Source organism: Brachybacterium sp. B718/18 (genome assembly GCF_055454375.1).
The window spans coordinates 649,077-706,747 of sequence record NZ_JBVDDO010000001.1; the positions used below are offsets into that span (position 1 = coordinate 649,077).

48 protein-coding genes and 1 tRNA gene (1 of these 49 only partly in view) are annotated in these 57,671 nt (G+C 72.4%); 9 read left to right on the plus strand and 40 right to left on the minus strand.

Annotated elements, in window-relative coordinates:
* Positions 1-88: 88 nt before the first annotated feature.
* The 3 genes from tal to pgl all read left to right on the plus strand — a co-directional run bounded on the left by tal (position 89) and on the right by pgl (position 4,560).
* A complete protein-coding gene (gene tal / locus ACZCAH_RS03165) occupies positions 89-1,201 on the plus strand; it encodes a transaldolase (RefSeq protein WP_464339679.1) in 1,113 nt (370 codons plus the stop codon).
* A gap of 81 nt (positions 1,202-1,282) precedes the next feature.
* Positions 1,283-2,845, plus strand: a complete 1,563-nt coding sequence (gene zwf, locus ACZCAH_RS03170) for a glucose-6-phosphate dehydrogenase (protein ID WP_464339680.1) — start codon at positions 1,283-1,285, stop codon at positions 2,843-2,845.
* Positions 2,842-4,560 (plus strand): 6-phosphogluconolactonase, encoded by a 1,719-nt coding sequence (pgl, locus tag ACZCAH_RS03175; protein WP_464339681.1) that lies wholly within the window; start codon positions 2,842-2,844, stop codon positions 4,558-4,560. Before zwf ends, pgl begins: the two co-directional genes overlap by 4 nt.
* Positions 4,561-4,893: 333 nt before the next feature.
* Here the strand turns inward: pgl and secG are convergent, their stop codons facing one another.
* The 9 genes from secG to uvrA form a co-directional block, all read right to left on the minus strand.
* The gene (gene secG / locus ACZCAH_RS03180) at positions 4,894-5,136 is read right to left on the minus strand and encodes a preprotein translocase subunit SecG (protein ID WP_464339807.1); all 243 of its coding nucleotides are present in this window, start codon (positions 5,134-5,136) and stop codon (positions 4,894-4,896) included.
* 185 nt (positions 5,137-5,321) lie between these two features.
* Positions 5,322-6,095: a triose-phosphate isomerase gene (tpiA, locus tag ACZCAH_RS03185; protein WP_464339682.1), complete on the minus strand. Its 774-nt coding sequence runs from the start codon at positions 6,093-6,095 to the stop codon at positions 5,322-5,324.
* On the minus strand, positions 6,092-7,294 hold the full coding sequence (locus ACZCAH_RS03190) for a phosphoglycerate kinase (RefSeq protein WP_464339683.1): 1,203 nt from the start codon (positions 7,292-7,294) through the stop codon (positions 6,092-6,094). Before ACZCAH_RS03190 ends, tpiA begins: the two co-directional genes overlap by 4 nt.
* A gap of 157 nt (positions 7,295-7,451) precedes the next feature.
* Positions 7,452-8,456 carry a type I glyceraldehyde-3-phosphate dehydrogenase gene (gap, locus tag ACZCAH_RS03195; protein ID WP_329746767.1) on the minus strand — a complete coding sequence of 335 codons (1,005 nt, stop codon included), beginning with the start codon at positions 8,454-8,456 and terminating at the stop codon, positions 7,452-7,454.
* Positions 8,457-8,561: 105 nt separating this feature from the next.
* On the minus strand, positions 8,562-9,560 hold the full coding sequence (whiA, locus tag ACZCAH_RS03200; protein WP_464339684.1) for a DNA-binding protein WhiA: 999 nt from the start codon (positions 9,558-9,560) through the stop codon (positions 8,562-8,564).
* Positions 9,544-10,623 carry a gluconeogenesis factor YvcK family protein gene (locus tag ACZCAH_RS03205; protein WP_464339685.1) on the minus strand — a complete coding sequence of 360 codons (1,080 nt, stop codon included), beginning with the start codon at positions 10,621-10,623 and terminating at the stop codon, positions 9,544-9,546. Before ACZCAH_RS03205 ends, whiA begins: the two co-directional genes overlap by 17 nt.
* Positions 10,620-11,465 carry an RNase adapter RapZ gene (gene rapZ, locus ACZCAH_RS03210; RefSeq protein ID WP_464339808.1) on the minus strand — a complete coding sequence of 282 codons (846 nt, stop codon included), beginning with the start codon at positions 11,463-11,465 and terminating at the stop codon, positions 10,620-10,622. Before rapZ ends, ACZCAH_RS03205 begins: the two co-directional genes overlap by 4 nt.
* Positions 11,466-11,634: 169 nt before the next feature.
* Positions 11,635-13,647 (minus strand): excinuclease ABC subunit UvrC, encoded by a 2,013-nt coding sequence (gene uvrC, locus ACZCAH_RS03215; RefSeq protein ID WP_464339686.1) that lies wholly within the window; start codon positions 13,645-13,647, stop codon positions 11,635-11,637.
* 3 nt (positions 13,648-13,650) lie between these two features.
* Positions 13,651-16,518 (minus strand): excinuclease ABC subunit UvrA, encoded by a 2,868-nt coding sequence (uvrA, locus tag ACZCAH_RS03220; RefSeq protein WP_464339687.1) that lies wholly within the window; start codon positions 16,516-16,518, stop codon positions 13,651-13,653.
* 74 nt (positions 16,519-16,592) lie between these two features.
* On the opposite strand from uvrA, the gene ACZCAH_RS03225 reads away from it, so the two are divergent.
* Together ACZCAH_RS03225 and ACZCAH_RS03230 are read left to right on the plus strand one after the other, a co-directional pair.
* Positions 16,593-17,279, plus strand: coding sequence for an MBL fold metallo-hydrolase (locus tag ACZCAH_RS03225; protein WP_464339688.1), 687 nt, complete (start codon positions 16,593-16,595; stop codon positions 17,277-17,279).
* Positions 17,280-17,284: 5 nt separating this feature from the next.
* Complete coding sequence (locus tag ACZCAH_RS03230) at positions 17,285-19,024, plus strand: bifunctional 3'-5' exonuclease/DNA polymerase (RefSeq protein ID WP_464339689.1); 1,740 nt, start codon at positions 17,285-17,287, stop codon at positions 19,022-19,024.
* A gap of 27 nt (positions 19,025-19,051) precedes the next feature.
* Here the strand turns inward: ACZCAH_RS03230 and ACZCAH_RS03235 are convergent, their stop codons facing one another.
* Together ACZCAH_RS03235 and ACZCAH_RS03240 are read right to left on the minus strand one after the other, a co-directional pair.
* Complete coding sequence (locus tag ACZCAH_RS03235) at positions 19,052-20,269, minus strand: VOC family protein (protein WP_464339690.1); 1,218 nt, start codon at positions 20,267-20,269, stop codon at positions 19,052-19,054.
* A 103-nt stretch (positions 20,270-20,372) separates the two neighbouring features.
* Positions 20,373-20,843 (minus strand): hypothetical protein, encoded by a 471-nt coding sequence (locus tag ACZCAH_RS03240; protein ID WP_464339691.1) that lies wholly within the window; start codon positions 20,841-20,843, stop codon positions 20,373-20,375.
* 161 nt (positions 20,844-21,004) lie between these two features.
* Between ACZCAH_RS03240 and ACZCAH_RS03245 the strand changes: the two genes are divergently transcribed.
* The gene (locus tag ACZCAH_RS03245; protein ID WP_464339692.1) at positions 21,005-21,502 is read left to right on the plus strand and encodes a pyrimidine dimer DNA glycosylase/endonuclease V; all 498 of its coding nucleotides are present in this window, start codon (positions 21,005-21,007) and stop codon (positions 21,500-21,502) included.
* 3 nt (positions 21,503-21,505) lie between these two features.
* On the opposite strand, the gene uvrB is transcribed toward ACZCAH_RS03245, so the two are convergent.
* Together uvrB and coaE are read right to left on the minus strand one after the other, a co-directional pair.
* Positions 21,506-23,608, minus strand: coding sequence for an excinuclease ABC subunit UvrB (gene uvrB, locus ACZCAH_RS03250; protein ID WP_464339693.1), 2,103 nt, complete (start codon positions 23,606-23,608; stop codon positions 21,506-21,508).
* A gap of 77 nt (positions 23,609-23,685) precedes the next feature.
* Positions 23,686-24,321 (minus strand): dephospho-CoA kinase, encoded by a 636-nt coding sequence (coaE, locus tag ACZCAH_RS03255; protein WP_464339694.1) that lies wholly within the window; start codon positions 24,319-24,321, stop codon positions 23,686-23,688.
* 78 nt (positions 24,322-24,399) lie between these two features.
* On the opposite strand from coaE, the gene ACZCAH_RS03260 reads away from it, so the two are divergent.
* Positions 24,400-25,293, plus strand: a complete 894-nt coding sequence (locus ACZCAH_RS03260; RefSeq protein WP_329746784.1) for a trimeric intracellular cation channel family protein — start codon at positions 24,400-24,402, stop codon at positions 25,291-25,293.
* Positions 25,294-25,376: 83 nt separating this feature from the next.
* Here the strand turns inward: ACZCAH_RS03260 and aroD are convergent, their stop codons facing one another.
* The 7 genes from aroD to polA all read right to left on the minus strand — a co-directional run bounded on the left by aroD (position 25,377) and on the right by polA (position 34,594).
* A complete protein-coding gene (gene aroD / locus ACZCAH_RS03265) occupies positions 25,377-26,243 on the minus strand; it encodes a type I 3-dehydroquinate dehydratase (protein WP_464339695.1) in 867 nt (288 codons plus the stop codon).
* Between the two features lie 5 nt (positions 26,244-26,248).
* On the minus strand, positions 26,249-27,331 hold the full coding sequence (gene aroB, locus ACZCAH_RS03270; RefSeq protein WP_464339696.1) for a 3-dehydroquinate synthase: 1,083 nt from the start codon (positions 27,329-27,331) through the stop codon (positions 26,249-26,251).
* Positions 27,328-27,867, minus strand: a complete 540-nt coding sequence (locus ACZCAH_RS03275) for a shikimate kinase (protein ID WP_464339697.1) — start codon at positions 27,865-27,867, stop codon at positions 27,328-27,330. Before ACZCAH_RS03275 ends, aroB begins: the two co-directional genes overlap by 4 nt.
* Positions 27,864-29,102, minus strand: coding sequence for a chorismate synthase (aroC, locus tag ACZCAH_RS03280; RefSeq protein WP_464339698.1), 1,239 nt, complete (start codon positions 29,100-29,102; stop codon positions 27,864-27,866). Before aroC ends, ACZCAH_RS03275 begins: the two co-directional genes overlap by 4 nt.
* A gap of 91 nt (positions 29,103-29,193) precedes the next feature.
* Positions 29,194-30,024: an HAD-IIA family hydrolase gene (locus ACZCAH_RS03285; RefSeq protein WP_464339699.1), complete on the minus strand. Its 831-nt coding sequence runs from the start codon at positions 30,022-30,024 to the stop codon at positions 29,194-29,196.
* Between the two features lie 115 nt (positions 30,025-30,139).
* Positions 30,140-31,624: a 30S ribosomal protein S1 gene (gene rpsA / locus ACZCAH_RS03290; protein WP_329746790.1), complete on the minus strand. Its 1,485-nt coding sequence runs from the start codon at positions 31,622-31,624 to the stop codon at positions 30,140-30,142.
* A gap of 258 nt (positions 31,625-31,882) precedes the next feature.
* Positions 31,883-34,594, minus strand: coding sequence for a DNA polymerase I (gene polA / locus ACZCAH_RS03295; protein ID WP_464339700.1), 2,712 nt, complete (start codon positions 34,592-34,594; stop codon positions 31,883-31,885).
* 92 nt (positions 34,595-34,686) lie between these two features.
* Here polA and ACZCAH_RS03300 point away from each other — a divergent pair, with 92 nt between their 5' ends.
* Positions 34,687-35,163: a PaaI family thioesterase gene (locus ACZCAH_RS03300; protein ID WP_464339701.1), complete on the plus strand. Its 477-nt coding sequence runs from the start codon at positions 34,687-34,689 to the stop codon at positions 35,161-35,163.
* Between the two features lie 27 nt (positions 35,164-35,190).
* Here ACZCAH_RS03300 and ACZCAH_RS03305 read toward each other — a convergent pair whose 3' ends face one another.
* Complete coding sequence (locus ACZCAH_RS03305) at positions 35,191-36,552, minus strand: ABC transporter substrate-binding protein (protein ID WP_464339702.1); 1,362 nt, start codon at positions 36,550-36,552, stop codon at positions 35,191-35,193.
* 56 nt (positions 36,553-36,608) lie between these two features.
* On the minus strand, positions 36,609-37,256 hold the full coding sequence (locus ACZCAH_RS03310) for an ANTAR domain-containing response regulator (RefSeq protein WP_329746794.1): 648 nt from the start codon (positions 37,254-37,256) through the stop codon (positions 36,609-36,611).
* A 110-nt stretch (positions 37,257-37,366) separates the two neighbouring features.
* Between ACZCAH_RS03310 and ACZCAH_RS03315 the strand changes: the two genes are divergently transcribed.
* A tRNA-Leu gene (locus tag ACZCAH_RS03315) sits at positions 37,367-37,449 on the plus strand.
* Here ACZCAH_RS03315 and pyk read toward each other — a convergent pair.
* From pyk to pyrF, 18 genes are all read right to left on the minus strand, one after another.
* On the minus strand, positions 37,415-38,941 hold the full coding sequence (gene pyk / locus ACZCAH_RS03320) for a pyruvate kinase (protein ID WP_464339703.1): 1,527 nt from the start codon (positions 38,939-38,941) through the stop codon (positions 37,415-37,417). The genes ACZCAH_RS03315 and pyk overlap by 35 nt on opposite strands.
* 106 nt (positions 38,942-39,047) lie before the next feature.
* Positions 39,048-40,535, minus strand: coding sequence for a glutamate synthase subunit beta (locus tag ACZCAH_RS03325; RefSeq protein ID WP_464339704.1), 1,488 nt, complete (start codon positions 40,533-40,535; stop codon positions 39,048-39,050).
* A complete protein-coding gene (gltB, locus tag ACZCAH_RS03330; RefSeq protein WP_464339705.1) occupies positions 40,528-45,108 on the minus strand; it encodes a glutamate synthase large subunit in 4,581 nt (1,526 codons plus the stop codon). The genes ACZCAH_RS03325 and gltB overlap by 8 nt, the downstream gene beginning before the upstream one ends.
* 113 nt (positions 45,109-45,221) lie before the next feature.
* Positions 45,222-46,154, minus strand: a complete 933-nt coding sequence (gene lgt / locus ACZCAH_RS03335; protein WP_464339706.1) for a prolipoprotein diacylglyceryl transferase — start codon at positions 46,152-46,154, stop codon at positions 45,222-45,224.
* A gap of 113 nt (positions 46,155-46,267) precedes the next feature.
* Positions 46,268-47,101 carry a tryptophan synthase subunit alpha gene (trpA, locus tag ACZCAH_RS03340; RefSeq protein ID WP_464339707.1) on the minus strand — a complete coding sequence of 278 codons (834 nt, stop codon included), beginning with the start codon at positions 47,099-47,101 and terminating at the stop codon, positions 46,268-46,270.
* Positions 47,098-48,441 (minus strand): tryptophan synthase subunit beta, encoded by a 1,344-nt coding sequence (trpB, locus tag ACZCAH_RS03345; RefSeq protein WP_464339708.1) that lies wholly within the window; start codon positions 48,439-48,441, stop codon positions 47,098-47,100. The genes trpA and trpB overlap by 4 nt, the downstream gene beginning before the upstream one ends.
* Positions 48,438-49,271, minus strand: a complete 834-nt coding sequence (gene trpC, locus ACZCAH_RS03350; protein WP_464339709.1) for an indole-3-glycerol phosphate synthase TrpC — start codon at positions 49,269-49,271, stop codon at positions 48,438-48,440. Before trpC ends, trpB begins: the two co-directional genes overlap by 4 nt.
* Positions 49,272-49,333: 62 nt before the next feature.
* Entirely contained in the window at positions 49,334-49,849 is a 516-nt protein-coding gene (locus ACZCAH_RS03355) for a DUF2752 domain-containing protein (RefSeq protein ID WP_329746802.1), read from the minus strand.
* Positions 49,846-50,115 carry an HGxxPAAW family protein gene (locus tag ACZCAH_RS03360; protein WP_329746803.1) on the minus strand — a complete coding sequence of 90 codons (270 nt, stop codon included), beginning with the start codon at positions 50,113-50,115 and terminating at the stop codon, positions 49,846-49,848. Before ACZCAH_RS03360 ends, ACZCAH_RS03355 begins: the two co-directional genes overlap by 4 nt.
* A 71-nt stretch (positions 50,116-50,186) precedes the next feature.
* Positions 50,187-50,906, minus strand: a complete 720-nt coding sequence (locus tag ACZCAH_RS03365; RefSeq protein ID WP_464339710.1) for a Trp biosynthesis-associated membrane protein — start codon at positions 50,904-50,906, stop codon at positions 50,187-50,189.
* On the minus strand, positions 50,903-52,525 hold the full coding sequence (locus tag ACZCAH_RS03370; RefSeq protein ID WP_464339711.1) for an anthranilate synthase component I: 1,623 nt from the start codon (positions 52,523-52,525) through the stop codon (positions 50,903-50,905). The genes ACZCAH_RS03365 and ACZCAH_RS03370 overlap by 4 nt, the downstream gene beginning before the upstream one ends.
* Entirely contained in the window at positions 52,522-52,902 is a 381-nt protein-coding gene (hisI, locus tag ACZCAH_RS03375) for a phosphoribosyl-AMP cyclohydrolase (RefSeq protein ID WP_464339712.1), read from the minus strand. Before hisI ends, ACZCAH_RS03370 begins: the two co-directional genes overlap by 4 nt.
* Positions 52,899-54,110: a methionine adenosyltransferase gene (metK, locus tag ACZCAH_RS03380; RefSeq protein WP_464339713.1), complete on the minus strand. Its 1,212-nt coding sequence runs from the start codon at positions 54,108-54,110 to the stop codon at positions 52,899-52,901. The genes hisI and metK overlap by 4 nt, the downstream gene beginning before the upstream one ends.
* Positions 54,107-55,381 carry a bifunctional phosphopantothenoylcysteine decarboxylase/phosphopantothenate--cysteine ligase CoaBC gene (coaBC, locus tag ACZCAH_RS03385; RefSeq protein WP_464339714.1) on the minus strand — a complete coding sequence of 425 codons (1,275 nt, stop codon included), beginning with the start codon at positions 55,379-55,381 and terminating at the stop codon, positions 54,107-54,109. The genes metK and coaBC overlap by 4 nt, the downstream gene beginning before the upstream one ends.
* A 25-nt stretch (positions 55,382-55,406) precedes the next feature.
* Positions 55,407-55,769, minus strand: a complete 363-nt coding sequence (gene rpoZ, locus ACZCAH_RS03390; protein ID WP_329746809.1) for a DNA-directed RNA polymerase subunit omega — start codon at positions 55,767-55,769, stop codon at positions 55,407-55,409.
* Between the two features lie 171 nt (positions 55,770-55,940).
* Positions 55,941-56,531: a guanylate kinase gene (gene gmk, locus ACZCAH_RS03395; RefSeq protein ID WP_464339715.1), complete on the minus strand. Its 591-nt coding sequence runs from the start codon at positions 56,529-56,531 to the stop codon at positions 55,941-55,943.
* Positions 56,528-56,854, minus strand: a complete 327-nt coding sequence (gene mihF / locus ACZCAH_RS03400) for an integration host factor, actinobacterial type (RefSeq protein ID WP_329746811.1) — start codon at positions 56,852-56,854, stop codon at positions 56,528-56,530. The genes gmk and mihF overlap by 4 nt, the downstream gene beginning before the upstream one ends.
* 198 nt (positions 56,855-57,052) lie before the next feature.
* Positions 57,053-57,671 carry the 3' portion of an orotidine-5'-phosphate decarboxylase gene (pyrF, locus tag ACZCAH_RS03405; protein ID WP_464339716.1) on the minus strand. It continues 245 nt past the right edge of the window, so only the last 619 of its 864 coding nucleotides appear in the window; the start codon falls outside the window, past its right edge; it ends in the stop codon at positions 57,053-57,055.

The following is a 57,671-nucleotide window of genomic DNA, read 5'->3' on the forward strand; positions in this document are numbered from 1 at the left end:
CCCCCCCCCCCCCCCCCACTTCTCTCCCCACGTCATCTCCCCACCCATCTGTCCGAGACAGGGTGCAGCAGCGCCCGGAAGGAACACGATGTCCCAGAACACCCGCACCCAGGCCCTCACCGACTCCGGCGTCTCCATCTGGCTGGACGACCTCTCCCGTCAGCGGCTGAAGTCCGGTAACCTCGCCGAGCTCATCGCCACCCGCAACATCGTGGGCGTGACCACGAACCCCTCGATCTTCCAGGCCGCGATCTCCGGCTCCGACGAGTACGACGCCGACATCGCCGCCCTCGCCGCCGAGGGCAAGGACGTCGACGCTGTCATCGAGAAGCTCACCACCGACGACGTGCGCACCGCGGCGGACCTCTTCGCCGACGTCTACGCCTCCTCCAAGGGCTTCGACGGCCGCGTCTCCATCGAGGTAGACCCGCGCCTGGCCCACGAGACCGGGAAGACCATCGAGCAGGCCAAGCACCTGTTCGAGGTCGTCGGCCGCGAGAACGTGATGATCAAGATCCCCGCCACTGAGGCCGGCCTGCCCGCGATCACCGCGGTCATCGCCGAGGGCATCAGCGTGAACGTGACCCTCATCTTCTCGGTCGAGCGCTACCAGGAGGTCATCGACGCCTACCTGACCGGTCTCGAGCAGGCGGCGGCGGCCGGTAAGGACCTCGCGACCATCCACTCGGTCGCCTCGTTCTTCGTCTCCCGCGTGGACTCGGAGATCGACAAGCGCCTCGAGGCCCTCGGCGGCGAGGCGGAGACCCTGCGCAGCAGCGCCGGTGTCGCGAACGCCCAGGCTGCCTTCGGCGAGTACCTCACCGCATTCGCCTCGGAGCGCTTCGCGGCGCTCTCCGCCCAGGGCGCCAACGTGCAGCGCGCCCTGTGGGCGTCGACCGGCGTCAAGAACCCCGACTACCCGGATACGATGTACGTCGACCGCCTCGTCGCCGACCCGAGCGTGAACACCATGCCGGAGAAGACCCTCGAGGCCGCCGCCGACCACTCCGAGCCGGCCGCCGCGCTGTCCGCCGAGTCCGCGGCCACCGGCGAGTCCGTGCTCGAGCGCGTCGCCGAGGCCGGGGTCGACCTGGCCGATGTCTTCGCACTGCTCGAGCGCGAGGGTGTCGAGAAGTTCGAGAAGGCCTGGGAGGAGCTCATCGCGACCGTGTCGACCTCTGTCGACGCCGCGCGCGCCTGATCCCCTCCGCTCCACGAGCACGGTCCCGCCCCTTCCGGGCGGGCCGTGCTCTCGCCAGTCCGTGTCCGAGAAAGGACCATCGTGACCGATACCAGCACTCCCCCGTCCGGGACCGAGGGGCCGGAGGTCGACAATCCGCTGCGCGACCCGCGCGACCGTCGGCTGCCCCTGATCGCCGGGCCCTCCTCCATGGTGATGTTCGGCGTCACCGGCGATCTCGCCCGCAAGAAGCTGCTGCCTGCGATCTACGACCTCACCCACCGCGGGCTGCTGCCGCCGAGCTTCGGCCTCGTCGGCTACGGCCGACGCGACTGGTCCGACGACGACTTCGCCGACTACGTGCGCAAGAGCGTCTCCGAGCACTCCCGCACCGGCTTCTCGGAGAGCGTCTTCGAGCAGCTCCGCGGCGGGCTCCGCTTCGTCACCGGCACCTTCGACGACCCCGCCGCCTTCGAGCGGCTCACCGAGGTGGTCGGCGAGCTGGACCGCACCCGCGGCACCGGCGGCAACCACGCCTTCTACCTGTCGATCCCGCCGGATGCCTTCCCGCAGGTGTGCGAGCAGCTCGCGAACTCGGGCCTGAACACCCCGCGCGACGGCTCGTGGCGGCGCGTGGTCATCGAGAAGCCCTTCGGGCACGACCTCGCCTCGGCGCGCGAGCTCAACGACGTGGTCGAGAAGGCGTTCCGCCCCGAGGACGTCTTCCGCATCGACCACTACCTGGGCAAGGAGACGGTGCAGAACATCCTCGCGCTGCGCTTCGCGAACCAGCAGTTCGAGCCCGTGTGGAACGCGAACTACGTCGACCATGTGCAGATCACGATGGCCGAGGACATCGGCATCGGCTCCCGCGCCGGCTACTACGACGGCATCGGCACCGCCCGCGACGTCATCCAGAACCACCTCCTGCAGCTGCTCGCGTTGACCGCCATGGAGGAGCCCGTCTCCTTCCGCGCCTCGGACCTCCGGGCCGAGAAGGAGAAGGTGCTCGCCGCCGTCGAACTGCCCGAGGATCTCGGTGCCCACACCGCCCGCGGACAGTACGTCGGCGGCTGGCAGGGCGGCGAGCAGGTGCGCCCCTACCTCGAGGAGGACGGCATCCCCGCGGATTCCGTCACCGAGACCTTTGCGGCGATGCGCCTGGACATCGCGACCCGTCGCTGGGCCGGGGTGCCCTTCTACCTGCGTGCCGGCAAGCGCCTGGGTCGCCGCGTCACCGAGATCGCGGTCGTGCTCAAGCGCGCCCCGTTCCTGCCGTTCCGCTCCACCGACACCGCGGACCTGGGCCAGAACGCGATCGTCATCCGTGTCCAGCCCGACGAGGGCGTGACCATGCGCTTCGGCTCCAAGGTCCCCGGCACCCAGATGGAGGTGCGCGACGTGACCATGGACTTCGCCTACGGCATGAACTTCACCGAGGAGTCCCCCGAGGCGTACGAGCGCCTGATCCTGGACATGCTGCTCGGCGATCCGCCGCTGTTCCCGCGGCAGAAGGAGGTCGAGCTCTCCTGGCGGATTCTCGACCCCATCACCGAGTACTGGGCCGAGAACCTGAAGCCCGCCCCGTACCGACCCGGCACCTGGGGCCCGGACACCGCCCACGAGATGCTCGCCCGCGACGGACGTACCTGGAGGCGACCGTGATCACCACCCTGCACGACACCACCGCCTCGGCCATCGACAAGAAGATGACCGAGATGCGGGAGACCTTCGGCGCGAACACCATCGGCCGGGTCCTCACGCTCATCATCATCGCCACCGGCGACCTCGAGGAGCCGCTCCACGCCGCGATCAGCGCGAGCCACGAGCATCCTGCACGGGTCATCGTGGTCGACACCGATCCCGAGGCCGAGAGCTCCGGGCTGGACGCCGAGATCCGCGTGGGCCGCGACGCCGGTGCCGGGGAGATCGTGATCCTCCGCGCCCGCGGCGAGATCATGAGCTCCCTGGACACCCTGGTGATGGCGCTGCTGCTGCCGGATGCGCCGATCGTCACCTGGTGGCCCGAGAACGCGCCCTCCTCCCCCGTCCACGACGTGCTCGGCTCCATGTCGCAGCGGCGCATCACCGACGCCGCCGCCTGCGAGTCCCCCGTCGCGACCCTGAAGCGTCTCCGCCGCGGCTACGCGAGCGGCGACTCGGACCTCGCCTGGTCGCGCCTGACCCGCTGGCGGGGCCTGCTGGCGAGCGTCTTCGAGGTGCCGCCGGTCTCCGTGCCGCAGCGCATCGAGGTCTCCGGCGCCGCCGAGAACCCCTCGGTGGTGCTGATGTCGGCCTGGCTCGAGCACGCCCTCGGGATCGAGGCGGAGATCGTCGAGCCGACCGGCGAGGGCAAGGACATCCCCGGCGTGCACGGGGTGCGCTTGCACCGCGCCGACGGCACCATCGAGTTGACCCGCGTGAGCGACGAGGCGATCGTCATGACCCTGCCCGGGGACGACAACCGCCAGCACGTCACCATGCCGCGCCGCAGCCTCGACGAGCTCCTCGCCGAGGAGCTGCGCCGCCTGGATCCCGACGAGGTGTACGGGGAGGTGCTCGCGAGCGCCTTCACCGGCATCGACGATTTCGCGACCTATGCCTCGGGCAAGCCCGAGCCGACCGACACGGTCGTCGCCGACGCCGCCGCGGTGGCCGAGGCCGCCGCGACCGACGTCGCCGCTCGGCTGGCCGAGGCGCAGTCCGAGCGGACGGTCGCGCACCTGGTCGTCACCGGCGGCACCGTCGGCACGGCGACCGCGGCGGCCCTGCCCGCGGCCCTCTCCGCCGCCGGGGTGGACGCCGCTCGCCTGCATCTCTGGTGGGGCGACGAGCGGTACGTCGACCCCGACTCCGACGAGCGCAACGAGGTCGCCGTGCGGGCGGGCCTGATCGAGCCGCTCCTCGCGGCCGGGCTGCTCCCCCGCAACGTGCATGTGATGCCCTCCCCCGCCGACGGCATGTCCCTCGACGAGGCGGCCGCCTGGTACGGACAGCAGCTCGACGCGGCGGGCGGCGACGAGCCGTTCCGCACCCGGGGACGCGCGTTCTTCGACGTGCTCCTGCTGGGCGTCGGGCCCGACGGTCACGTCGCCTCGCTGTTCCCGGAGCACCCGGACCAGCAGCAGGCCGGTGCCAGCGCGATCCCCGTCACCGACTCCCCGAAGCCGCCGGCCTCCCGGATCTCCCTGACCTGGCCGGTGCTGAACTCGGCGCGTCACGTGGGTCTCCTGGTCGCCGGTGAGGAGAAGGCCGCCGCCGTAGCCGCGGGTCATGGCGAGATCTCCCCCTGGACGGTCCCGGCCTCCGCGGTGCGCGGTCTCGAGTCGACCACCTGGTACCTCGACGAGGCCGCGGCCTCGCAGCTCGCGAAAGACTGAGACCGGCGGGCAGGGTCCGTTCGCGCACCGAGCCCCACCCGACCTGCCCGACGGGGCGGCTCCCACCCGGGAGCCGCTCCGTCGGCGTCCAGGCACCCTCGCCTCTCGCGAAACTTCCGCAGACTGGGGGGAATAGCGCGCGAAGACCCCCAGAAGTGCGGACGTTCTGCACCGACTCGGTGCCTTACCCCGCCCCGGCGCCACGTCGCCCAGGCCCCACCCCGTCCCGGCCCCCGCTCCCGGGGCGCATGCCCGTCCTCGGACATGACGAAGCCCCCGCGATCGGCGGGGGCTTCGTGAACTTCGGGGGCTGGCGCGAGGGACGCCGCGGCCTCAGATCAGGCGCTCGATGATCCCGAGGCCGATGCAGCACAGGCCCCAGATCACGGCCATCGTCACGGTGAGCCGGTTGAGGTTCCGCTCCGCCACACCCGAGGCGCTCGCGGAGGCGGAGACACCGCCGCCGAACATGTCGGAGAGCCCACCGCCGCGTCCCTTGTGCAGGAGCACGAGCATGATCGCGAGCAGGCCGCTGACGACCATCACGATCTGGAGGATGAGCTTCAGGAGGGACAGATCCACGGGGGACGACACCTTCCGGGTGGGGGACGGACCGATCCAGGATACGGCACGGGCCGGACCTCGAGAGGTCCGGCCCGCGTGGGGAGGCTCTCGCCGCGGCTGCGGCACCCGGAGCCCCCAGGATCAGCCCTGGATCAACTCGGCCGATCTCCTACCGCTCGTACCTCGCAGTACGTCGATCAGCCCTGGTAACCCGCGATCTTGGCGAACTCCTCGGCCTTGAGCGAGGCGCCGCCCACGAGGGCACCGTCGACGTCGGGCTTCTCCATCAGCTCGGCGACGTTGGAGGACTTGACGCTGCCGCCGTAGAGGACACGCACGGCGTCGGCCGCGGTGTCCCCGTGCTTCGCGCGGACCCACTCGCGGATCGCGGCGCAGACCTCCTGCGCATCGTCCGGGGTGGCGACCTCGCCGGTGCCGATGGCCCACACGGGCTCGTAGGCGATGACGCTCACGGCGACCTGCTCGGCGGTGAGGCCCTCGAGGCCGCCCTCGACCTGGGCGAGGGAGTACTCGACCTGCTTGCCGGCCTGCCGCTCCTCGAGCGGCTCGCCGACGCACAGGATCGGGGTGAGGCCCGCGGCGAAGGCGGCCTTCACCTTGGCATTCGTGAGCTCCTCGGTCTCGCCGTGGTACTGGCGGCGCTCCGAGTGGCCGATCGCCACATAGGTGCAGCCCAGCGCCGTCAGCATCTGGCCGGAGATCTCGCCGGTGTAGGCGCCGGACTCGTGCGCGGAGAGGTCCTGGCCGCCGTAGGCGATCGGGAGCTTGCCGGAGTCGACCGCGACCTGCACGGTGCGGAGGTCCACGAACGGGGGCAGCACCACGGTGTCGACCTTGCTGGTGTCGACGTCTTTCAGCTGCTCGCCGAGCTCCTCGACGAGGGCCAGGCCCTGCTTCCAGTCGAGGTTCATCTTCCAGTTGCCCGCCATGAGCGGGATGCGGGTGGTCACTTGGAGCCCTCCTCGAGGATCGCGATGCCCGGCAGTTCCTTGCCCTCGATCAGCTCGAGGCTCGCACCGCCGCCGGTGGAGATGTGCGAGAAGCGCTCCTCGTCGACGCCGAGGAGGCGCACGGCCGCGGCGGAGTCCCCGCCGCCGACCACGGTGTAGCCCGGCGCGTCGGCCAGGTGTTCCGCGACGGCACGGGTGCCGGCCGCGAAGGTCTCGAACTCGAACACGCCCATCGGGCCGTTCCAGAACACGGTCTTGGCGTCCGCCATCTTCTCGCCGAAGAGCTCGGCCGTCTTCGGGCCGATGTCCATGCCCTCCTGGTCCGCCGGGATCCCGTCGGCCGGGACCACGGTCGCCGGAGCATCCGCCGAGAACTCGGGGGCGACGACGGTGTCCACCGGCAGCACGAGCTCGACGCCGTTGGCGGCGGCGCGCTCGAGGTACTCGCGGACGACCTCGACCTTCGACTCGTCCAGCAGCGACTTGCCGACCTCGTGGCCCTGCGCCTTCTGGAAGGTGTAGGCCATGCCGCCGCCGATGAGGAGGCGGTCCGCCTTCGAGAGCAGGTTGTCGATCACGGCGAGCTTGTCGGCGATCTTCGCGCCGCCGAGCACCACCACGAAGGGGCGCTCGGGCTCGTCGGTGACCTTGCGCAGCGCCTCGACCTCGCGCAGCACCAGCTCGCCGGCCGCGGCCGGGAGCAGGGTGGCGAGCTCGTACACGGAGGCCTGCTTGCGGTGCACGACGCCGAAGCCGTCCGAGACGAAGGCGTCGCCGAGGGCGGCGAGCTGCTCGGCGAAGGCGAGGCGCTCGGCGTCGTCCTTCGCGGTCTCGCCCGCGTTGAAGCGCAGGTTCTCGAGGATCGCGACGCGGCCGTCCTCGAGGCCGTCGACGACCGAGCGCGCGGACTCGCCCACGGTGTCCGTCGCGAAGGCGACCTCCTGGCCGAGGAGCTCACCGAGGCGGGCCACGACGGGGCGCAGCGAGTACTTGTCCTCCGGCGCGCCCTTCGGGCGACCCAGGTGGGAGATCACGACGACGCGGGCGCCGCCCTCGACCAGCCGGGTCAGGGTGGGCAGCGCGGCACGGATGCGGCCGTCGTCGGTGATGGTGGTGCCATCGAGCGGCACGTTGAGATCAGCGCGGACGATGACGCGCTTGCCGCGCACGTCGCCGAGCGATTCGAGGGTCTTGAGCACTGGTGCTTCCTTTACTGAGTGGAAGGGGCCCCGCCGGGGCCGGGGGCTCGCCCGCCCGCGGCGAGGAGCCGTGACGAGAGGAGCCCGCCGGGCGCCGACCCTACGGGGTGGCGCCGGCGGGCTCCTGAGCTGTCCAGCTCGTCGAGGGACGAGGAGGTCAGAGGGACTTGCCGACGAGCTGCGAGAGCTCGACGAGGCGGTTCGAGAAGCCCCACTCGTTGTCGTACCAGGCGAAGATCTTCACGAGGTTGCCGTTCACCTTGGTGAGCTGCGCGTCGAAGATCGAGGAGTGCGGGTCGCCCTCGATGTCCTTGGAGACGATCGGGTCCTCGGTGTAGCGGAGGATGCCCTTGAGCGGGCCCTCGGCCGCCTTCTTCACCGCGGCGTTGATCTCCTCGATGGTGACCTCGCGGGACGCCTCGAAGGTGAGGTCGGTGATCGAGCCGGTGGGGACCGGCACGCGCAGCGAGTAGCCGTCGAGCTTGCCCTTGAGCTCGGGGAGCACGAGCGCCACGGCCTTGGCCGCACCGGTCGTGGTGGGGACGATGTTCAGGGCGGCGGCGCGTGCACGGCGCGGATCCTTGTGGGGGCCGTCCTGGAGCACCTGGTCCGAGGTGTAGGCGTGGATGGTCGTCATGAGGCCCTTGACGATGCCGAACTCGTCGTTGAGGACCTTGGCCACCGGCGCGAGGCTGTTGGTGGTGCAGGACGCGTTGGAGACGATGTGGTGGTTGGCGGGGTCGTAGTCGCCCTCGTTCACACCGATCACGAAGGTGGCGTCCTCGTTCTTCGCCGGGGCGGAGATGATGACCTTCTTGGCGCCGGCCTCGATGTGGGCCTTGGCCTTCTCGGCGTCGGTGAAGATGCCGGTGGACTCGATGACGACGTCCGCACCGATCTCGCCCCACGGGATGTTCTTGGGGTCGCGCTCGGCGTACGCCTTGAAGGTGTTGTCGCCGACGGTGATCGAGGTCTCGTCGTGGGAGACGTCGTAGGGCAGCACGCCGCCGATCGAGTCGTACTTGATCAGGTTCGCGAGCGTGGCGTTGTCGGTGAGGTCGTTCACACCGACGATCTGGATGTCTGCCTTCTGCTCGAGCGCGGCGCGCAGGAAGTTGCGGCCGATGCGACCGAACCCGTTGATTCCGACCTTAATGGTCACGGTTCCTCCTAGATTCACAGGTCCTCTGTGAAATATGAACACTGGCGCGCACGCCCTCGTACGCTCGGACGGCGCCGGATGTGACCGACGACCGCTGTGATCCTATCAATGCCCGGCGTCGGGTGACGGGGGCAACTGGTCCTCGTCCACTCCGTGTTCGGTCCCGGGGATGCCGAGCTCCTCCGCCTGCTTGTCCGCCATGGCGAGCAGGCGCCGGATACGACCGGCCACGGCGTCCTTCGTGAGCGGCGGGTCGGCGAGCCGTCCGAGCTCCTCGAGGCTCGCCTGACGGTGCTCGAGCCGGAGACGTCCGGCGTGCCCGAGATGCTCGGGGACCTCGTCGCCGAGGATCTCCAGCGCCCGCTGGACCCGCTGCCCGGCGGCCACCGCGGCCCGCGCCGAGCGGCGGAGGTTCGCGTCGTCGAAGTTCGCCAGCCGGTGCGCGGTGGCCTTGACCTCCCGCTTGGTCCGACGGTCCTCCCAGGTGAGGACGGTGTCGTGGGCACCCATCCGGGTGAGCAGGGCGGAGATCGCGTCGCCGTCGCGCAGCACCACGCGGTCCGCTCCGCGGGCCTCGCGCGCCTTCGAGGCGACGCCCAGGCGGCGCGCCGCGCCGACCATCGCCAGCGCCACCTCCGGCCCGGGGCAGGAGAGCTCGAGCGCAGAGGCGCGGCCCGGCTCGGTGAGGGTCCCCCGGGCGAGGAAGGCCCCGCGCCAGGCGGCCTCCGCGTCGGCGATCGCCCCGCCGACGACGAAGGGCGGCATCCCGCGCACCGGGCGCCCCCGGGCGTCGAGGAGTCCCGCCTGCCGGGCGAGCATGCCGCCCTCGCGGTCCACCCGGACCAGGTAGCGGGTGGTGCGCCGGATGCCCGAGGGGGCGAGGACCGCCAGCTCGGCCCGGTGCCCGTACATCTCGGCGATGATCCCGTGCAGTCGGCGCGCGACCGCCGCGGAGTCCAGCTCCGCCTCGACCACGACCCGGCCGGCGACGAGATGGAGCCCGCCCGCGAACCGGAGCATCGCCGCCGCCTCGGCCTTGCGCGCTGAGGGCCGGGTCACCTCGAGGTGGCTGAGCTCCTCCTTGGCCTCACCGGTCAGCGCCATGGGGGTCCTCCTGGGGGGTGTCGGCGGACTCGACGTCGCCATAGGCGTCGTCGAACAGGTCGCGATACGCGGCGGCGAGGCGCACCGGGTCGTGATGGGGTGTGCCGTCGCCGACGCTCACCTGGCGCAGCAGGGCGCGGATGCCCCGCTGACCGGCGGCCTCGGCGAGGCCGAGCGCGTCCTCGAGGACGGAGGGATCAGCGAGCAGGGCGTCGAAACGGATGCCCGGCGCGATCTCGAGCAGCACGTCGAGCATGTCGAGGCTGGTCATGCCCTCCGCCTCCTGCGCGCCGCTGGAGAGGTTGGTGGTGATGCAGCGCCGCGCCGACGTGGTGCGGATCGCCTCCGCGATCTCCGGGATCATCAGGTGCGGCATCACCGAGGTGTACCAGGACCCCGGCCCGACGATGACCCAGTCGGCCCGCTGGATCGCCTCGATCACCTCCTCGGGCACCCGGGGGCGCGGCGGGTCCAGCCGCACCTCCTCGACGCAGCCCTCCGCCGTGGCGACCTGCCACTGGCCGGAGATGGTGCGCAGGGTGCCGTCGGCGCCGCGCACGTCCGCCTCGATGTCGAGCGGGTCCAGCGCCATGGGCAGCACGCGGCCCCGGGCACCGAGGAGCGCCGCCATCTGCTCGAGCCCCTCCACGGGGTCGTCGAGGATCTGCCAGAGGGCGACGATCAGGAGGTTCCCGAGGGCGTGCCCGTCCAGCTCGCCGTCGGTCTGGAAGCGGTGCTGGATGACATCGCCCCAGATCGATCCCCAATCGGAGTCCTCGCACAGGGCGGCGAGGGCCATCCGCAGGTCGCCCGGGGGCAGCACCGGCATCTCGGTGCGGATGCGGCCGGAGGAGCCGCCGTTGTCGGCGACGGTGACCACCGCGGTGATGTCGTCGGCCAGCAGACGCAGGGCGCGCAGGTTCGCGGCGAGGCCGTGGCCGCCGCCGAGGGCGACGACCCGCAGTGGGCGGTCCGGGGCGCCGCGGCCACCGCGGCGGGCGCGCAGCGAGCGGCCGGGGACGAGCGGCGTGCTGCCGCGTCGGGAGCGGGGGGCGATGCTCATTCGCGCCCCAGATCCCGGTGACGGATGCGCACGGCGTGGCCGGCGCGGCGCAGCTCGTCGCCGATCCGCTCGCTGACCGCGACGGAGCGATGCTTCCCGCCGGTGCAGCCGATCGCGAGAGTGGTGAAGTGCTTGTTCTCGGCTCTGTAGCCGCGCAGCACGGGGGTGATCATCTCGAGGTAGCGGTCCACGAACTCCGCGGCATTGGCGTCGGAGAGCACGAAGTCGGCGACCTCGGGGTCGGTGCCGCGCTTCGGCTTCAGCTCCGGCACCCAGTAGGGATTGGGGATGAAGCGCACGTCGCTGACGTGATCGGCCTCGAGCGGAATGCCGTACTTGAAGCCGAAGGAGAGCATCGTGACGGTCAGCCGCTGCTCCTGCACCGTCCCGAAGACGGTGCGCATCTTCATCGTCAGCTGGTGGACGTTGAGCGGGGAGGTGTCGATGACCAGGTCGGCCATCCGACGATAGGCGGCGAGCATCTCGCGCTCGCGGCGCATGCCCTCGAGCACGCCCTCCTCCCCGGCGAGGGGGTGGGGGCGGCGCACCGAGTCGAAGCGGCGCACGAGCGTGCTCTCGTCGGCCGTGAGGAACAGCAGGCGCACCCGGTGCTGGGTGCGGCGCAGCTCCGCGACCACGTCCCCGAGCTCGGAGAAGAACGGGCCCGAGCGGGGGTCGACCACCACGGCGACGCGGTAGTCGCGACCCTTCGCGGAGGCCTGCAGCTCGAGCATCGCGGGGATCAGCTGCGGGACGATGTTGTAGACGACGTACCAGCCCATGTCCTCGAGGGCGTGGGCGGCCGTCTCCCGGCCGGCGCCGGCGAGACCGGTGATGATCACGACGTCACCGTGCGGATCGCCCTCCTCGTCGCGGTCCCATGCGTGGTCGGGCGCGGACGGGTGCGGGGGCTCAGCCCGCGAAGCGCGCTCCGGGGGTTCTTCCGAGCGGTTCTGCGCGGGCGGGGCGGGGTCGATCGGCGGGACGGGATCCGTGCCGTCGCGGGACTCCTCAGCGGTCACCGGGGGCTCCTTCCGAGTCGGGGTCCGGGGCGGCGGCGCGGGCCGTCGGCTCCCGGTCGAGGATCTCGCCGGTGGCCATGTCGATGACCACGTCGAGCCCCTGGTCCTCCGGGGCCGCCCCCTCGTCGGAGGCGACCGCTGCCTCCTCGGATGTTAGCGCGGCCAGGATCGACGCGGCGAGTGCGGGACCGATCCCGTCGACCTCGACGAGGTCCTCCTCACGCGCCGCCCGGATCGCCGAGACCGTCACGAAGCGGTCCAGCAGGGCGCGACGGCGCGCCGGTCCCAGCCCGGGGATGCCGTCGAGGGCACTGGCCTGCATGGCACGCCCCCGCTTGGACCGGTGGAAGGTGATCGCGAAGCGGTGGGCCTCGTCGCGGAGACGCTGCACGAGGAACAGCGCCTCGCTCGTGCGCGGCAGGATCACCGGGTACTCCTCCCCCGGCAGCCAGATCTCCTCGAGCCGTTTGGCGATGCCGGCGAGGGCGATGTCGGTGATCCCGAGGTCGTCCATGGCGCGCTGGGCGGCCGCGACCTGGGGCGGTCCGCCGTCGACGAGGAGCAGCGAGGGCGGGTAGGCGAAGCGGCGGTGCCGTCCCGAGGTCGCGTCGTCGTCGGCCGGGTCCGGCGGATCGAGGTGGTGCTTGAGGCGCCGCGTGATCACGTCGTACATCGAGGCGGTGTCGTCGCGGGCGGCGGCGCCGGTCACGGAGTAGCGGCGGTACTCGCTCTTCTTGGGCAGACCGTCCTCGAAGACCACCTGGGAGCCGACCACGTTCGTGCCCTGCGAATGCGAGATGTCGAAGCACTCGATGCGCAGCGGGGCGTCGGCGAGTCCGAGCGCCTCGCCCAGGTCCTCGAGGGCCTTGGTGCGGGCGGTCAGGTCACCGGTGCGCTTCAGACGGTGGAGTCGCAGCGCCTCCGCGGCGTTCTCCGTGACCGTGGCGAGCAGGTCCTTCTTCTCCCCGCGCCGGGGGACGCGCAGGTCGACCTGGTGTCCGATCAGCTCGCGCACCTGCTCGAGGTTGGTGGGCAGGACGGGCACCAGCACCTCGCGGGGCGCGGAGCCCTCGGCGTAGAGGGTGGTGAGCGCGCGCTCGACCAGATCCGGGACCTCGGACTCGTCGAGGATCTCTGCGGTCCAGCCGCGCTGGCCGCGGATCCGGCCGCCGCGCACGTGGAAGACCTGCACCGAGGCCTCGAGCTCGTCCTGGACGAGGCCGATGAGGTCGGCGTCCGTCGCATCAGACAGCACGACGGAGTTCTTCGACATCACCGCGTCGAGGGCGGCGAGGTCGTCGCGCAGGGCGGCGGCACGCTCGTAGTCCATGGCCGCCGCGGCGTCGCGCATCTGCCGCTCGAGGCGGCGGGTGTAGGTCGCGGTGTTCCCAGCCATGAAGTCCGCGAACTGCTCGGCGAGCCGCCGGTGCTCCTCCTCGGAGATCTCACCGGTGCAGGGCGCGGAGCACTTCCCGATGAAGCCCAGCAGACAGGGCCGGCCGGAGCGCTCGGCGCGGCGGTAGACGCCCGCGGTGCAGGAGCGCACGGGGAAGACCCGCAGCATCAGGTCGAGGGTTTCCCGGATCGCGCCCACCTGCGGGTACGGCCCGAAGACGCGGTCCCCTTTGGGCCGGGGACGACGGGTGATGTGGACCCGCGGCACCTGCTCGCCCATCGTCAGCACCAGGTAGGGGTAGGACTTGTCGTCGCGGAACTTGACGTTGAACCGCGGGTCGAACTCCTTGATCCAGGTGTACTCGAGGGTGAGCGCCTCCACCTCGGTGCCCACGACCGTCCACTCGACGCTCGCGGCCGTGGTGACCATGCGCCGGGTCCGCTCGTGCAGGACTGAGAGATCCTGGAAGTAGTTGACCAGACGCTGGCGGAGGTTCTTCGCCTTGCCGACGTAGATCACGCGGCCGTGCTCGTCCCGGAAGCGGTACACGCCGGGGCGGGTGGGGATGTCCCCAGTCTTCGGCCGGTAGGTCGACGGATCTGCCATGCCTCAGCCTCGCACGGCGCGGCCGGAGCGTCCTGACTGCAGCAGCGGGGCGAGGAAGCGTCCGGTGTGGGAGTCGGGGTGCGCAGCGATCTCCTCGGGGGTGCCCGTCGCGACGATGGTGCCGCCGCCCGAACCGCCCTCGGGGCCGAGATCGATCACGTGGTCGGCCGTCTTGATGACATCGAGGTTGTGCTCGATGACGATCACCGAGTTCCCCTTGTCCACGAGTCCGCCGAGCACCTCGAGCAGCTTGCGCACGTCCTCGAAGTGGAGGCCGGTGGTCGGCTCGTCGAGCACGTAGATCGTGCGGCCGTTGGAGCGCTTGTGCAGCTCCGAGGAGAGCTTGACCCGCTGCGCCTCGCCGCCGGAGAGCGTCGTGGCGGATTGTCCGAGCTTCACGTAGCCGAGGCCCACGTCGACGAGGGTCTGCATCTGCCGGCGGATCGCGGGGACCGCGTCGAAGAACTCGAGCGCTTCCGCGATCGACATGTCGAGCACCTCGGCGACGTTCTTGTCCTTGAAGTGCACCTCGAGGGTCTCGCGGTTGTACCGCTTCCCGTGGCAGACCTCGCATTGGACGTAGACGTCGGGCAGGAAGTTCATCTCGATCTTCAGCGTGCCGTCGCCCGAGCAGGCCTCGCAGCGGCCGCCCTTGACGTTGAAGGAGAAGCGGCCGGCGGTGTAGCCGCGCATCTTCGCCTCGTGGGTCTGCGCGAAGAGAGTCCGCACCCGGTCCCACACGCCGGTGTAGGTCGCGGGGTTCGAGCGCGGAGTGCGGCCGATGGGCGACTGGTCCACGTGCACGACCTTGTCGAGGTGCTCGAGGCCCGTGACCCGCTTGTGCCGGCCGGGGACGATCCGTGCCCGGTTCAGCTCCTTCGCGAGCACCGCGTAGAGGATGTCGTTGACCAGGGAGGACTTGCCCGAGCCGGAGACGCCGGTGACGGCCGTGAGGACGCCGAGCGGGAAGGTGACGTCCTGGCCCTTCAGGTTGTTGGCGCGCGGGCCGACGACGGTCACGGTCCGGCCCGGGTCCAGGGGCCGGCGGGCGTCGGGCAGCGGGATCTCGAGGGCGCCGGAGAGATAGCGGCCGGTGAGGCTCTCGGGGTTCACCTTGAGCTCCTCGACGGTCCCGGAGTGGACGACCTTCCCGCCGTGCTCGCCGGCGAGCGGGCCGATGTCGACGACCCAGTCGGCGGCGTTGAGCGTGTCCTCGTCGTGCTCGACGACGATCAGGGTGTTGCCCAGGTCGCGCAGCCGCTCGAGCGTCGCGATGAGCCGCTCGTTGTCGCGCTGGTGCAGGCCGATCGACGGCTCGTCGAGGACGTAGAGCACGCCGACGAGCCCCGAGCCGATCTGGGTGGCGAGGCGGATGCGCTGCGCCTCGCCGCCGGAGAGGGTCGCGGCGGCGCGGGCGAGGGTCAGGTAGTCGAGGCCCACGTCGAGCAGGAAGCCGAGGCGGGAGCGGATCTCGCGCAGCACCTCGTCGGCGATCGCGGCCTCGCGCACGCCGAGCTCGAGGCCCTCGTGGAACGCGAGCGCGTCGCGGATCGACATGTCGGCGACCTCGGCGATCGACCTGCCGCCGACGCGCACGGCGAGCACCTCCGGCCGCAGGCGGGCGCCGCGGCAGGCGGGGCAGGGCACCTCGCGCATGAACTGCTCGTAGCGCTCCTTGGCCCAGTCGGACTCGGTGTCCGAGTGGCGGCGCTCGAGGAAGGTCATGACGCCCTCGAAGCCGGTCGAGTAGGTGCGCTCGCGGCCGAAGCGGTTGCGGTAACGGACGTGGACCTGGTGGTCCTTGCCGTTCAGCAGTGCTTCGCGGGCCCGCTCGGGGAGCGCGCGCCAGGGCACGTCCATCGAGAAGGACAGCTCCTCGGCGAGGGCCGCCATGACCTCCTGGTGGTGGTCGGTCGAGCCCATGGCCCAGGGGGCGATGGCGCCCTCGGCGAGGGTGAGGTCCTCGTCGGGGATCACGAGGTCAGGATCGACCTCGAGACGCTGGCCGAGGCCGGTGCACTCGGGGCAGGCGCCGTAGGGGGCGTTGAAGGAGAAGGTGCGCGGCTCGATGTCGTCGATCGAGAGCGGGTGCTGGTTGGGGCAGGCGCGCTTCTCGGAGAAGCGGCGGATGCGGTCCTCGTCGTCCTCGGGACGGTCCACGAACTCGACCAGCACGACGCCCTCGGCCAGACGCAGCGAGGTCTCGACGGAGTCGGTGAGCCGGCGGCGGGCGTCGGGCTTCGCGGCGAGACGGTCGACGACCACCTCGATGGTGTGCTTGTAGCGCTTGTCGAGGCTGATCTCCTCGTCGAGGCGGCGGGTCGCGCCGTCGATGCGGGCGCGCGCGTACCCCTGGGAGCGCAGGGAGGACAGCAGGTCCTGGTGCTCGCCCTTGCGCCCCTGGACCACGGGGGCCAGCAGCTGGAAGCGCGTGCCCTCCTCGAGACCGAGGAGAGTGTCCACGATCTGCTCGGCCGAGGAGGAGGTGACGACCTCGCCGCACACCGGGCAGTGCTGCACGCCGGTGCGGGAGAAGAGCAGGCGCAGGTAGTCGTAGATCTCGGTGATCGTGCCGACGGTCGAGCGCGGGTTGCGGTTGGTGGACTTCTGGTCGATCGACACCGCCGGGGAGAGACCCTCGATGAGGTCCACGGAGGGCTTGTCCATCTGGCCCAGGAACTGCCGGGCGTAGGCGGAGAGCGACTCGACATAGCGCCGCTGCCCCTCGGCGAAGATGGTGTCGAAGGCAAGGGAGCTCTTGCCCGAGCCGGACAGGCCGGAGAACACCACCAGCCTGTCGCGGGGGATGTCGATGTCGATGTTCTTGAGATTGTGCTCGCGCGCACCACGGACGACCAGCGATTCAGTCACCGGGCCATCGTAGTGGCGCACCCCGACCTTCGAACAGCTGTTCGGGGGAGAGCTGTGCGACATACCCTGGTCCCATGAGCCCCGAGTCCCCCGCCTCGCCCTCCCCCGCCCTCGCGCTGCGCTCGCTGTCCGTCGGCCCGATGGACAACAACGCTTACCTCCTCACCTGCCGGGCGACCGGCGCGCAGCTGTTGATCGACGCCGCCGCGGAGCCCGAGCGGCTGCTCGAGCTGATCGCCGCGGGTGCGGCCGACGGGCCCGAGGGCGCGTCCGACGCGGCGGCGGACCGCCTCGAGCGCGTGGTGACCACCCACCGCCACCACGACCACATCGGCGCCCTCGCGGCCGTCGTCGAGGCGACCGGCGCGCGCACCGCCGCCGGCGCCGAGGACGCCGAGTCGATCCGGGAGCAGACCGGGATCTCGATCGATGAGCCGCTGGCGCACGGCGACCGGGTGCGCGTCGGCGCGGCCGAGCTCGAGGTGATCGCGCTGCGGGGACACACCCCCGGCTCGATCGCGCTGCTGTGGCGCGGCGGGGAGACGGGTGACCATCTCTTCACGGGCGACTCGCTGTTCCCCGGCGGGGTGGGCAACACCCAGCAGGATCCCGAGCGCTTCGCCCAGCTCCTCGGCGACGTCGAGGAGCGCATCTTCGCGGTCCTGCCCGACGAGGTCCAGGTCCATCCCGGGCACGGAGCACCGACGACCCTCGGCGCCGAGCGCCCCGCGCTGCCGGCGTGGCGGGCCCGGGGCTGGTGAGCCAGATGGAGGCCGACAGACCGGTCTGGACCGCCCTCGGGCGGGCGGCCGACGGGCGGATAGCCCAGGTCGACCTCGCCGAGAACGGCACGGTCCTCGCGACCGCCTCTTTCGACCTCGAGGGACTTGCGGAGGCCGTCGCCGCGCACGAGGCCGCGGTCCGCCCGCGCTGGGTGCTCCCGGACGTGCGCACCTGGTATCCCCGCCTGCTGGCCGCCGGGGTGACCCTCGAGCGCTGCCTCGACCTGCGCCTCGTGCACCGGATCCTGCGCCATTCGCAGCTCGTCGCGGACGTCCGGGCGCTCCGCGCGGCGACCGCCTGGGACACGCCCGTCGATCCCGCGCCGGAGGTCGATCGGGGCGGGGAGGCGCTCTTCGATCTCGACCCGTCGGCCACGCGCGACCAGGGCGTGCCCCACGACATCGACGAGGTGCTCGCCGAGCTCGGCCGCCAGCGGGAGTCGCTCGACGGCGCACGGGACCCGGGCCGGCTGCGGCTGCTCGCAGCGGCGGAGTCCGCCGGGGCGCTGATCGCCGCCGAGCTGCAGGCCGCGGGCATCCCCTGGGACGTCGCCGAGCACGACCGCATCCTCACCGCGGCACTCGGCCCGCGCCCGGCCGCGGGCTCACCGCCCGCTCGGATGGCGGAGGTCGGGGCGGAGGTGCGCGCTGCCCTCGGGGATCCGCAGCTGTCCCTCGAGTCCCCGCCCCGTCTGCTGCGGGCCCTGCACCGGGCCGGGATCGACGTGCGCTCCACCTCGCAGTGGGAGCTGCAGGAGCAGGAGCATCCGGCGATCGAGCCGCTGCTGCACTACAAGAAGATGTCCCGCCTGCTGACGGCGAACGGCTGGACGTGGATCGACGAGTGGGTGCACGAGGGCCGGTACCGCCCGGTCTACGTGCCCGGCGGCGTGGTCACCGGACGCTGGGCGTCCAGCGGCGGGGGCGCCCTGCAGATCCCGCGGCAGCTGCGGCCCGCGCTGCGCGCCGATCCCGGCTGGATGCTGGTCAGCGCCGACGTGTCCCAGCTCGAGCCGCGGGTGCTCGCCGCCATGGCCGCGGACGAGGCGATGATCACCGCCGGCGCCGGCCGCGACCTCTACGCCGGCATCGTCGACGCCGGCATCGTCGCGACCCGGCAGGAGGCGAAGGTGGGGGTGCTCGGGGCGCTCTACGGGGGCACCACCGGGGACAGTGGGAGGGTCGTGCCGCGGCTGCGGCAGCGCTTCCCCGCGGCGATGGCCCTCGTGGACGGCGCGGCCGCGACCGGGGAGCGGGGCGGGACAGTGACCACGTGGCTCGGCCGCTCCTCCCCCGCCCCCGAGCAGGAGTGGACACGGGCCCAGGCCGCGGCGCACGGGGCCGACGCCCCCGCCGGGGAGGGCGAGCGGGCGCGGCGCGCCGCGCGGGACCGGGGGCGCTTCACCCGGAACTTCGTCGTGCAGGGCACGGCGGCGGAGTGGGCGCTGTCCTGGATGGCGGGACTGCGCCTCGCGCTGAGCCGCTTCGAGGAGGTGCCCGAGGGGCGGGCCGCCACGGCCTCCGGACCCGTCTTCGCGCGGCGGCCGCATCTGGCGTTCTTCCTGCACGACGAGGTGATCGTGCACGCCCCCGAGGAGCAGGCCGAGGCCGCCGCGGAGGCGATCCGCAACACCGCTCAGGCGGCGGGGCGGTTGCTCTTCCCCGGCAGCGCGATCGACTTCCCGCTGGACCTCACGATCACGGAGCGCTCGGCGGAGAAGTGAGCGGCGCCCCGGTGAGCGGCGCGGCGGTCAGCGGGCGCTGCGAATCTCGAGCGGATTGCCCTCGGGGTCCGCGAGGAGCCATCGCCCGGGCTCCACGCCCTCGAGGAGACTGCCCCCGGCGGCGAGGGACTGCTCGATCCGCGCGTGCACTGCCTCGGGAACCAGCTCGAGGACGGGCCAGGTGCGGCTGCGCTGTCGTCGCCGCGCCTCGTCGGCGGGATCGAGCTCCTGCAGCACCAGCACGGGCCCGAGGCGTCGGGGGTCGACGAGGTCGGTGACGCCGTCGCGCGGATCCCTCCGCCAGCCGAGCGCCGCCGCCCAGAAGTCGCGGACCGAGGCGACCTCCGCGGCGTCGAGGAACAGCTGGACGAAGCGCGGCATGTCGGGGACCGCGACGGCGCCGAGCCCGCGCGCGGCGGCCTGGATCCGGGCGGCCAGATCGAGGACGTCCATGCCTGCGGGGTGCACACCCTCCTCCCACTGGTCCTTGCCGCTGTCCAGGAGCACCAGCTCGGCGCGCAGGTCGACGAGGAGCGGCGCGCCGGCCTCCTCGGCGAGGGCCGCGGCGGCGGTGACCAGATCGGCCCGCGCCTCGGCGCTCGCCAGGCGGTAGCACGCCATGGCGGCGAACACCTGCCACCAATCCGCGGTCGGCGGCGTCCCGCCCAGCGGCGCGCCGGGCACCGCATCGATCTCGTTGCCGTCGGCATCGGCATGTCGCACGCCGTACGGTCCGCACGCTGGGCCCAGATCGAGGCCGGCCAGAACGGGCTCCGGCCGGACGACGTCGAGATGCAGGCGCTGACGGAGCGGCCGCGGGTCCACCGCGGTGCGCAGATGCAGTCGCGGGTTCCGCCGCAGCGGATCGATCAGCGTCCTGCCGTCCGCCGCCGCGTCCTGCGCCGCCGTGCCCTCCGAGGGGACGTAGCCGAGGGCGCTCCGCCAGAAGGGCTCGATGTCCCCGGGCCGGGGCGACTCGGTCACGAGGGAGAGCTCCTGCAGGACGCTCGGATCCGCGGGGAGTCCGAGCTCACGCGCCGTCGTCGAGACCCGGTCTGCAGCGTCGTCGGAGCGGACGCGCACCCTCAGCCCGGTGGATCGGAGGTCGCAGCCCAGGACGTCCGGGTCGGGTGAGAGCCGCGCGCCCAGCGCCGCGGACGCCGTGAGGGACGGCGCGGTGAACCATGCGGTCCGCACGCCGCCGAGCGTGCGCCAGTCCTCTGCATCCCCGCCGATGGTGGCCATGGCGGCAAAGCTACTGCCCGGCGCCGGGGGTCTCAAGGGGCCGTGACGGCACCCGAGAGCCGGGGGTTCCCGGTGCTCGCGCGGGGAGCGCCTCGAGCAGGGCCTACGCCTGCTTCGAGGGGTCGTCGCGGCCCGGGTCCCGGGTGTCGAGAAGAGTCAAGGCGAGGGTCACCGCACCGGTCGCGAGCCCGATCCACAGCCGGGGCGCCGGCACCTCCCGGCGTCGCAGGAAGCCCTCCACCCCACGGTCCAGGCGGAGGCCCGCCACGCCCGCCCCGACCATCAGGCCGCCGAGGGCGAGGGAGAGCGCCGCCTCGGGGACCGTCGGGGGCCGCAGTCCGTGCAGGATCGGATCGTCGTCGCCCGACGGGTCCAGGCGTCCCTGCTGAGCGAGGAGGCTGACACCGGTGGAGAGCACCGCGGGCAGCAGGACGTAGCCGGCCCGGACCGGTCGCGGCAGGCGGTGCACCGGGATCATCCCGAGGCCGGACGCGGCGGCAGTGCCCACGGCCAGGGAGAGGATGCGGATGCGCTGGGATGGTGTCACGTGGTCCTCCTCGTCGTCCTGCGGCATGGCATGAGCCGTCCGTGCGGGGCAGGTCCCTTCGCTCACCTCGCCGAGCAGGGTGCTGCGTGCCCTCGACGCTACCGGGACATCCGGTCCTCGACGGCCGACGATCGTCGGCCTCGGAGCACGACCTTCGCCGCCGCTCGCCGATGAGGGAGAATGACCTAATGCGCCTCTGGTCCCTGCACCCCCGTCACCTCGACCGCCAAGGGCTCACGGGCTGCTGGCGCGAAGCGCTGCTGGCGCAGGCCGTCCTGGCCGAGCGCACCCGCGGATACCGGTCCCATCCCCAGCTCGAGCGCTTCCGGGCACAGGCCGAGCCGCTCTCCGCGATCGGCGAGTATCTCGAAGCCCTCGCCGATGAGGCGTCGACCCGCGGCTACCGATTCGACCGCTCCCGCATCGATCGTCGGCCCGCCGGAACAAGGGGCGCGAGCTACTCCGACGTATCCGACGGGCTCGCGCTCGGCGGCGAGACGCCGAGGATCCCGGTCACCACCGGGCAGCTCGACCTCGAATGGCACCATCTGCTCCACAAGCTCGAGGCGCGCAGCCCCGAGCACTGGGATCGCGCGACCGCGCTCGGCGGACCGACAGTGCATCCGCTGTTCGAGGTGGTGCCGGGCCCCGTCGAGAGCTGGGAGCGTGCCGAGCTGGAGAGCTGAGGCTCAGGAGCGCTGGACGGCGCGGAGCTCCTTCTTCAGCTCCTGCACCTCGTCGCGCAGACGCGCCGCGACCTCGAAGTTCAGCGACTCCGCCGCCTGGTGCATCTGCGCGGTCATCTCGTCGATCATGCCGGTGAGCGCGCCGACCGGATCGTCGCCGAGGTCGACCTTGCGGCCCTGCACGGAGTCGACGGCGTTGGCCCGGGCGCGATCCCGCGCCACCCGCTCCTTGCCGGAGCGGTAGTCGGTGGACATGAGCGTCTCGGTGTCGATGTCCTCGCGGGCGAGCATGTCGGTGACGTCCGCGATCCGCTTGCGCAGCGGGGTCGGATCGATGCCGTGCTCGGTGTTGTAGGCGATCTGCTTCTCGCGGCGGCGGTTCGTCTCGTCGATCGCCTGCTGCATCGAGTCGGTGATCCGGTCCGCGTACATGTGCACCTGGCCGGACACGTTGCGGGCCGCACGGCCGATGGTCTGGATCAGCGAGGTGCGCGAGCGGAGGAAGCCCTCCTTGTCCGCGTCGAGGATCGCGACGAGTGAGACCTCCGGCAGGTCCAGACCCTCGCGCAGCAGGTTGATGCCCACGAGCACGTCGAACTCGCCCTGGCGCAGGGAGCGCAGCAGCTCGATGCGGCGCAGCGTGTCCACGTCGGAATGCAGGTACTGGACCCGCACCCCGTTCTCGAGCAGGAAGTCGGTGAGGTCCTCCGCCATGCGCTTGGTCAGCGTGGTGACGAGCACCCGCTCGTCGCGCTGGACGCGCTTCTCGATCTCCTCGCGGAGGTCGTCGATCTGGCCCTTGACGGGCTTGACGATCACCTCGGGGTCCACCAGGCCCGTCGGCCGGATGATCTGCTCGACCACGCCGTTCGCGCGGTTCAGCTCGTACTCGGCCGGGGTCGCGGAGAGATAGACCGTCTGCCCGGTGCGCTCGGTGAACTCGCCGAACGTGAGGGGGCGGTTGTCGAGCGCCGAGGGGAGGCGGAAGCCGAAGTCGACGAGGGTCCGCTTGCGGGACCGGTCGCCCTCGTACATCGCGCCGATCTGCGGGACGGTCACGTGGGACTCGTCGATGACCAGCAGGAAGTCCTCGGGGAAGTAATCCATCAGGGTGTTGGGCGCGGTGCCGGGCGCGCGGCCGTCGAGGTGGCGGGAGTAGTTCTCGACGCCGTTGGTCGAGCCCATCTGCCGCAGCATCTCGAGGTCGTGGGTGGTGCGCATCCGCAGGCGCTGCGCCTCGAGGAGCTTGTTCTGGCCCTCGAGCTCCACGAGCCGCTCGGCGAGCTCCTCCTCGATCGTGCCGATCGCCCGCGCGAGCCGCTCGGGACCCGCGACGTAGTGCGAGGCGGGGAAGATGTGGATGTGCTCCTCCTGCCGGATCACCTCGCCGGTGAGCGGGTGCAGGGTGTAGAGCGCATCGACCTCGTCGCCGAAGAACTCGATGCGGATCGCGAGCTCCTCGTACATCGGGATGATCTCGACGGTGTCGCCGCGCACCCGGAACGTGCCCCGTTCGAAGGCGACGTCGTTGCGGTCGTACTGCATGTCCACGAAGTGGCGCAGGAGGTCGTCGCGGTCCAGCTGCTGGCCGCGGGACAGCTGCACCATGCGGTCCACGTACTCCTGCGGCGTGCCAAGGCCGTAGATGCAGGAGACGGACGAGACCACGACCACGTCACGGCGGGTCAGCAGCGAGTTGGTGGCGCTGTGCCGCAGCCGCTCCACCTCGGCGTTGATCGAGGAGTCCTTCTCGATGTAGGTGTCCGACTGCGGGACGTACGCCTCCGGCTGGTAGTAGTCGTAGTACGAGACGAAGTACTCGACCGCGTTGTGCGGCAGCAGCTCCCGGAACTCGCTCGCGAGCTGCGCGGCGAGGGTCTTGTTGTGCGCCATCACCAGCGTGGGACGTTGCACCTGCTCGATGAGCCAGGCCGTCGTCGCGGACTTGCCGGTGCCCGTCGCGCCGAGCAGCACGACATCCTGCTCGCCGTCGTTGATGCGCTTCGTGAGCTCCTTGATCGCCGTCGGCTGATCGCCCGAGGGCGAGTACTCGGAGACGACCTCGAAGGGATGTTCGGCGCGGACGAGATCGGTGACAGGACGCATGGGGTCGAGCCTACGACCCGGGGCCGACGGACGACATGGCGCGCGTCTCCTGTCCGCTCAGGGCCGACGGGCCGCGCTCAGCGGCGTCGGTCCAGGAGCGTGCGCACCGCCTCGAGCGCGAGGTCCGCACGGTCGGCGAGCTCCGTGCGGCCCGATGTGTTGAGGATCAGCCGGTCCGCGCGCCGGATCCGCTCGAGATCGGTGACCTGCGCGGCCATGATCGACTCGACGTAGGCGCGGTCCCTGCCGCGGTCGCGGATCACCCGCGCGATGCGGTCCTCGCGCCGGGCGAGCACCGCGACCACCGCGGCGTAGGTGCCCGCGGCGTCCTGCGCCTTCTCGAGCAGCAGCGGGCTGTCGTGCACGACGATCCGCTCCCCCGCCGTGGCGGCGTCGGCCTCCTCGCGGGCGACCGCCTCGTCGACGCGAGAGAGCACGATCCGCTCGAGGTCGGCGCGGGCCGCGCCATCGGCGAAGACGATCCGCGCCATCGCGGCGCGGTCGATCGTGCCTGCCGGGTTGCGCAGCTCCTCACCGAACCGCGCGATCGCCTCCTCGACGCCGTCCCCGGGCATGTCGAGCACCGCGCGGGAGTGCGCGTCGAGGTCGATCACGCGCAGCCCGGCGCCGCGCCAGAGCGCGGCGACCGTGGACTTGCCGGAGCCGATGCCGCCGGTGAGGCCGATGCGGACGCGGGGCGATGCGGGGTCCATGACCCGATCGTAGGGCTAGCGCGTCAGAGCCGTCACGAGCTGTTTCCCGGCTGGCGCCCCAGGTCGTACGGTGCTCGGGTGGATCCTCTGCAGCTGCTCGTGACCAACGACTTCCTCCGTGTGCTGGACCTCGTGGGCGTGTTCGTGATGGGCGTGGCGGCCGGAGCGATCGCCTCGCGGCTGAACTTCGACGCGGTCGGCTTCGCGGTCATCGGGATCGTCGCCGGCCTCGGCGGCGGGCTCGTGCGCGACCTGATCCTCGACTACGGCACCCCCGCCGCCTTCGACGGCCCCTGGTACCTCGCGTGCGCCCTCGCAGGCGCGATGTTCACCTTCCTCATCCACGCCGACGGCCCGTGGTGGCGCCGCCTGGTGACGGTGCTCGACATCGCGGCGATGGGGCTGTGGGCGGCGACCGGCACGGCGAAGTCCCTCGGCTACGGCCTCGACGTGCTGCCCGCGATCCTGCTCGGGGTCACGAGCGCCGTCGGCGGCGGCGTGATCCGCGACGTCCTCGTGGGGCGGATCCCCCAGATCTTCGGCGGCGGCCCCCTGTACGCGACCGGGGCGCTCGTCACCGCGGTGATGACCTGGCTGGTGCTGGCCCTCGGCCTCCCCTCCCCCACGGTGCTGATCGCCGTCGCCGCGGGCTCGCTGCTCGCCGGAGTCGCGGCCTGGCGCCGCTGGTCGCTGCCGGCCCATCAGGAATGGCAGGTGACCCTGTCCGCGACCCAGCTCAAGCGGCTCGTGCGCCGCACCCGCAAGGACGAGCGGGAGCGGGTGGCGCTCGAGACCGGCGCGATCCCGGTCGTCGACGTGGACCACGACGACCTCGCCGAGGACAGCGCGGCCGAGGACCGCGATGCGCACTACTTCGAGGAGCGGGTCTTCCCGGAGGCGGAGGCTCTACCCGGCACGATCGAGCACGAGCAGCGCCACGGCCGGGACCCCGGGACCGCCGCGGCGCGCTGACGCGCCGGGGCACGGCGCGGGGAGCCTGGCCGCCGCGCGGGGCGCCGCGGGATCGTCGCGGGGCGCCGCCGCGCGCGACGCCCTCAGGGACGCAGCAGCTCGAGCATCCGCGCGACGTCGACCGCGTCGAGCTGACCGGGCGCCGAGGCCTCCCCGACCGTCGCGAATGTCGCGGCGCTGCCGAACGTCTCCGCGGCGACGCGGCTCGCGGCGCCGAGCGTGCCCATGCTGATCGCGAGGTGCGGACCGCGGCGGTCCCCGGCCACGGCGAGGCTCGCCGCGAGGAGGGTCAGCACGTCCATCGGGCTCCGCGGGGTGACCGCGATCTTCGGCACGTCCGCGCCGAGCTCGCGCTGCCCGCGCAGGATCTCGACGATCCGCTCCCGGGTGGGCGTCGCCTCCATGTCGTGGAACGAGCCGACGACGGCGATGCCGTTGCGGCGCGCCGCCTCGATCACGCGGGCGACCATCGCGCCGTCCCGCGCGGTCTCGACGTCGACGAGGTCTACCGCGGACTGGGTCCCGGCGGGCCGGCCCGTGATCAGCGCGAGGAGGAGCTCCCCGAGGTCGTGATCGGCGATCGGGCGCGGTCCGCCCTCGGCGGCGGTGCGGAAGGTGACCAGGAGCGCCCGGTCCGGGCCGAGGGCGGCGCGCAGCGGGGCGAGGGCGGCGAGCACGGCGACGCGGTGCTCCGCCGGGTCCCCGAGGTCGGGGCGGAAGCGGTCGAGGCGCCACTCGACGATCCGGGCAGGGGCCCCGACCGCGGCGGCGGCCTGGCCGAGGAGCGCGTCGAGGTGGTCGCCGACGAGCGGCACGATCACCTCGGGGCGGCCCCGGCCCAGCTCGATCCCACGCACGGTGACGGTGCGCCGCCGCGGATCCGGGCCCCCCGCCGCGTCAGCCGGCGCGGCGGATCGGTCCGAGAACGGTACCTCGTCATGGGCGGTCACGCCGCTCAGTCCTCCGTCACCGCGGCGTAGGCCGCGAGCAGCAGCGCCGGGTCCGGGCCCTCGAGGCGTGAGACCTTCCCGATCCGGTCCAGCACGACGAAACGCAGCACTCCGGCGCGGGTCTTCTTGTCCCGCTTCATGGCGTCCTCGAGCTTCGGCCACTGCCGATCGCGGTAGGTGACGGGCAGGCCGAGGGAGGTGAGGATCGTGCGGTGGCGGTCGACCTCGGCCTCGGAGAGCTTGCCGGCGAGGTGGGAGAGCTCGGCCGCGAACATCATCCCGACGGAGACCGCCGCGCCGTGCCGCCACTGGTAACGCTCGTTGCGCTCGATCGCGTGCCCGAGGGTGTGGCCGTAGTTGAGGATCTCCCTCTCGCCCGCCTCCGTGAGGTCCGCGGAGACGACGCGCGCCTTGACCCGGATCGCCCGCTCGATCACCTCGCGGAAGGCGTCGCTGCCGGTGTCGCGCACCGCGTCGGGATCCTGCTCGACGAGCGAGAGGATCTCGGTGTCGGCGATGAATCCGGCCTTCACGGCCTCGGCGAGGCCCGCCGCGACGTCGTGCGCGCCGAGGCCGGCGAGCACGTCGAGATCGGCGACCACGGCGATCGGCGGGTGGAACGCCCCGACGAGATTCTTGCCCTCGGAGGTGTTGATGCCGGTCTTCCCGCCGACGGCCGCGTCGACCATGGCCGCGACCGTGGTCGGAACCTGCAGCACGTCGATGCCGCGCAGCCAGGACGCCGCGACGAAACCCGCGAGGTCCGTGGCGGCGCCGCCGCCGAGACCGATCACGAGGTCGCCGCGGCCGATCTCCGCCTGCCCGCACACGCCCCACAGGAATCCCGCGACCTGGGCCGTCTTGGCCTCCTCGCCGTCGGGGATCTCCGCGGCGAAGGCCTCGCGGCCGGTCGCGATGATCGCCTCGCGCAGCTCGTCGGCGACCTGGCGCAGGCTCGGCTGGTGGACGATCACCACGCGCCGGGCGCGCTCGGGTATCAGGGTCGGCACCTCGGCGAGCAGGCCGCGGCCGACGAGCACGTCGTAGCCGCCGGTGGGGGTGGTCACGGGGATGGTGGTGGTGCTCATGCGGTCTCCTCCTCGGCGCCGGCGGCCCGCAGCCCCAGCTCGTCCATGATCTGGCGCGCGACGCGCGCTGGGGGGCCGGATCCGGCGTCGATGCGCAGCGCGGCGAGGTCGCGGTAGACGGGTCCGCGCTCCTCGGCGAGCCGGCGCCAGCTCTCCATCGGGTCGTCCCCCGACAGCATCGGGCGTCCTGCGCCGCGCGCGATGCGGCGGGCGGCGATGGCCTCGTCGACCTCAAGCAGCACCACGCGGCGGCCGCGCAGCCTCTCCCCCGACTCGCTCCGCATCGGCGCCCCGCCGCCGAGGGCGAGCACCCCCGTCTCCTCCTCGAGGGCGCGGGCGAGGACCTCCGCCTCGAGCTCGCGGAAGCCCTCCTCCCCGTCGGCGGCGAAGATCTCCGGGATCGGCCGGCCCGCGGCCGTGACGATCAGCGCGTCGAGATCGCAGAAGGCGACGCCGAGCCGGGCGGCGAGGGCGCGGCCGACGCTGGTCTTGCCCGCCGCCATGGGTCCCATCAGGATGACTAGCGGCCCGCTCACGAGGCGGTGTCCGCTCCGCCCGGGAGACGGGACTGCAGCTCGACGGTGCGCTCGAGGTGGGCGCGGATCTCCTCGACGCTGTCCCCGCCGACCTTCTCCAGCAGGGCGTCCGCGAGGGTCAGCGCGACCACGGCCTCGGCGATCACAGCGGCGGGCGCGACGGCGCAGACGTCCGAGCGCTGATGATTCGCCGTGGCCTCGGCGCCCGTCGCCACGTCGACCGTGCGCAGGGCGCGGGGCACCGTCGAGATGGGCTTGAGCGCGCCGCGGACCCGGATCACCTGGCCGTTGCTCATCCCGCCCTCGAGTCCGCCGGCGCGGTTCGTCACGCGCGGGTACTGCCCGGACTCCGAGGCGATCAGGATCTCGTCGTGCGCGGCGGATCCGCGGCGTGCCGCGGTCGCGAAACCGTCCCCGATCTCCACGCCCTTCATCGCCTGGATCGACATGACCGCCTGGGCCAGGCGGCCGTCCAGCTTGCGGTCCCACTGGGTGTGGGAGCCCAGGCCGACGGGCACGCCGTAGGCGATGACCTCGACGACGCCGCCGAGGGTGTCGGCATCGGCCTTAGCCGCATCGACCTCGGCGACCATCGTCGCGGAGGTCTCCGGGTGGAAGCAGCGCAGCGGGTCCGCATCGAGCGCGGCGGCGTCCTCGGGGGTGGGCAGCGGGGCGTCCCCGGGGACGCGCACGGAGCCGACGGAAAGGGTGTGCGAGACCAGGCGGATGCCGGCGGCCTGCTCGAGGAGCGCCGCGGCGACCCGGCCCGCGACCACCCGGGCGGCGGTCTCGCGGGCGCTCGCGCGCTCGAGCACCGGACGCGCGTCGTCGAAGCCGTACTTCAGCATGCCGGAGAGGTCCGCATGACCGGGGCGGGGCCGGGTCAGGGGCCGGTTGCGGGCGATCTCGCGCTCGTCCCCAGTACCGGCGTCGACGAGGAGATCGTCCCGCTCGACGGGGTCGGCGCTCATGACCTTCTCCCACTTCGGCCACTCCGAGTTCGCGATCTCGATCGCGAGCGGAGATCCGAGGGTGCGCCCGTGCCGCAGGCCACCGTGGATGCTCACCACGTCCTGCTCGAACTTCTGGCGGCTGCCGCGACCGTGGCCGAGACGGCGCCGGGCGAGCACCTCGCGCAGATCGTCACTGGTCAGCTCGATCCCGGCGGGGACGCCATCGAGCAGGGAGATGAGGGAGGGGCCGTGGGATTCCCCGGCCGTGAGCCAGCGCAACATGGCCACGATTCTCTCACGGGCCGTCCGACCGGGACGCGGACGTCCAGGTGAGGACGACCCGCCGGCCGACGCCACGCCGCGTCAGGAAGCGTCAGTCCTCGTCCAGCTCCACTGACTCCGGCGGGGTCAGCCGCTCGACCAGCGGCACCACGTCCGAGATGCCGCCCAGCACGGCGGTGGGCCGGTACGGGTACTGGGTGATCTCGTCCTCGCGGGTGGAGCCGGTCAGGACCAGCACCGACCGCATGCCGGCCTCGAGCCCGGACTTCACGTCGGTGTCCATGCGGTCCCCGATCATCACGGAGGTCTCCGAATGGGCGCCGATGCGGTTCAGCGCCGTGCGCATCATGAGCGGGTTCGGCTTGCCCACGTAGTACGGCTGGGTGCCCGTCGCCGCGGTGATCATCGCGGCGACCGCACCGGTCGCCGGGAGCGGTCCCTCGGAGCTGGGACCGGTGACATCGGGGTTTGTCGCGATGAACTTCGCCCCGCCGCGCACGAGACGGATCGCCCGGGTGATCGCCTCGAAGGAGTAGGTGCGGGTCTCCCCCAGCACCACGAACTCGACATCGGTGTCCGCGAGGATGAAGCCCTCCTCGTGCATGGCGCTGGTGAGCCCTGCCTCGCCGATCACGTAGGCGGACGAGCCGGGCGCCTGCTCGGCGAGGAAGCGGGCGGTGGCGAGGGCGCTGGTCCAGATCGCCTCCTCGGGCAGCTCGATCCCGGAACGCGCCAGCCGGGCCCTCAGGTCCCGCGGCGTGAAGATCGAGTTGTTGGTGAGCACGAGGAAGGGGCGTCCGAACTGCTGCAGCGCAGCGATGAAGTCGGCGGCGCCGGGCAGGGCGGACTCCTCGTGCACGAGCACGCCGTCCATGTCGGTCAGCCAAGTGTGGATCGGGTGGTCCTCGAGAGCGGTGAACATGCTCCCAGTGTGCCCCGGGCGGGGCGGCGCACCCAACCCGTCCCGTTCCCGGACAGCCGGAAGGCCCGGCCCCCTGCGGGGACCGGGCCTTCCGAGCCGGGTGATCAGCGGGTGATCAGTTGCCGGTGAGCTTGGCGCGCAGGGCGGCCAGGGCCTCGTCGGAGGCCAGGGTGCCCTCGTCGGAAGAGCTCGACTGGTACGAGGTCTGCGAGGACGGAGCCGACTCCGGGGTGCTGGAGGTGCTCGCGGCGGCCGGGGCGTTCGCGGACTCCTCGTCGGCCTTGATGGCCTCGGCGACCTGGGTCTTGTGGGCGGTCCAGCGCTCGTAGGCGGCCGCGTACTGGGCCTCCCACTCCTCGCGCTGGGTGTCGTAGCCCTCGAGCCACTCGTTGGTCTCCGGGTCGAAGCCCTCGGGGAACTTGTACTCGCCGTTGGCGTCGTACTCGGCCGCCATGCCGTAGAGCGCGGGGTCGAAGGTCGAGTCGTCGCCCTCCGGGTCCACGCCCTCGTTGGCCTGCTTGAGGGACAGCGAGATACGGCGACGCTCGAGGTCGATGTCGATGACCTTGACGAAGACGTCCTGGTCGACCGTGACGACCTGCTCGGGCAGGTCGACGTGGCGCTGGGCCAGCTCGGAGATGTGGACGAGGCCCTCGATGCCGTCCTCGACACGCACGAAGGCGCCGAAGGGGACCAGCTTGGTGACCTTGCCGGGCACGACCTCGCCGATGGCGTGGGTGCGGGCGAACAGCTGCCACGGGTCCTCCTGGGTCGCCTTCAGCGACAGGGAGACGCGCTCGCGGTCCATGTCGACGTCCAGGACCTCGACCTTGACGTGCTGACCGACCTCGACGACCTCGGACGGGTGGTCGATGTGCTTCCAGGACAGCTCGGAGACGTGCACCAGGCCGTCGACGCCGCCGAGATCGACGAAAGCGCCGAAGTTGACGATGGAGGACACGTTGCCCTCGCGGACCTGGCCCTTCTGCAGGGTCTGCAGGAAGTCCGAGCGGACCGCGGACTGGGTCTCCTCGAGGTAGGCGCGGCGCGACAGGACCACGTTGTTGCGGTTCTTGTCGAGCTCGATGATCTTCGCCTCGATCTCCTGGCCGACGTACGGCTGCAGGTCGCGGACGCGGCGCATCTCCACGAGGGAGGCCGGGAGGAAGCCGCGCAGGCCGATGTCGACGATGAGGCCGCCCTTGACGACCTCGATGACGCGACCGGTGACGACGCCCTCGTCTTCCTTGATCTGCTCGATCGTGCCCCAGGCGCGCTCGTACTGGGCGCGCTTCTTGGACAGGATCAGGCGACCCTCCTTGTCCTCCTTCTGGAGGACGAGGGCCTCGATCTCGTCGCCGACCTCGACGACCTCACCGGGGTCGACGTCGTGCTTGATGGACAGCTCGCGCGAGGGGATGACGCCCTCGGTCTTGTAGCCGATGTCCAGGAGGACCTCGTCGTGATCGACCTTCACCACGGTGCCCTCGACGATGTCGCCATCGTTGAAGTACTTGATGGTGGCATCGATGGCGGCCATGAGTTCGTCGGCGCCGCCGATGTCGTTGATGGCGATCTGGGGGGTCGTGGTGTCGGTCATGTAGGTAGGAACTCCGTCGGGACAGGAATCGAGTAGGTACGGTGGACGTGCAACCTCGCCGGAGATCGCCGACAGATCGCGGCGCGCGCCCGGGCGGGGCATCCGCACGCGTCGACGACCACCGAACTGCTCAAGACGGCCGCCTGCGCACAGACCTTCAGAAGCCTATCAGCCGGGGCGCGCCGATGCGAGGGTCCGCGGGGCTCGGGGCTCCGCTGCGGGATGTGACCTCGCTCCCCCGGGGCGCGGCGGCGCGGCTCAGTGGGCGGCCGCTAGCCAGGAGGGGCCGACGCCGATCCCGACCTCGAGCGGGACCGACAGCTCGTAGGCCTCGCCCATGCCGCGGGCCACCAGCGCCCGCAGCTCCTGCTCCTCGCCGGCGGCGACCTCGAGCACGAGCTCGTCGTGGACCTGGAGCAGCACGCGGGAGCTGAGCGCGGAGTCCGCGAGGAGCTCGTCGACGCGCAGCATGGCGAGCTTGATGATGTCCGCAGCGCTGCCCTGGATCGGGGAGTTCAGCGCGACCCGCTCGGCGTTCTCGCGGCGCTGGCGGTTGTCCGAGGTGAGGTCGGGCAGGTAGCGGCGTCGCCCCAGGATGGTCTCGGTGTACCCGGTCTCGCGGGCCCTCTCGACGCTCGCCCGCAGGTAGTCGCGCACCCCGCCGAAGCGCTCGAAGTAGCCGTCCCGCAGCGCCGTCGCCTCGCCCTGGGAGATGCGCAACTGCCGAGCCAGGCCGAAGGCGCTGAGCCCGTAGGCGAGGCCGTAGCTGACGGCCTTCGTCTTCGAGCGCATCTCGGCGTCGACGTCCTCGGGGGCGACGTCGAAGACCCGCGAGGCGACGAAGCGGTGGAGATCCTCCCCCGAGTTGAAGGCCTCGATGAGGCCCGCGTCCTCGGAGAGGTGCGCCATGATGCGCATCTCGATCTGCGAGTAGTCCGCCGTCATCAGGTCCGCGTAGCCCTCGCCCGGGACGAAGATCTCGCGGATGCGCTGCCCCTCGTGGGTGCGCACCGGGATGTTCTGCAGGTTCGGATCGGTCGAGGCCAGGCGACCGGTGGCGGCGGCGGTCTGCAGGAAGGTCGTGTGCACGCGGGAGCCGTGGTCCACGGCCGCGTCGAGGCCCACCAGGTAGCCGGTCAGCTTGCTCATCTCGCGGAAGCGCAGCAGCCAGGAGAGGAAGTCGTAGCCGGAGGAGCCCGGCTCGACCTTGTCCTGGAGATCCGCGAGGGATTCGGCGTCCGTCGAGAAGCCCGAGGCGATCTTCCGGGTGCGGGGCATGGCGAGGGTGTCGAAGAGGACCGTCTGCAGCTGCTTCGGCGAGGCGAGGTTGACCTCCTCGCCGACGATCGCGCCGGCCTCCCGCTTGGCCTGAGCGACGAAGCCCTCGAACTCGGACTGCAGGGCAGCGAGGCGCTCGAGATCCAGGGCGATGCCCCGCTCGTGCATGCTCACCAGACTGCGCTGGAGCGGCAGCTCGAGCTCGTGCAGGATCTTCGCGGCCCAGGGCTGCGCCGTCAGCTGGTCGGCGAGGCGCTCGGCGACGGTGAGCAGCGCCGCGGCGGAGCGGGCGAGGCGCTCGGCAGCGCGCACCACGTGCTCCTCCCGGGCCTCGGCGGACTCCTTGGCGAGGGTGGCCTGTGCGGGCTTGCGCGGCCGCGGCTCGAAGGTCACGCCGGCGTGCTCGGCGGCGAGGGTCTCCGCGTCGTAGGTGCGGGCCCCGGGGCGCAGGACGAAGGCCTCGAGGGCGAGGTCGTGCCTCCCCTCCCCCAGCCGGTGCCCGTGCTCGCCGAGGAAGGCGAGAGCCGCCTGGGCCCCGGCGACCTCGATCCGCGGGGTGTCCTCGAGCAGCCGGACGAGGACAGCGGTGGCCTCCTCGTCCAGGGCGGACAGGCGCAGCCCGACCGCGCGCTCGGGGGTGGCCAGACCCAGCAACGGGCCGCCGCGCACATCGTCGGCCAGGTCGAGCGCGAGCAGCGCCGGCGACTGTCCGAGGGCGTCCGTGAGCTCCGCCGCGGTGCTCACGACGGACACCTCGAGGTCCGCCTCCGCCTCCTGCTCGCCGTAGCCGTCCGCATCGAGGAAGACGTCGGGGACGTCGGCGCGGATCGTGGGACCGAAGGCGAGCTCGTCGAACACCTTCTGCAGGGCGGCGCCGTCGCCGCGCCCCAGGGTGTAGTGCTCGGGGTCGGCGGGGAGGTCGAGATCGAGCACGGCGGCGTTCATACGCCGGTTGCGCTCGACGTCCTCCCGATGGGCGCGCAGGTTCTCCCCGGCCTTGCCCGTGATCTCGTCGGCATGGGCGAGCACACCGGGGAGATCGCCGTGGGCGAGGATCCACTTCGCGGCGGTCTTGGGGCCGACGCCGGGCACGCCCGGCAGGTTGTCCGCGGCCTCGCCCACGAGCGCGGCGAGGTCGGGATAGCGCTCCGGCGGGATGCCGTACTTCTCTTCGACGGCGGCGGGGGTCATCCGGCGCATCTCGGTGACGCCCTTGACCGGCTGCAGGAGCGTCACCCGCTCCCCCACCAGCTGGATCGAGTCCCGGTCGCTCGTGACGATGAGCGCCTCGTGGCCGTCCGCGGCGGCCCTCGTGGCGAGGGTCGCGATGATGTCGTCGGCCTCGTAGTCCTCGTAGGTCAGCCAGCGCACCCCGAGCGCGTCGAGGACCTGCTGGATGAGCCCGATCTGACCGTGGAACTCGGGCGGGGTCACCTCCCGACCGCCCTTGTACTGGTCGTAGATGCGGTCGCGGAAGGTCCCGCCGGGCAGGTCGAAGGCGACCGCCACGTGCGTGGGCCGCTCCGCGGCGACGACGTTGATGATCATCCGGGTGAAGCCGTAGACGGCGTTGGTGGCCTGACCGCGCCCGTCGCTGAAGCCGTCGGCCGGCAGGGCGAAGAAGGCGCGGAACGCCATCGCATGCCCGTCGATGAGGAGGATCCGCTGGTCGCTGGGGGCGCTCGCACTCATGGGGAGCAGTCTCGCACGGGACGATCCCCCGCGCCGCTCCCCGGGGCGAGGGTCCCCGGGAGGGTGTCCCGAGGATGTGGCAGGCTCGCCCCATGCACCAGCACCCCGATACCTCCGGCAGCCCCGGTACTCCCGGCACTGATCGGTTGCGCGGCGAGGAGCTCGCCGCCCTCGTCGGCCCGATCACTCGCGGCACCCTGCTCGAGCGCTGCCAGATGGAGCTGGTGGAGCTCTCCTCCGCGGGCGGGATCATGACCATGCCGGTCGCGGGGAACATCCAGCCCGCGGGCCTGCTCCACGGCGGGGCCACGATCGCGCTGGCCGAGTCGATCGCCTCCTTCGCGGCGATCCTGCGGGCGCGCGAGGTCCACGGCGAGGGCGCCCAGGCCGTGGGCACCTCGGTCTCCGCGGTGCATCACCGCAGCGCTCGCGAGGGGCTGGTCACCGCGACCGCGTCCCTGCGCCACGGGGGCCGCCAGGTCGCGACCTACCTCGTCGACGTGCACGACGAGGCGGGGACGTTGCTGAGCACCGTGACCGTCTCGACCATGCTGCTGCCGCCCCGCTGAGGGTCCGGTGAAGGGCCCGCGAGTCGCTCAGCCCTCCAGCTCGTAGCCGTCCGCCCCGTCGAACTCCAGCTCGTTGGCGTCGTTCCAGGCGTAGTGGCGGAAGTCGCCGACCCGCGGATCGCGGTCCGAACCCAGCTCGAGGGGACCCGACCGGCCCACATAGGTGATCGACTCCTTGGCCCCCGCCGCCAGGGCATCGCGCAGTACCGTGCGGCACTCCCCGTAGTCGTTGCACTCCCCCGAGCCGGTGAGCACCCGCGGGATCGAGGCGGCGATCGCCGTGCCCTCGACGGAGAGCGCGTCTTGGGCGGCCAGCGCCGCGATCACGAACCCGTCATAGGCCTGCTGGGAGTAGGCGTACCCGGTGTCGTAGAGCCCCGGATCGACGTTGAGCATCATGTTGACGTGGCGGACGCTGTACTCGCCCCCCGGTTCGAGGCCCTTCGCCCGGGAGAGGCACTCGGCCGCCAAGTCCGCCTCGGCGTAGTCGACGCTCGCGGCCGGGGAGAGCTGGGCCGCGATCTCGACGGTGGGCCGCTGTCCGCCGTCGAGGGTCGCCGTGTGCAGCGCGGAGAGGAACGGCCCCGTCTCCGGGCCGCCGTTGACGATGAGCAGGGCCGGCGGGGTCTCCAGCACGGAGGCGACCAGCGCGTTCAGGTCGCCCAGATCGCCCGCGGCGTGGAAGTGCTCGAGGACCACCTTGCCGCCCGTCGGCCCGAGCACCTGGGTGAGCTCGAACAGGAGGCTGCGCCCCTGCGCCGAGTCCTCGGAGACGTAGGCGACGGTTCCGGGGGCTCCGGCCCGGTCGCCGGAGACGGCCCAGGACTGCTCGGCGTAGTAGGCCGCGAGGGCCTTGTCGTTCGGGCACAACCGGGCGAGCATGCCGGAGGTCTCGACCTCCGGGGCGCGGACGCTCATCCCCGAGCTGAACACGTCGATCACGGCGATGCCCGCGGCGACGAAGGCGGGGATCGCGGCGACCAGCGTCTCCTCATCCACCGAGGTGATACAGGCCGTCACCCCGGCCTCGGCGAGTCCCTCGATGACCTCGCTGAGATCCGCGCCGGGCTCCGTGACGACATGCCGGTCCACGAGGCCGACGTCCTGGCCGAAGAGGCCCTTCCACTCGGCGTTGACATCGATCCACGCCTCATGGATCGCGAGGGAGATCGCGTTCTCGAAGGGCGCCGAGCGGCCGAAGCTCGCCCCGATCGACCCGAGGGTCAGCGCGGTGCCCGGCTCCGCGAGCGCGTCGCCCGTCGGCGCCGTCGTGGTGGGCCGACGCCCGCGGCCGCGGCGGATGCCCCCGGTGCCGCAGGCGCTCAGCAGTCCCGCACCGAGGATCCCCGCCCCCAGGCCCTGCACCATCGTGCGCCGCGACATGCCCATGTCGAGATCTCCCCCGTCCGTCGTCTCGCCCGTTCGACGCCCCCGTCGCCGGACGGTCAGTCCTTGCCGCCGCCCAACTGGTCCACGACCGCGTCCGCGACCTCGCGCATGGTGAGGCGACGGTCCATCGAGGTCTTCTGGATCCAGCGGAAGGCCTCCGGCTCGCTGAGGCCCATGTTGGTCTGCAGCAGGCCCTTGGCACGATCGACGCGCTTGCGGGTCTCGAAGCGCTCCCCGAGGTCGGCGATCTCCGCCTCGAGCTGGGTGATCTGCTGGTAGCGGGAGATCGCGATCTCGATCGCGGGCAGCAGGTCCGCCGGGGTGAAGGGCTTGACGACGTACGCCATGGCGCCGGCGTCGCGGGCGCGCTCGACGAGCTCGGCCTGCGAGAAGGCGGTGAGCATGACGACCGGGGCGAGATTGTCCTGGCCGATCTGCTCGGCCGCGGAGACACCGTCGGTCTTCGGCATCTTGACGTCCATGACGACCACGTCGGGGCGCAGCTCGCGCGCCTTCTCGACGGCGCTCTCGCCGTCGCCCACAGCGGCGACGACCTCGTAGCCGGCCTCGGTGAGGGTCTCGACGATGTCCATGCGGATGAGGCTCTCGTCCTCGGCCACCACCGCGGTACGGCGGACACCGCCGGTCTCCTGGACCTCGAGGTCCTGGTCGTCGGTGGGAAGGGAAGGATTCTGCTCAGTCATGTCGCCCTGTTGTCTCGTCGGTGTCCTCGGCGGGGACGGGGTCCGTCGCACCGCCGGGACCAGTGGTCATCAGCGGTATCCTAGTCCAGGCCTCCCTCCCGGGGGTGCGAGCCGGATTGGCGAAATGGCAGACGCGGCGCACTCAAAATGCGCTGTCCTCACGGGCGTGCGGGTTCGAGTCCCGCATCCGGCACCTCAGCGCGACAGATCACGACAGGCCACAACGGACACGGCGCGATGCTCTGCGACTCGATGCGGGCCGACTCGGTCCCGTCGAGGTCGCCGATGCGGTGCACCCGCAGCGTGTTGGTCGAGCCGTGGACCCCAGGGGGCGAACCGGCCGCGACGATGACGAGGTCGTTCTTCTGCAGCCCCTTGTGCTCGCGCAGCAGCTCGTCGACCACGGTGACCATGGCGTCGGAGTCCTTCTGCATCGGCACCAGGTGCGCCTCGATGCCCCAGGTCAGCGACAGCTGCCGAGCGACCTCGGGGTACGGGGTCAGCGCCAGCAGGGGAATGGTCGGGCGCAGGCGGGAGAGGCGGCGCGCGGTGTCGCCGGACTCGGTGAAGGTGACCAGGTACTGCGCGGAGAGCTGATCGCCGATCTCGGCGGCCGCGCGGGTGATGGCACCGCCGCGGGTGTGCGGGATGGTGCCCAGCGGGAGGATGCGGTCGGCGCCGTTCTCCTCGGTGTTGGTGACGATGCGGGCCATGGTGCGGACCGCCTCGAAGGGGTACTTGCCCACGCTGGTCTCGCCCGAGAGCATGACCGCGTCGGCGCCGTCGAGGATGGCGTTGGCGCAGTCGGACGCCTCCGCGCGGGTGGGGCGCGGGCTCTCGATCATCGACTCGAGCACCTGGGTGGCGACGATGACGGGCTTCGCGTTGCGGCGCGCGAGCTCGATGGCGCGCTTCTGCACCAGCGGCACCTGCTCGAGCGGCAGCTCGACGCCGAGGTCGCCGCGGGCGACCATGATGCCGTCGAAGGCGCCGACGATAGAGCGCAGCGCGCGCACGGCCTGCGGCTTCTCGATCTTCGCGATGACCGGGACGCGGCGCCCCTCCTCCTGCATGATCCGCAGCACGTCGTCCATGTCGTGGGCGTCGCGCACGAAGGACAGCGCGATCAGGTCCGCGCCGAGCTTGAGGCCCCAGCGGAGGTCGTCGATGTCCTTCTCGCTCATGGCGGGGACGGACACGGCGACGCCGGGCAGGTTGATGCCCTTGTTGTTGGAGACCGGCCCGGGGACCTCGACCACGGTGGTGACATCGGTGTCGGTGACATCCGTGACGCGCACCGAGACCTTGCCGTCGTCGATCAGGAGCACGTCGCCGGGGCGGCAGTCGCCCGGCAGGCCCTTGAAGGTGGTGGACACGCGCTCGCGGGTGCCGACGACGTCTTCGGTGGTGATCACGAAGGTGTCGCCGACCTCGAGCTGGTGCGGTCCGTCGGAGAACGTGCCCAGACGGATCTTGGGGCCCTGGAGGTCGACCAGGATGGCGACGTTGCGACCGAGGTCGTCGGCCGCGCGACGGATGTTCGCGTAGACCTGCTCGTGGTCGGCGTGGGAGCCGTGGCTCAGGTTCATCCGAGCCACGTTCATGCCTGCATCGATCAGGGTCCGGATCTGCTCATAGGTGTTGGTCGCCGGACCGAGTGTGCAGACGATCTTCGCTTTACGCATGTCAACCCATCTGTAGTTCGAGTAAGGGCCGCAGCGCCTTCTCGGGCGAGCACAGGACGTGCCCCGCCGGAGGCGCCGCAGCATCGCGTGATCTGGGCACAGTCTTTCACACTGTGACGGGCTTCTCTCCCGGGTCCACGGGCGCGGGCAGAGAGGTCGAGCCCATCAGGTGGCGGTCGACGGCCGCGGCGGCGGAGCGCCCCTCGGCGATCGCCCAGACGATAAGGCTCTGGCCTCGGGCGCAGTCGCCCGCGGTGAAGACGCCGGGCACCGAGGTCTGCCAGTCCTGGTCGTGCACTATGTTGCCGCGTGAGGTGATCTCCACACCCAGATCGGCCAGCAGGCCCTCTTCCCGGGTGCCCGTGAACCCCATCGCGACGAGCACGAGGGTGGCGGGCAGCACGGTCTCCGTGCCGGGAGTCGGCACGCGGGAGCCGTCGAGGTACTGGGTGCGGGCGACCTTGAGTCCGGTGACCGCTCCGCTCTCGTCGACCTCGAAGCCGGTGGTCGAGGCGAGGTAGGAACGGTCGCCGCCCTCCTCGTGCGCCGTGGAGACCTCGAAGAGCACCGGGTGAACCGGCCAGGGCTGCTTCTCGTCGCGCTCGACCGGCGGCTGGGTACCGATCGCCAGAGTGGTCACGGAGCGGGCGCCCTGGCGCAGCGCGGTCCCGAGGCAGTCGGCTCCGGTGTCGCCGCCGCCGATGATCACCACGTCCTTGCCCTCGGCGGAGATCGCGTCCTCGACCCAGTCGCCCTCGACCAGGCGGTTGGCCTGGGTGAGGTACTCCATGGCGGGATGGATGCCGGTCGCCTCGCGGCCCGGGACCGCGAGGTCGCGCGGGGTCGAGGCGCCGGTCGCGAGGACCACCGCGTCGAAGCGGCTGCGGAGTTCGGCGACGCTCAGCGCGCTCTCGCCGGTCCCGCCGACGTCGACGCCGGTGCGGAAGCGGGTGCCCTCCTCGCGCATCTGCTGCAGGCGGCGGTCCACGTGGCGCTTCTCGAGCTTGAACTCGGGGATGCCGTAGCGGAGCAGACCGCCGAGGCGATCGTCGCGCTCGAGCACGACCACCGAGTGGCCGGCACGGGTGAGCTGCTGCGCGGCGGCGAGGCCGGCGGGCCCGGACCCGACGACGGCCACGGTGCGTCCCGTGTGCCGGGTCGGCTCCACGGGCTTGACCCACCCCTCCTCGAAGGCGCGGTCGATGATCGAGACCTCGACGTTCTTGATGGTCACCGGCGGCTGGTTGATCCCCAGCACGCAGCTCGACTCGCACGGGGCGGGGCAGGCGCGGCCGGTGAACTCCGGGAAGTTGTTGGTCGCGTGGAGGCGCTCCGAGGCCTGCTGCCAGTCGTCGCGGTAGACGAGGTCGTTCCACTCGGGGATGAGGTTCCCGAGCGGGCAGCCCTGGTGGCAGAACGGGATGCCGCAGTTCATGCAGCGTCCGGCCTGCCGGGAGACGACGCTGAGGGCGTCGGGGCCGCCCTTCTCGCGGGCCTCGTAGACCTCGCGCCAGTCCATCAGGCGCAGCGGCACCGGCCGACGGGCGGGGAGCTCGCGCTCGCGGTACCGCAGGAATCCGCGGGGATCAGCCATGGGTGGCCTCCATGATCTCGTTCCAGACGTCGTGGGAGTCGGGGTCCACGCCCTGCGCGACGGCCTCCTCGCGGATGCCGGTGATCCGCAGGAACGCGCGGGGGGCGACCTCGGTGAGGCGGTCGAAGAGCTCCGCCGGGTCGGCGAGCAGGGCGGCGGCCCGGTCGGACCCCGTCCGCTCGGCGTGGTCGGAGAGGGCCTCGAGCACGAACTCGCGGTGCTCCTCGCGGACCGGGGTGATCTCGAAGCCGGCAGCGTCCTTGGGGTTCAGGTCCGCGGGGTCGAGATCGAGGACGAACAGGGTGCCGCCGCTCATGCCGGCGCCCAGGTTGCGGCCGGTGGGGCCGAGGATCAGCACGGCTCCGCCGGTCATGTACTCGGCGCCGTGGTCGCCGATGCCCTCGACGACCAGGGTCGCGCCGGAGTTGCGCACGCCGAAGCGCTCGCCCGCGGAGCCCGCGAGCAGCAGCCGGCCGCTCGTGGCCCCGTAGGCGCAGGTGTTCCCGGCGATCGTCGAGGAGGTCAGGGACGGTGCCGTGCCGGCGCCGTGGCCGATCGCGATCACTCCGCCCGAGAGGCCCTTGCCGACGTAGTCGTTGGCATCGCCGGTGAGGTGGAGGGTCACGCCGCGCGGGAGGAAGGCGCCGAAGGACTGGCCGCCGGTGCCGGTCAGCTCGACGAGGATCGAGTCCTCGGCGAGGCCCGCGCCGTCGGTGCGCCGGGTCACCTCGTGGCCGAGCAGGGTGCCGGTCGAGCGCTGCACGTTGCGGACCTCGCCCTGCAGGCGGACGCTCGGCTCGACGCCGTCGAGCACGGGGGCCGCGGCGGCGATCCACGGATGGTCCGCCGCCTTCTCCAGCTGGTGGTCCTGCCCGCGGCGGCGCTGCGGGTGGTCGCCGGGGAAGACCGACGGCGGCTCGAGAATGGCCGAGAGGTCGAGCCCCTCGCGCTTCGCGGTGCCGAGGGCGCCGAGCGCCGGGGCGTCGTCCCGCAGGCCGAGGAGGTCGGTGCGGCCGATGGCCTCGTCGAGGCTGCGCAGTCCGAGGGCGGCGAGGTGCTCGCGCACCTGCTCGGCCACGAACTGGAAGAAGGTCACCACGTGCTCGGCCTTGCCGGCGTACCGGGCCCGCAGCTCGGGGTTCTGGGTCGCGACGCCGACGGGGCAGGTGTCGAGATGGCAGACCCGCATCATGACGCAGCCGGTGACGACCAGGGGCGCCGAGGCGAAGCCGTACTCCTCCGCGCCGAGCAGCGCGGCGATCACGACGTCGCGACCGGTCTTCATCTGCCCGTCGACCTGGACGGTGATGCGGTCCCGCAGACCGTTCAGCAGCAGGGTCTGCTGGGTCTCGGCGAGGCCGAGCTCCCAGGGGGTGCCGGCGTGCTTGAGGGAGTTCAGCGGGCTCGCGCCGGTGCCGCCGTCATGGCCCGAGATGAGCACGACGTCGGCGTGGGACTTCGAGACGCCCGCCGCGACGGTGCCCACGCCGAAGCGCGAGACCAGCTTCACGTGGACGCGGGCCGCGGGGTTCGCGGACTTCGCGTCATGGATCAGCTGGGCGAGATCCTCGATCGAGTAGATGTCGTGGTGCGGCGGCGGGGAGATCAGGCCGATGCCGGGGGTCGAGTGCCGAGTGCGGGCGATCCACGGGTACACCTTCTCGGGCGGCAGCTGACCGCCCTCGCCGGGCTTGGCGCCCTGGGCGATCTTGATCTGGATGTCCTTCGCGAAGGTCAGGTACTCGCTCGTGACGCCGAAGCGGCCCGAGGCGATCTGCTTGATCGCGCTGCTGCGCTCGGGGTCGCGCAGCCGCTCCGGATCCTCGCCGCCCTCGCCACTGTTGGACATGCCGCCGAGACGGTTCATCGCGATCGCGAGGGTCTCGTGCGCCTCCTGCGAGATCGAGCCGTAGCTCATCGCGCCGGTCATGAAGCGGCGCGTGATCGACTCGACCGGCTCCACCTCGTCCAGCGGGATGGGCGTGCGGTCCTCGGTGCGCAGGCGCATCAGGCCGCGCACGGTCATGAGGTGCTCGTGCTGCTCGTCCACCGCATCGGTGTAGCGACGGAACTCGTCGTACTGACGGTTCCGCGTGGAGTGCTGCAGGCGGAACACCGTCTCGGGCGTGAACAGGTGCGGCTCGCCCTCGCGGCGCCACTGGTACTCGCCGCCCACGGGCAGCTGCCGGTGCGGCAGCTGGACGCCGTCGACGGGATGGGCGAGCGCGTGGCGGGCCGCGTTCTCCTGGGCGATGACGTCGAGATCGATGCCGCCGATACGGCTGACCGTCCCCGGGAACCAGGTGTCGACCAGGTGCTGCGAGAGGCCGACGGCCTCGAACACCTGCGCCCCGCGGTAGGACGCGACGGTCGCGATGCCCATCTTCGACATGATCTTCAGGACGCCCTTGCCGAGGGCGGTGAGCAGGTTGCGCACCGCCTCGGCCGGGGTGAGGTCGGAGACCACGCCGCGGCGGACGAGGTCCTCGACGCTCTCGATCGCGAGATAGGGGTTGACGGCGCTCGCGCCGTAGCCGATCAGCAGCGCGGCATGGTGCACCTCGCGCACGTCCCCGGCCTCGACCACGAGCGCGGCCGCCGTGCGGCGGCCCGTCCGCACCAGGTGGTGCTGGACGGCGCTGGTCAGCAGCAGCGACGGGATGGGGGCGAGCACCTGGTTGGCGTCGCGGTCGGAGAGGACCAGGAAGGTCGCGCCGTCGTCGATCGCGGCGACCGCCTCCGCGCAGATCTCCTCAAGCCGCGCCTCGAGGGCGGCGGTCCCGCCGGCCACGGGGTACAGGCCGCGCAGGCGCACCGCGTGGAAGTCCGCGGTCTCTGGGTTCGCGTCGACCGCGAGGATCTTCGCGAGCTCGTCGTCGTCCAGCATCGGGAAGCCGAGCACCAGCTGGCGCGCGTGCTCCGGGGTCGCGTCCAGCAGGTTGCGGGAGCGACCGATGGTCACGCCCAGCGAGGTGACGATCTCCTCGCGGAGGGAGTCCAGCGGCGGATTGGTGACCTGCGCGAACATCTGCGTGAAGTAGTCGAACAGGAGCCGGGGGCGGTCCGACAGGGCGGCGATCGGGGTGTCGGTGCCCATGGCGCCGAGGGGCTCGGCGCCCTTGGCCGCCATCGGGGCGAGCAGCACCCGCAGCTCCTCCTCGGTGTAGCCGAACACCTGCTGGCGCCGCACCACGGAGGCGGGCGAGTAGGTCACGTGCTCGCGCTCGGGGAGATCGGCGAGCTTCACGGTCTGCTGCTTGACCCAGCTGGCGTAGGGGCGCTCGGTCGCGACCTGGTGCTTGAGCTCGTCGCTCGGGACGATGCGGCCCTCGGCGAGGTCGAGCAGGAAGATCTCGCCCGGGGAGACGCGGCCGGTGCGGGCGATCGCGCTGTGCGGCACGTCGACGAGGCCGGTCTCGGAGCCGAGGATCACGAGGTCGTCCTCGGTGATCCAGTAGCGCAGCGGGCGCAGGCCGTTGCGGTCCAGGCGCGCTCCCACCTGGGTGCCGTCGGTGAAGACGACCGAGGCGGGCCCGTCCCAGGGCTCCTGCAGCGCGGAGTGGAAGCGGTAGAAGGCGCGGAGGTCCTCGTCCATGGAGTCGTCGGACTCCCAGGGCTCGGGGATCAGCATCATCAGCGCGTGCGGGAGGGAGCGGCCCGAGAGGTGCAGCAGCTCGAGCACCTCGTCGAGGCTCGCGGAGTCCGAGGCGCCGGGGGTGTTCACCGGGAAGAGCCGCGAGAGGTCCTCGCCGAAGACGTCGGTGCGCATGCTGCCCTCGGCGGCCCGCACCCGGTTGCGGTTGCCGATCACGGTGTTGATCTCGCCGTTGTGGGCCAGGGTGCGGAAGGGGTGCGCGAGCGGCCACGCCGGGAAGGTGTTCGTGGAGAAGCGCGAGTGGACGATCGCGAGCTCGGAGGCGAAGCGCGGATCGCGCAGGTCCGGGTAGAACTCGTCGAGCTGTCCGGGGGTGAGCATGCCCTTGTAGACCATCACCCGGGTGGACAGCGAGGGGAAGTAGGCGCCGGTCGCGTGCTCGACCCGGCGTCGCACCGCGAAGGCGGCCCGCTCGAGGTCGAGGCCCGTGCGGCCGGTCGCCTCGTCGGCGAGGAAGACCTGCTCCATGACCGGGCGCACGGCCTCCGCGGAGGGGCCGACGAGCCCGTCGGTGGTGGGCAGCGGACGCCGCCCGAGGACCGTGAGGCCCTCCTCGCGGGCGATCTCCTCCAGGGCTGCGAGCGCCTGCTCGCGCTCGGCCTCCTCCCGCGGGAGGAAGGCGGTGCCCGCGGCGTAGGCCCCGCGCGCGGGCAGCTCGACCCCGGCGACCTCGCGGAGGAAGGCGTCGGGCAGCTGGACCATGATGCCGGTCCCGTCGCCCGTGGACTCCTCGGCGCCGACCGCGCCGCGGTGCTCGAGGTTGCGCAGGGCGGTGAGGGCGTGCTCGACGATGTCGTGGCCGGGCTCGCCGCGCAGGGTCGCGATGAGCGCGACGCCGCACGAGTCCACCTCGCTGTCGGGGCGGTACAGGGCCTGCGGGCCGGGGAGGGAGGAGAAGCGGGAGCTGAGGGGGATCATGCGGAGGGCCCTTCCAGGAACGACGGCCGGGCGGCCATCGATGGTCGACGGGATCCCGGATTCCCTCCCTCGGTGCCGTGCGCCGCTCGATGGCGGTCACGGGTCCCCTGGGGCTAGGAGCCGGGTGCAGCGGAGTCGTCGGCCGCGGAGGGCGGCGTGCCGGATTTCTCGACGTGGTCCTCGTCGGGGCCGTTGCCCTCGGTCTGGGCGGGCAGCTCGAAGGAGCCGTCAGCGGCGACGACCTCTCCCCCGCGGCGGCGACGGCGGCGGGTGAGGTGGGCGACCATGGCGACGCCGACGAGGGCCATCACGATCGCGACCAGGGTGTGGATGCGCAGCGGGCCGACCATCAGCACGGGCTCGGAGCGGATCGCGTCGATCCCGGCGCGTCCGATCGAGTAGATCGCGACGTAGCTCCAGAAGACGCGGCCCCCCGCGAGGTCGAGGCGGCGCGCGAGCCAGAGCAGCAGGACGACCCCGAGGAGGTTCCACAGCTGCTCGTAGAGGAAGGTCGGGTGGTAGGTGCCCGGCACGCAGCCGGGGATGGTCTCGCCGTTGGTCACGCAGGTGACCGTCCATGCCCAGGGGACGTCGGTGGCCGGCCCGTACAGCTCCTGGTTGAACCAGTTGCCGAAGCGGCCGATCGCCTGGGCGACCATCAGGGTGGGGGCGAGGGTGTCCGCGAGGGCGGTGAAGGAGACGCCCTTGAGGCTGGCCATGAACCACACGGCCACGGCGCCGCCGGCGATGCCGCCGTAGATCGCGAGGCCGCCCTGCCAGATGTAGAGGACGGCGAGGGGGTCGCCGCCCGGGCCGAAGAAGGGTGCGGGAGAGGTGAGGACGTGCCAGATCCGCGCCCCGATGATCCCCGCGACGATCCCGGCGAAGGCGATGTCGAAGAGGTCGTCGCCGTTGCCGCCGCGGGCGACCCAGCGCTTCGTGCCCCACCAGAGGGCCACCCCCATGCCGGCCAGGATGCACAGGGCGTAGAAGTGGATGGTGAGCGGGCCGAGGGAGACGGCGGAGATCGGCGAGCTGGGGATCATCGGTGCTGTCTCCTCTCTGCGCTGCGGGGGCGGCGCGCCCTCGAGGGGGCGCCGAGCCGGTCCGGGGACGGGGTGTCGGGGTCCTGCTCCGCCGCCTCAGGGGCGGCGGCTCGTCACTGGGGACGCTGGGCCCGCTCGACGCCGGCGCGGAGATCATCGGCCACCGCGGAGAGCGCGGTGCGGGCCGCCGCGTCATCGCCTTCGTGGTCCAGGAGAGCCCGCACGAAGGCGGACCCGACGATCACTCCATCAGCGTACGCGCCGACCTGCGCGGCCTGCTCACCGTTTGAGACGCCCAGACCCACGCAGACGTTCCGCGCGCCCGCCGCCCGGGTGCGCTCCACCAGGCCCTCGGTGGCCGTAGAGACGCTCGCCCGGGTGCCGGTGACACCCATCGTGCTGGCCGCGTAGACGAATCCGCGTGTGTGCGAGACCACATGGGAGAGCCGGTCCGCCGGCGAGCTCGGAGCGACGAGGAACACACGGTCGACGGCGTGCTCGTCCGAGGCGGCGATCCAGTCGGCGCCCTCGTCGGGGATGAGGTCCGGGGTGATCACCCCGGCACCACCGGCGGCGGCGAGATCCCGGGCGAAGGCGTTCGGTCCGTAGGCGAGCACGGGGTTCCAGTAGGACATGACGAGGATCGCGGCCCCGCGGCCCGAGAGCCGCTCCACGGCCTCGAGGACGTGCCGGGTGCGGACCCCGCCGGCGAGGGCCGCGCCGGCCGCCCGCTGGATGACGGGGCCGTCCATGACCGGGTCCGAGTAGGGAAGGCCCAGCTCGATCATGTCGGCGCCGTGGTCGATGAGGACCTTCGCCGCCTCGACCGAGCGGTCGAGGTCCGGGTAGCCGACGGGGAGGTAGCCGATGAGGGCCGCGCGGCCCTCGCCGCGGGCCCGGTCCAGGGCGTCGCCGGAGCGGAGCCGGCCGGTGTCGGGGGTGCTCATCGGATCTCCTCCGGGGTGTCGGTGGCGTCGAGGGTGCCCCGGGCCATGGCGCGCAGCGCCGAGAGGTCCCCGCCGACGGCGTCCTCGTCCCCCCCGACGAGGCCGAACCACCGCGAGGCGGTGTCGACGTCCTTGTCCCCGCGGCCCGAGAGGCTCACCAGGATCACGGCGTCCTCCCCCAGCTCGCGGCCGAGCTCGAGGGCCCCGGCGAGGGCGTGCGCCGACTCGATGGCGGGCATGATCCCCTCGGTCATGGACAGCAGCGCGAAGGCGTCCATCGCGGGACCGTCGTCGATCGCCCGGTACTCGGCGCGGCGGATGTCCGCGAGCCAGGCGTGCTCCGGGCCGACGCTCGGGTAGTCGAGCCCCGCGGAGACCGAGTGGGAGGGGATGGTCTGGCCGTCCTCGTCCTGCATCACGAAGGAGCGGGCCCCGTGGAGCACCCCGGGGCTGCCGCCGCCGATGGTCGCCGAGTGCCGTCCCGAGGAGATCCCGTCGCCCCCGGCCTCGCAGCCGACGAGGCGGACCAGCGGGTCGGTGTCGTCGAGGAAGGCGTGGAAGATGCCCATGGCGTTCGAGCCGCCGCCCACGCAGGCGACGACCGCATCGGGCAGACGGCCGGTGCGCTCGAGGACCTGGGCACGGGCCTCCTCGCCGATGATGCGGTGGAAGTCGCGCACCATCACCGGGAACGGGTGGGGCCCCGCGACCGTGCCGAGCAGGTAGTGGGTGGTCTCCACGTTCGCGACCCAGTCCCGGAAGGCCTCGTTGATGGCGTCCTTGAGGGTGCGGGATCCCTGGGAGACGGCGACGACATCCGCGCCGAGCAGGCGCATCCGGGCGACGTTCAGGGCCTGTCGCTCGGTGTCCTCCTCCCCCATGTAGATCGTGCAGTCCAGGCCGAACAGGGCGGCGGCGGTCGCGGTCGCGACGCCGTGCTGGCCGGCGCCGGTCTCGGCGATCAGCCGGGTCTTGCCCATGCGCCGGGTCAGGAGCGCCTGGCCGAGCACGTTGTTGATCTTGTGCGAGCCGGTGTGGTTGAGGTCCTCGCGCTTGAGCAGGATCCGGGCACCTCCCGCGAGGCGGGAGAAGCGGGGCGCCTCGCTCAGCAGCGAGGGGCGCCCGGTGTACTCGGCGGCGAGGCGACGCAGATCGGCGACGAACTCGGGATCGAGGATCGCCTTCTGGTAGACCTCGTTCAGCTCGTCGAGGGCGGGGACGAGGGCCTCGGGCAGGAATCTGCCGCCGAAGTCGCCGAAGTAGGGCCCGGCCTCCGAGCGGAGCTCTCCGTCGGGCCGGTCCATGTCGGGGACGGGCAGGGGCGATGCGGGGGTGCTCATGCCGGAGCTCCTTCGGTCTGGGGACGGCCGCGGCGGGGCACGCGACGGAACGAGGCGACGGCGGCGGCCGGGTCGCCGGAGGTGACGAGGGCCTCGCCGACCAGGACGGCATCGGCCCCGGCGGCGGCATAGGCCTCGACGTCCGCGACGCTCGCCACCGCGGACTCCCCGATCGCGAGGGGGCCCGCGGGGATCCGGCCGATCAGCTCGGCGGCCCGCGTGAGGTCCACGTCGAGGGTCTTGAGGTTGCGGGCGTTCACGCCGATGAGATCGGCGCCGAGGGCGAGGGCCCGATCCAGCTCCTCCTCGGTGTGGGTCTCGACGAGCGCCTGCATGCCGAGGGCGGTGGTGAGGTCGTGCAGCTCGCGCAGGAGGCCGTCCTCGAGCGCCGCGACGATGAGCAGCACCAGGTCCGCGCCGTGGGCGCGCGCCTCGAAGACCTGGTACGGGTCGACGACGAAGTCCTTGCGCAGCACCGGGACGTCCACCCGCTCGCGCACCGCGTCGAGGTCGGCGAGGGTGCCGCGGAAGCGGCGCTGTTCGGTGAGGACGCTGATCGCCGAGGCGCCGGCGTCGGCGTAGGCGGCGGCGAGCACGGCGGGCTCGGGGATCTCCGCGAGGTCCCCCTTGGAGGGGCTGGCGCGCTTGACCTCGGCGATGAGGCCGAGGGTGGTGCCATCGCCCTCGAGGGCGGCGCGTGCGTCGCGGGCGGGGGCGGCGGCGCGCGCCCGTCGGGCGATCTCCTCCGCGGGCACCGCCTGACGGCGCGGCGCGAGGTCCTCGCGCACGCCCGCGATGATCTCGTCGAGAACGGTTCCGGTGGTGGTCACGGAGGCCTCCTGGGCGGTGGGGACGGGGCGGCGGGGCCGGCGCCCGTCACGGTCGGCGCGGGTCAGGCGCCGACGAGGGACGTCGGGGCGAGGAACCAGAACAGCGGCAGGTTCCGCGCCACGGTGTACAGCGCGAGCAGGGCGAGCGCGCTGAGGAGCAGCGGCATCGGAGGACGCCAGGCGAGGGTCCGTCCCTGCACCCGGCGGACGGCCCAGGCGAGCAGGCCGAGGGCCACGACGGGCAGGGCCAGCACGACGGGGGCGTTGTTGCGCAGGGCCAGCAGCGGATCGCCGTCGAGCAGGGCGTGGACAGCGCGGGTCGCCCCGCAGCCGGGGCAGTGCAGCCCGGTCAAGTGGTACACGATGCACAGCGGCACATCGGTGCGGAAGGGATCGAACACGAGCTGCACGCCGAGGGCGAGGGCGAGTCCTCCCAGCCCGATGCCGAGCGGCAGCAGCAGGGCGCGCGGACCGCGGACGCCGGGGGTCGTGCCGTCCTCGCGGCCGACGGGGCCGTGATCTGCTGCGGCGCGGTGCGGCACGGGCTGGCCGTGCTGCTCCGACGCCGCGGCGGTCACCGCGCCTCGGACTCGGCGGCGGCGCGGCGCGGCTGGCCGAGCCCGGCCAGCGACAGGCCGACGCCCGCGAGGATGGCGAGCACGACGAGGCCGGCGCCGATCCACACCAGGATCGACAGCTGCGGCTGCGCGGCGGCATCCGGGAGGATCATGCCCAGGGCCAGGACCACCGAGCCGATCACGATGCCCATGTTCATCGTCCAGGCGGCCACGGTCTTGCCCTCGTTGTGGTGCGGCTGCGGGGGCACGGTGTAGGTCTTGGTCATGGTCCTTCTCCGGTCGGTGGCCTGATCGGCACTCATTGTGCCACGAGCAGGGTCCCCGCCCGGCGAGGCGCTCAGTCCCCGGAGCCGGTCCGGTCGGCGGACTCGGCGGACTCCGATGCCTCCGCAGCCTCGGCGGGCTCCGTCTGCTCGGTCGGGTCCTCGCCGCGGGTCAGCGCATCCCAGGCCGCGGCCGGATCCGCCTGCGGATCGACGTCGACGGCCACGGCGGCCGCCGCGCTGCGATACCGGCTGCGCCGCGGCCAGCGCCCGCCCACCAGCACCGTGGCGATGCCGACGAGGACCAGCAGCAGGGCCGGGACGACCGTGAGCCACGGCCACAGGGTGGCCTCGGCCTCGATCGCGCCGCCCACCACCCCGGTGGCCTCGGCGACGGCGCCGCTCGCGGCGGAGACCGGATCGCGGAGCGGGCCGAGCGCCGCCGCACCCGCCCCGGCGCCGGCGAGCATCAGCACCGGCCCGGTGACGAAGCGCACCCAGCTCGAGGACAGGGAGGTCGCGAGCGAGGCCGCGAGGGCGACGACCGCGAGCGCGACCACGGCCGGCGCAGCGTCGGAGCCGCCGACCTCGAGGGCCTGGGCAGTCCCCGTGAGGTTCGCGGCGAGGGCGTCCACCCACGTCAGGCGGGTCACGCCGAGCAGCAGACCGGAGGCGGCCACCCCGAGCAGCACCGCGGTACGGCGCGTCGGGCGGGCGGTGGCCGCCGCGCCCTCCGACTGCTCGTCCGCACCCGGCCGGTCCACGGCGGGGTCGTCGCCCGTCCGCTCGCTCATGCGCCGCGCAGGGTGTCGGCCGAGGCGACGGCGCGCAGGGCAGCGGCCGCCTTGGACTGGGTCTCGCGATGCTCCATCGTGGGCTGCGAGTCCGCGACCACTCCCCCGCCCGCCTGCACATGGGCGTCGCCGTCGACCAGCACCGCGGTGCGGATGGCGATGGCCATGTCCATGTCACCGGCGAAGTCGATGTAGCCGACCGTCCCGCCGTAGACGCCGCGGCGCACCGGCTCGAGACGGTCGATGATCCGCATCGCGGACGGCTTCGGAGCCCCCGAGAGCGTTCCCGCGGGGAAGGTCGCCCGCAGCGCGTCATAGGCGAGGGCGTCCTCGCGGATCCTTCCAGTTACCGTCGAGACGATGTGCTGGATGTGCGAGAAGCGCTCGATGTGCATGAAGTCGCGCACCACGACGGTCCCCGGATCGCAGAACTTCTGCAGGTCGTTGCGGGCGAGGTCGACGAGCATGAGGTGCTCGGAGCGCTCCTTCGGATCGCCGAGGAGCTCCTCGGCGAGGCGCTCGTCCTCCTCGGGGGTCGCGCCGCGCGGCCGCGAGCCGGCGATCGGGTGGGTCGTCGCCGTGCGACCGCGCACGGTCACGAGCGACTCGGGGCTCGCACCGACCACGTCGATCGCGCGACCCTCGGCGTCGGTGGTGCGCAGCAGGTACATGTAGGGGCTCGGGTTCATCCGTCGCAGCACCCGGTACACGTCCAGCGGATCCGCCGCCGTGGGCAGGGAGAACCGCTGCGAGGGGACGACCTGGAAGATCTCGCCGTCGACGATGTCGGCGACGGCCTCGCGCACCGCGGCCTCGTACTCGAGCTGGGCGGTGCGGGCCTTCGGCTCGGCGTCCCGCACCGTCTCGTACACCATGGCGCTCGTGGAGAGCGGACGGCGCAGGGCCTCCCGCATCGTCTCCAAGCGCGCGAGGGCGTCGTCATAGGCGGCGTCGACGCCCTCGTCGGTCGCGTTCAGGTTCAGGGCGTTCGCCACCAGGACAACCGTCGCGTCGTGCGCATCGTGCACGGCGACGTCCTGGGCGAGGAGCATGGAGAGGTCGGGGATGCCGATCTCGTCCGGCGGGGCATCGGGGAGCTTCTCCCAGTGGCGGACCGCGTCGTAGGCGACGAAGCCCACCATCCCCCCGGAGAAGGGCGGGAGATGGGGCTGCCGGGCGGCGCGGAAGGCCTCGGTGACCGCGCGGAGCGCCTCGACGGGGCTGCCGTCGACGGGCACCCCGGCGGGCACGTCACCGATCCAGTGGGCGCGACCTTCCCGTTCGGTGAGCACGGCCCGCGCCCGCGTGCCGATGATCGAGTAGCGGCTGTCGCCGCCCTCGCCGGCCGACTCGAGGAGGAAGGTGCCGCGCCCGTCCCCGGCGTCGGTGAGCCGACGGTAGAGGGAGACTGGGGTGTCCTCGTCCACGAGCAGGCGCACGCTCACGGGCACGACGCGCTGCCGGGAGGCGAGGGCGCGGAAGGTCTCGCGGTCGGGGACCACGCGACCCAGGGCGTCCCCCTCGAGCCCTCCGACGAGCTCGGGATAGGCGGTGATCCCCGCATCGGCCCCGGTCACCCGGGGGGTCCCGGAATCGGGCCCGCTGAACGGCGCGCTCATGCGGTGCGCTCCGCGGCGTCGAGCACGACGGCTCCGAGGTCCGTGCCGTCGAAGCACGTGGTGGTGCCGCGATGGCAGGCCGCACCGACCTGGTCCACCCGCACCAGGAGGGTGTCGCCGTCGCAGTCCAGGGCGACCGATCGCACCCACTGGACGTGGCCGCTGGTGTCGCCCTTGCGCCAGTACTCGCCCCGGGAGCGGGACCAGTAGGTGGCGCGGCCGGTGGTCAGGGAGCGGTGCAGCGCCTCGTCGTCCATCCAGCCGACCATGAGCACCTTCTCGGTCGACGCGTCCTGGACGACCGCGGTGATCAGGCCGGCGTCATCGCGCTTGAGGCGCGCGGCGAGCTCGGCGGGCAGCGGGGACGGGACGTTCACAGGGCGCGCTCCAGCTCCTCGGCGCGATCCGTGCGCTCCCAGGTGAACTCGGGCAGCTCCCGGCCGAAGTGGCCGTGCACCGAGGTCAGGGAGTAGATCGGACGCAGCAGGTCGAGCTCGTGGATGAGCGCCGCAGGGCGGAGGTCGAACACCTTCCGCACGGCGGCGGCGATCTGGTGCGCGGGGGCCTTCCCGGTGCCGAAGGTCTCGACGTACAGGCCGACCGGCTCCGCGACGCCGATGGCGTAGGCGACCTGCACCTCGCAGCGGTCGGCGAGACCCGCCGCGACGATGGTCTTCGCGACCCAGCGCATCGCGTAGGCGCCGGAGCGGTCGACCTTGCTGGGATCCTTTCCGGAGAAGGCTCCGCCGCCGTGGCGGGCCATGCCGCCGTAGGTGTCGACGATGATCTTGCGGCCGGTGAGGCCGGCATCGCCCTTGGGGCCGCCGAGCACGAAGCGGCCGGAGGGGTTGATGTGCTTGACCACGCCCGAGATGTCCAGGCCCTGGGCGGCGAGGTCCTCGAGGACCGGGGCGATGACCACGCGGTCGATGGCGGGGGCGAGCTGCGAGGCGAGGTCGACGTCGGCGCTGTGCTGCGTCGAGACGACGACCGCCTCGACGGAGCGGGCGACGCCCGACTCGTCGTAGCCGATGGAGACCTGGGTCTTGCCGTCCGGTCGCAGGTACGGCAGTACGCCGTCGCGACGGGCGCGGGAGAGGTTCTGGGTGAGGCGGTGCGCGCTGTGGACCGGCAGCGGCATCAGCTCGGCGGTGTCCCGGCACGCGTAGCCGAACATCAGGCCCTGGTCGCCCGCACCGAGGCGGGCGAAGTCCTCGAGGTCGCCGGTGCCGGAGCGGGACTCGAAGGAGTCGTCGACCCCCGCGGCGATGTCCGGGGACTGCGCCCCGATCGAGACCTCGACCCCGCAGGAGTCGGCGTCGAAGCCCTTCTCCGAGGAGTCGTAGCCGATCTCGCGGATCACATCGCGCACGATCGTGGAGACGTCGCTGTAGCCGCTCGTGCGGACCTCACCCGCGACGTGCACCAGTCCGGTGGTGACCATCGTCTCGACGGCGACCCGGGCCCGGGGATCCTGGGCGAGGAGGTCGTCGAGGATGGCGTCGGAGATCTGGTCGCAGATCTTGTCGGGATGCCCCTCGGTGACCGATTCGGACGTGAAGGTGCGCAGCTCGCTCGAGGTCATGGGGTCGAGGATACGTCGGCGAGCAGACCGACGAGCTCATCGAGCACGGCGTGGGCGACGGCGGTCTTCGAGCCGGCGGCCGCGCCGCAGTCGGCGCCCTCCGTGTCCAGGATCCGCACCGCGTTCTCGTCCGCACCGAAGACCCCGGTGGTGATGTCGTTGAAGACCAGCAGGTCGGCGCCCTTGCGGCGCGCCTTCGCGCGGGCGAGCTCGAGGGCGCTCGCCCCTCCCCCGCCGGTCTCGGCGGCGAAGCCCACGATCACCGGCCGCTGCGCGTCCCCGCGGTCCAGCACGCTGCTGCGCAGCACGTCCTCGGTGCGGCGCAGGGAGATCACGGGCACCGAGTCCGTGGAGGACTCGTCCTTCTTGATCTTGTGGTCCGCCGGCTCCGCGGCGGTGAAGTCGGCGACGGCGGCCGCCATCACGAGCGCGTCGACGGAGCCTCGGTGCGCCTCGATCGTCGCGGCGAGCTCAGCGGCGTCGCCCACGTCCGTCCGCACGGCGCCCGGCGGCGTCTCGAGAAGGACGTTCGCGGCGGCGAGGTGCACCCGGGCACCGCGCACGAGGGCGGCGTGGGCGAGGGCCCAGCCCTGCTTCCCCGAGGAGTGGTTGGTGAGATAACGCACCGGGTCGAGCCTCTCGCGGGTCCCACCCGCGCTGATCAGCAGCTCGCGGCCGGCGAGGTCGCGGCGGACGGCGCCGTCGGCCGTGCGGGGCGCGGCGATCGCCGCGCGGGCCGCCTCGAGGATCGCCTCCGGTTCGGGGAGGCGGCCCGGGCCCGAGTCCGGTCCGGTGAGCCGGCCGACGGCGGGCTCGAGGACGACCAGGCCCCGTTCGCGCAGGACCGCGACGTTCTCCCGGGTGCCGGGGTGCTCCCACATCTCGGTGTGCATCGCCGGGGCGACCACGACCGGGGCGCGGGTGACGAGCAGCGAGGCGGTCAGCAGGTCATCGGCGCGGCCGATCCGCATCCGAGCGAGGAGGTCGGCCGTCGCGGGGGCGATGACGACCAGATCGGCCTGCTGGCCGTGGCGGACGTGCGCCACCTCGTCGACGTCCTCGAAGACCGAGGTGAGCACCGGGTGATGGCTCAGCGCCTCCCAGGTGGCCGCCCCGACGAAGGCGAGGGACGCCTCCGTGGGGACGACGCGCACCGAGGCCCCGGACGCGACGAGACCGCGCACCAGGTGCGCGGTCTTGTACGCGGCGATGCCGCCTCCGACCCCCACCAGGACGCGCGCTCCCTCGAGGGTGCGCAGCTCGCTGCTCATCGGTGCTCCCGGCGGGGTGGACGGATCAGAAGGTGAAATCCGACGGGGGGATCTCGGGGGCGTCGTCGCCGAGCAGCAGCGGCGCGGGCGCGTTGGGATCGGGCTCGTTCTGCGCCGCGTACTCCTCCTCGTCGATCTCGCGGACCGTCAGGAGGCCTTCGTCGATCTCGCGGAGCGCGATCGAGAGCGGCTTCTCCTGGTTGTCGACATCCACCAGGGGGCCGACGAACTCGAGCAGGCCCTCGGAGAGCTGCGAGTAGTAGGCGTTGATCTGGCGGGCGCGCTGGGAGGCGTACAGCACCAGGGCGTACTTCGAGTCGACGGTCTCCAGGAGACGGTCGATCGGCGGGTTCGTGATGCCCTCGGGCTGAGCGACGGTTCCGGCCACGGAAGTCCCTTCATCGAAAGTGTGCGTGCGACTGACCAGGATACGCCCTGGACCCCCCGGGGCGCGAGGGCGCCCGGGGACCGGCCGCGTGAAACCGCGCACGCCGGCACCGGTGCGGAGAACTGGGGAGAACGGCGCGAAGGCGGAGAACCCGCGGGGTCGCTCCCGCGCTCAGCGGCGGACGCCGAGCAGCGCGGCGAGCTCGTCGGCCGCGCGGTCCACCTCGTCGTTGACGATGGTGACGTCGAACTCGCTCTCCGCGGCGAGCTCGACCTTCGCGGTCTCGAGGCGCCGGGTGCGCTCCTCCTCGTCCTCCGTGCCGCGCCCCACGAGACGCTGCACGAGCGTGTCCCAGTCGGGCGGCGCGAGGAAGACGAAGTGCGCCTCGGGGAGGGTCTCGCGGATCTGCCGGGCACCGGCGAGGTCGATCTCGAGGAGCACCGGGCGCCCCGCAGCGACCATCTCCTCGACCGGTCCGCGCGGGGTCCCGTACTTGTTCCTGCCATGGACCACGGCCCACTCGAGCATCTGCCCGTCCTCGATCAGCCGCGAGAACTCCGCCTCGCTGACGAAGCGGTAGTGGACGCCGTCGACCTCCCCCGGGCGCGGGGCCCGGGTGGTCGCCGAGACGGAGAGCCAGATCTCAGGGTAGCGGGCGCGGATCGCGGCCGAGACCGTTCCCTTGCCCACCGCGGTGGGGCCGGCGAGGACCGTCACCGGAGCCGGTCCCGACGCGGCACCGGCCCCGTGGGAGGTCGTCACTCGGAGAAGTGCGCGACGAGCTTCTCCGCCTGATGGGAGCCGAGGCCCCGGATCTTGCGGGAGGGGGAGATGCCGATCTCCTCCATGATCTGCTGCGCCTTGACCTTGCCGACGCCCGGAAGGGCCTCCAGGAGCGCGGAGACGCGCAGGCGGCCGACGATCTCGTTGGTCTCGGCCTCGGCCAGGACCTTCGTGATCTCCTCGCCGCGACGGCCGGCGCTGTCCTTGAGACGGGCCTTGATCGCGGCGCGCTCGCGGCGGGCCTCGGCGGCCTTCTTCAGGGCATCGGCCCGCTGCTCAGGAGTGAGGGGAGGGAGAGCCACTGTTCTTACCTCTTGTTCTGTCGCTGGTGAGGAGCGGGATCCGAGAGGAGCCCGCACGTGGGAAGACTGTAACCCCTCGGACGTGGCGAGGCACACTCATCGGCGAAGGTGTCGCAGATCAGAGGCTTGCGGCCCCGCCTCCGCCCGCTCCTGCCCCGGTCCGGGGAGGGGCGGCGGGAGGCGGGTGCGCCGCCGGGCTCAGGAGTAGTCGGCGCGCAGCACGGTCAGGCGCTGCTCGAGCGAGGCTGGGTCGGGGCCCGCGGAGAGCAGCCCGCGGGACACCGAGACCAGCACCTGACCTGCGGATTCACCGAAGACTTCGGCGAGCTCCGCGGGTCCGGCCCCCTGTGCTCCGAAGCCGGGGGCGAGCAACGGGACGTGCGGCGCGGCCGCGTCGATCCCGAGCCGACGATAGGCGTCGCCCACCGTCGCCCCGACGACGAGGCCGACGGAGCCCCAGGTCGAGTCGTCGCCGCCTCCGCGCGCCTCGGCGTGTCGCGCCATGGTCAGCGCCACCGGCGTGCCCTGCTGGTCCACCGCGTGCTGGACCTGCGGGCCGCTCGGATTGGAGGTCAGCGAGAGGACGAAGACGCCCTTGTCGTGCTCGAGGGCAAGGTCCACGGCGGGGTCGAGGGACTCCGCCCCGAGATACGGGCTCGCGGTGATCGCATCGGCCTCGAGCGGCGCGCCGGGCCGGAGGAACGCCTCGGCGTAGGCATCCATGGTCGAGCCGATGTCGCCGCGCTTGACGTCGAGGATGGTCAGCAGACCCTGCTCGCGAGCCCCGGCGAGGAGCTCTTCGAGGGCCGCGATCCCG

Excerpts from the sequence above, each read along its gene's own strand:
- tal (WP_464339679.1), top strand. The coding sequence starts at position 89 with ATGTCCCAGAACACCCGCACCCAGGCCCTCACCGACTCCGGCGTCTCC.
- whiA (WP_464339684.1), bottom strand. The coding sequence starts at position 9,560 with ATGGCGCTGACCGGTGAGGCCAAGGAGGAGCTCAGCCACCTCGAGGTG.
- ACZCAH_RS03205 (WP_464339685.1), bottom strand. The coding sequence starts at position 10,623 with ATGAGCATCGCCCCCCGCTCCCGACGCGGCAGCACGCCGCTCGTCCCC.
- uvrC (WP_464339686.1), bottom strand. The coding sequence starts at position 13,647 with ATGGCAGATCCGTCGACCTACCGGCCGAAGACTGGGGACATCCCCACC.
- ACZCAH_RS03225 (WP_464339688.1), top strand. The coding sequence starts at position 16,593 with ATGAGCCCCGAGTCCCCCGCCTCGCCCTCCCCCGCCCTCGCGCTGCGC.
- ACZCAH_RS03230 (WP_464339689.1), top strand. The coding sequence starts at position 17,285 with ATGGAGGCCGACAGACCGGTCTGGACCGCCCTCGGGCGGGCGGCCGAC.
- ACZCAH_RS03235 (WP_464339690.1), bottom strand. The coding sequence starts at position 20,269 with ATGGCCACCATCGGCGGGGATGCAGAGGACTGGCGCACGCTCGGCGGC.
- ACZCAH_RS03240 (WP_464339691.1), bottom strand. The coding sequence starts at position 20,843 with ATGCCGCAGGACGACGAGGAGGACCACGTGACACCATCCCAGCGCATC.
- ACZCAH_RS03245 (WP_464339692.1), top strand. The coding sequence starts at position 21,005 with ATGCGCCTCTGGTCCCTGCACCCCCGTCACCTCGACCGCCAAGGGCTC.
- uvrB (WP_464339693.1), bottom strand. The coding sequence starts at position 23,608 with ATGCGTCCTGTCACCGATCTCGTCCGCGCCGAACATCCCTTCGAGGTC.
- coaE (WP_464339694.1), bottom strand. The coding sequence starts at position 24,321 with ATGGACCCCGCATCGCCCCGCGTCCGCATCGGCCTCACCGGCGGCATC.
- aroB (WP_464339696.1), bottom strand. The coding sequence starts at position 27,331 with ATGAGCACCACCACCATCCCCGTGACCACCCCCACCGGCGGCTACGAC.
- aroC (WP_464339698.1), bottom strand. The coding sequence starts at position 29,102 with ATGTTGCGCTGGCTCACGGCCGGGGAATCCCACGGCCCCTCCCTCATC.
- ACZCAH_RS03285 (WP_464339699.1), bottom strand. The coding sequence starts at position 30,024 with ATGTTCACCGCTCTCGAGGACCACCCGATCCACACTTGGCTGACCGAC.
- rpsA (WP_329746790.1), bottom strand. The coding sequence starts at position 31,624 with ATGACCGACACCACGACCCCCCAGATCGCCATCAACGACATCGGCGGC.
- polA (WP_464339700.1), bottom strand. The coding sequence starts at position 34,594 with ATGAGTGCGAGCGCCCCCAGCGACCAGCGGATCCTCCTCATCGACGGG.
- ACZCAH_RS03300 (WP_464339701.1), top strand. The coding sequence starts at position 34,687 with ATGCACCAGCACCCCGATACCTCCGGCAGCCCCGGTACTCCCGGCACT.
- ACZCAH_RS03305 (WP_464339702.1), bottom strand. The coding sequence starts at position 36,552 with ATGGGCATGTCGCGGCGCACGATGGTGCAGGGCCTGGGGGCGGGGATC.
- ACZCAH_RS03310 (WP_329746794.1), bottom strand. The coding sequence starts at position 37,256 with ATGACTGAGCAGAATCCTTCCCTTCCCACCGACGACCAGGACCTCGAG.
- pyk (WP_464339703.1), bottom strand. The coding sequence starts at position 38,941 with ATGCGTAAAGCGAAGATCGTCTGCACACTCGGTCCGGCGACCAACACC.
- ACZCAH_RS03325 (WP_464339704.1), bottom strand. The coding sequence starts at position 40,535 with ATGGCTGATCCCCGCGGATTCCTGCGGTACCGCGAGCGCGAGCTCCCC.
- gltB (WP_464339705.1), bottom strand. The coding sequence starts at position 45,108 with ATGATCCCCCTCAGCTCCCGCTTCTCCTCCCTCCCCGGCCCGCAGGCC.
- lgt (WP_464339706.1), bottom strand. The coding sequence starts at position 46,154 with ATGATCCCCAGCTCGCCGATCTCCGCCGTCTCCCTCGGCCCGCTCACC.
- trpA (WP_464339707.1), bottom strand. The coding sequence starts at position 47,101 with ATGAGCACCCCCGACACCGGCCGGCTCCGCTCCGGCGACGCCCTGGAC.
- trpB (WP_464339708.1), bottom strand. The coding sequence starts at position 48,441 with ATGAGCACCCCCGCATCGCCCCTGCCCGTCCCCGACATGGACCGGCCC.
- ACZCAH_RS03360 (WP_329746803.1), bottom strand. The coding sequence starts at position 50,115 with ATGACCAAGACCTACACCGTGCCCCCGCAGCCGCACCACAACGAGGGC.
- ACZCAH_RS03365 (WP_464339710.1), bottom strand. The coding sequence starts at position 50,906 with ATGAGCGAGCGGACGGGCGACGACCCCGCCGTGGACCGGCCGGGTGCG.
- ACZCAH_RS03370 (WP_464339711.1), bottom strand. The coding sequence starts at position 52,525 with ATGAGCGCGCCGTTCAGCGGGCCCGATTCCGGGACCCCCCGGGTGACC.
- metK (WP_464339713.1), bottom strand. The coding sequence starts at position 54,110 with ATGACCTCGAGCGAGCTGCGCACCTTCACGTCCGAATCGGTCACCGAG.
- coaBC (WP_464339714.1), bottom strand. The coding sequence starts at position 55,381 with ATGAGCAGCGAGCTGCGCACCCTCGAGGGAGCGCGCGTCCTGGTGGGG.